Below are 46,223 nucleotides of genomic sequence, written 5' to 3'. Positions count from 1 at the left end.
CCCATCGCGATGGAAGACGGCCTGCGCTTTGCGATCCGCGAAGGCGGCCGCACCGTCGGCGCCGGCGTCGTCTCGAAAATCATCGAGTAATCACAGTAGTCGGGCTTTGGCCCGACAAATCGGTGAACTAAAGAAGGCCGCTCCAACTGGGGCGGCCTTTTCTCATCCATTCTTCTCGGCGCATTGAGATTATTCGTCGAATAATCTCGGGCAAGCTGAGTTCATTGAACAAAACAGCTGTCGATCTCGCATTCTTAATCTACCGTCCACTCCAAACGAAGACTGAACTCCCAGCTCTCTATTGCAACAGCAAAGGTGACGCGCAAATCAAGCGCGTCCCGGCGATCAGGGGAGACTAAGATGTTTGGTTTTGAATTTCTAAACTATGGAACGCAAATCCTTCACAGCAAGGATTTGGACGATATGAGAGCCGCTGTTCTCGGTGACGACGAACAGGAAGTTGAGTGCAAAATCAGCGACTTTTGCCGAGAGCGCAAGCGATTTGATATCAAGCTTGCTGAAATGTCGGACAGCATGGCGAGAGGAGCGACCTCGGTCAAAACCAGCGCAGACGCGGCCTAACGGCGCAATAGTCGTTTCACGCCGGGTTTTGGGTTCAAATGCTCTTTGCCCATGGCTCACGCCCGACCATCCGGTCGGCCTCGGCGGTGATGTCGTTCATATGCTGCTCAAGGCTCAGACGAAGGGCCTCAATCTGCTCTTCGCTGGCCTTGCGTGGAACTGGATCGGTCCATTCGCGGCACAGAAATACGCCGTCGTTGCGCCAGGGGCGAGGCATCAGCAGACGATCCCAAGTTCCGGCTTCGCGCCCGTGCCGCGCGGAATAGGTGATGCCGAAAACTCGTTTACCTGATGTGCGAGCCCAGACCAGCGGTACGGTCGAGGATACCCGCTCGGGTCCGCGAGGGCCGTCGGCGGCAATGCCGATCGAGATACCCTGTTTCATCTTTCCCAGCACTTCGCGCGACAAGGCGACGTGGCGCTTGCGGCTGGACATTGCAATTGTATCCATCCCGAATAGCTTCTGCACCCGCCCCACCATGCTGCCCGCGCGCGCTGCCGAAGTGATCGAGCAAATGCGGCCCTTGTCCAGTGGGAAGAAATATGGCGATTGTGCCAGTCTCTGGTGCCACAGCACCACGATGACCGGTTCGCCCTGTTCGGCCAGTTGATCCAGTTCTTCGTAACCGATGCGCTGCCAGCGTGTGTTGCGATGCACCAATCGGATATAGCTTGCGATCCGTCGCGCGACCCAGTTCAGCACGGCTTCGCTGTCTGCGATTTTCTTGCGGATGCTCAAGGCTGCGGTCCTCCTGCTGGCCGAGCCTTGTCTTAAAGAACTGCGCGCCGGGCGCAACTTTTTTGTCAGCGGTAAAGTGTTCGGAAAACTCAAAAAGCCTCTTGAGTCCGCTGCGCCTCTGTCATATCTGATGGCCCAGCCTAGGGGTATAGCTCAGTTGGTAGAGCGACGGTCTCCAAAACCGTAGGTCGCGGGTTCGAACCCTGCTGCCCCTGCCATAAAAATCAATAACTTATCCGCAATCCAATCGGACGCCTGACAAAACTTTGTGCGGTTTTTTGTGCGTTTTTCTGAAAAAAAGGCGAGAAACGATACAATCTCAGCGCCCAGTGCTCCATTTTCCTCCATTACAAAAAGGTGGTGCGTCCAGCTTAGAACGTCTGATCGATCAGACATTTCTGCCCACGTGGGACCAACAGGCAAATTTGCCGCTTGGTCGGATACTCGGCCTTCAATCAGTTCCGGCGCACCTTCTCGCTCAACCTTCTTGGCGGTGTTCACGCTGCGCTCTGATACGTTCAGAAGTTCAGTAGCTTGAGCGCGACTGGTGTTATTCTGCAAATTTGCAGAATTAGGCTTACCAACCGACATTTTCGTCAGTTTCGCAGCAACCATTGAGCGCTGATTTTCTGCATGCCTCAATTGAGGGACCCTGGACGCGGGGTAGGCAAATTTGCCTACCCAAATCCCAGCGCGTAGAAAATCACAACCCCGCCGCTATTCTCACTATTCCCGCTATTCGCCTTTCCTGCATAACGGAAAGCTCACAGGATTTTAGAGACACAGTGCGCAGATGGTTGCGAAGAGTGGTAGCGCTAAGAACCATCCCCATAAGTAAAGCGCAGCATGAAATGTTAGTTTGTTGGTTTCACGAACTAGACTGACTGCTTCTAGGGTAAGTTCCCGGTAGCTCAAGATGAGTGACTCAGCAGGTTCGTTGGTTGGATCTTTTATCCATGTGTCTACCTGCTTGATTTGCCCGGTCATATGCTCTGCCAGATACTCCAAATTTGTAACGGGCTTTGTCATTTGAGTGCCAATTGTACCCTTTGGCACCACTCTGGAGGGGCGATTCCAGGCTCTGAAACTTCTGTAGTCACCGAACCAGGACAATAAATGGTTTATTACTAAGAAAATCAGCATGTAGTCTGTGATTTTCCCGAGGTTGGCTTCGCCGGGGGTAATGCCCAGCAGAGTGAACCCGTCCAGGTTCAGCCCGGTGCTAAGGGTCATTATCTTGGCCAACGCCAGCGCCATTAGGCTTCTGTTCGAAACGTAGGTTGCTCTTGAAATGAGCTCTTGTCCCTGAAAATTCATGCCACCCTCGCACATGGTTTCTGGGCGACCTTAGAAACCAGCAATCGGATTTGAAATGATGAATGGACAATACATGTTCTACCGAGCGTAAGCTCATGCAAAGGTTAACACATTGTTAACGGAGTATAATTGTGAAAACGCTTTTTTCAGCCGGAACGATTGCACTTTTCCTTTCGCTCGGAGCCGCTTGGGCGCAAAATTCCCAAACGCCAGCGACAACGCTTGCCACCCCAGTTGAAACGAGATTGTTCTGGAAACTGATAGACAAAACCGGGAAGGCGAAGGTTTATGACGCCGCTTGCTGCAAAGTGTGCCGTAAAGGAAAGGCGTGTGGGGATAGCTGCATCAATCGGAACTACAATTGCCGCAAAGGCGTTGGTTGCGCTTGCAACGGTTAATGACAATTCACAAATGTTGTGAAGCTAGCGGCTAAATCGGCAACCTCCTCAGGTTCCAACTTCTTGTCGTCCAGACTGAGAATTGGATTAACGGCATTCTGAGCCAAGAACAGTTTTGCAATCTCTCCTCGTACAGCAAAGTTTACATTCTGTGGCGTGTCTCCTAGGGCGTCAGCTACTACTCGTTCGTTCAATTTTGCGACAACCACTCCGACCACTTCGCCGTCGGATGCAAGTAAAGGGCCACCTGAGTTACCGCTTTGAATGGGGCTTGTAATTTGCATGGTGCTCAGGTCGCCACCTATGCCCTTCAAAGAAGAGACAGAACCGCGAGTAACGTTGAGCCCACCGAGAAGACCCGCATATGGATAACCAACTGCAGTTACGTCTGAATTCAGTCTCGCAGGGCTGGCCGAAAAAACGGCGACACCCCTGTCTTGGGGTGCGTCGTATTTTAGTAGCGCTAGGTCGTACTCTTCGGATGAATTGACTACGGTCGCCGGTCTGTCATCAATGAACACCTGTGTGCAGCCATCTATGACATGTTGGTTGGTAAGAACATGTCCAGCTCGTGAGACAATAAAGCCGGTTCCGGCACTTCCTTGACTGTCCGGGCTGGCTTCCGCTGGATCTTCATTAGTTGATTCATCTGCCTCTTCTAGCGCAGCCGCTACTTGTTGGATGACCCTGTCAAGTTTACCGTTGTTTGAAATATCCAGTGGATTGGCGCGGCCTTTTGAAATACTGGAGGCCACTGCTCCTAAAATGTGGCCGTCTCGGTCGCTTGCGGACAGCATCACTGTTGACCAACCCCCATTTACGAAATCCGACCTCGTATAAAGTGTGGAACCGTCTCTTTTTGTCGCCGACGAAACGGCGAGGTCGTTTTTTCTAACCGTGTAAGGATCATTCCCCAACTGATGAGATTGGACTGTAAAGTCGTGAAGACTCTGTGTGGTTTCGACTGAATGAATACCAACAGAAATGGAAAAGCTGCTGCTGGAGTGACGATAATTCAAAAAGTAGTCGGAATCAGCTTCGCGACGAATAGTGTCTACAGGCCAAAGGAACGATAACCCCAAGCCCTCAAAGTACTGGATATCCCAACCATCTTGAGAGATTCGCTCGAATAGGGTCCATGCTAGAAACGCCATGTGCCAGTCTTCGGGTGCTGTTTCGAATACATCGCGAGAATAGTTGTCTAGCGCTCGATTGCTGATTTTACCCCACGCTCCATCTAACAGGCCATGATAGTGACCCTCAAATGCAAGCGCAGTCTGTAGAAACCGCTTGTCCTCGTAGCTGAGATTGCTCGCATCAAACCCCGACAGCAACGCCTCAAAATCTTGTGAACGCGCAATTGAAGGAAGGATCGCACCGGCAAGGACAATTATCGCAACCAAACTTCGCAAAATACTCATTCAAAACTCAACATACTGCATGTTTTTCTAGGCTTCATTTTACACGCAGAAACAGGCATTTCTAGGACGGTAATGATTGGTATCTATATTGAATGAGGGTTCAAACGTTGCTGGAGCCTTGAGCTAATACTAATGGCGGCTCCTCCGGAAACGACCGGATATCAAACCACTTAAAGCACGTCCCGTCTGCGTTGCGCTTGTCGCCCATATGCAAGAACGCTCCTGCTGTCCTGTGCCGGATCAGCGCCGCTCTGAAGGCCCGTAGGTCTATCAACCACCAATTCAGGATAGTCCGCCCGTCTGGCCCTGCATGACCGTAGAACATCCAATCTCCGTGTCCGTTTACAATCTTGGACAACTCAGTCTCTGCTCCGGTCGGTAGCTTGGCTCTGATGGTGAACTGGTGCGGGTATCTGGTGGCATAACCGTGACGCCTTACCCTAGCGGCGATGCGCATGTCCTTTGCATCCAGCATCAACAGGTCGGTGGCCTGAAAGTGGTCAAGCGGATCTGGAGCGGCCTGTATTATGTGACTGCCGATGATGCTCTTAATCTCGGGCAGGAACTGGTCGGACCAATGCCGGTTGACGGTGTAAAAGCTCATATCAAATCTCACAAAAAAACGGGCGCAGAGAATACCGCGCCCGATAGCGATGCCGTTACGCGGCTTCTTCTTTGACTTCCTTCAATGCTTGTTTTGCCGCCTTGATTGTCTGCTCCATCGGAGCCAAACCCTCGATGTAGGCCTTCATACCAATCTCGATTGCTCGAATTTCTTGGTCATCAAGCAGTTTCAGATTTTCTGAGAACTGATGCTCATCTTTTTGAGACTTGCGGAACGCCGCTGCCATTCCTTTCGGATCGCCGCACGCCAGCCAGTCGATAGAGATACCCTCTTCTTTGCACCATTGCAGAAAGACATCATCCACGAGAAAATCGCCATCCTCATCGAAACTCAGACCAGGGTCCGGCAGGTCGAACCATCGGCAGAAGGCGGTTACGCGCTGCTGGCAGGTAATCAAGCCAGAAAAGTCTGTGACAAAGATGTCTGGGTTTGCGTCCAATTCAGTCGATTTGGTCTCAGCGTTCATTGCATTTCTCCTGGTTTTGGCGGCTCAAAGCCGGGCTGCATGTCGAGGATGTCAGAGGCCAGTTGCCCAATCACTTCGAGAAGTTCTCCATATCCCCTGACTGTGAGGTCAATGTTCATTGCGCTGTCGGAGGCTGCGACGCCGGTACGGGCCAGGGCCAGTATCTTGAGAGCCTTGTCGTAGGTGTCGGGCGACGAAGTAACGTCAAAGATAGGCCCAGACACACTTTCCCCGTTCGCGCAAACGCGTTGTTCAGTCATTGCTGTTTCCTCCGGTTGTGGTAGTGATAGAAAACATATCATAACGAGCAGCGCAAATGTCAATAGAAATTCTATCAATTAGGCAAATCAAAGCGGCAAGAGCCTTGTTAGCTTGGTCTCAAATGGACCTCGCAGAGCGTTCTGGGGTGTCATATCCGACAATCGCGCGGCTTGAGACCAAAGACGGTCCCGTAGGCGGGCGTAAAGACACTGCTAGGGCAATACGTGCAACGCTCGAAGCCCAAGGCATTCAGTTCCTGGATGCAGGTGATACGGCCAACGGGGTTGGAGTGGTTTTGGTCAATAAAGGCGACTGATTAAAAGAACACTTGGAGTTCTTTTACGACTTCCCGGCTTGGCTGGATAAACCAATTTCAAAGGAAGTACTAAACAACCAGAATTCTAACTAGCACACGCTGTTCAGAAACATTTTTTTCCTGGTATTCATAGATTAAACTGGTGACCCCTGTTCTCAGGTCTGACAGTGCATGGCATCTCATTGGGCGAATAGAGACCTTCGCGCAGTAAAATTGCCTCAAATGGTTTCAGTGTGGGCAGGATGGTTTCGGCAAATCGTCCTCTTCTCTGACGCAGCTCGGGAAATAATTCGAAAACCTCGCGCAGAGTTGCGCGGTCCATCGCGTCTAGAGAAGTATCGCCGGGGAAAAAGGACTCGGACCACACGCCTTCAACACAAATTAGCTCATGTTGGTCAAAGAGAACGTGGATGTAATGAACTTCTTGGTCGGGTGGGAGTTGGAAAACCACTTCACCATCCAGTAAGCCCTTGGCAGGCGCTAGCATCAAGCTTTCGCCGAAACACAGCTGCATGTCTGGCGAGGTAACAGCAATCCGATGTTGTGGCGAAACCGTCAGATCCCGTGTCGGGCATTTACGTGAGAAACTACCCGCACGAAAACGAACCGGGCAGAGCTGCGGACTTTGCTGTAAGTCGCCAACGGTGAGGCGTCGTTTTCCGATCCAGCGAACAGGCTTTGCTGTTCCATCGAAAACTGTCACTAGGTCGCCGGGTTGCAAGGTCTCAATTGGTTGTGAGCCCAGAGGTGTCAAAACCATCGACCCCAGTGTGAAGCATACGAAGGATGGCAAAGTGTCGTAATCTGAAGGAGGTGCAGTAACGATGCTGTTGTTTGTGTTTTCTATCGTGTCACCGACATCCACATCGCCAGATGTAACAATGATGTACTGGGGGTTGGAAAACTGAACCAATGTGAATGTTACAGGTTGCCCACCTATGTCACCGCTATAGGTTTCAAACGTTTGAAAGTTTGTAGAGTCACCTAAGAAACTAGGTACCCCCGAGACGTCGAGCTGCTGGCTTCCATCTGCATCAGGATCTTCAAGCGCATCATCATTATCAATAATCTCTACCTGATAAGAGTTAAGCACGGTGACGTCTGTGAAGCTTAACGGATCATTGTCAATTTCAAGAATCGTAATGAAAGCCAAAGCGCTATCCCTCGATATACAACCCAATCAATAGCTCAAATATAAGAATGCAACCTTATGGAGAAAAGATAAAGCTCTGTTACGGTACCGACGTTGCTTTGGAACGTGCCGTAGGGAAAGGCCAACTAGAAACTCAGATTTGGACCTGACTTCTACTATAACCGCTAAACCTGCTAACCGGCGCAGGCGTAATTTATAATTTTGCCGCTAGAACGTCTCTTGAGTGCCCAATTTCACTTACTGCGGACAGCTATGGTGTTTGAGTGCAGTGAATGAGTGACAAGGTGTTCTCCACATGAAGTTTATCCCCGCAACCGCCCAATCAGTCGTTGTCCATGCGTACGAACTGGCCGCCAATGACCAGGAAAAGAGCATGGCAATGTGGGCCGGCTGTCAACTCACGGCGCTTTATGATAGGCGCTCCGAGCTTTTGCAGGAACATGCTGACATCTGGGCCGAGAAGCTCAAAACACGAGATCCTCTTTCTACGACAAAGAGATGAATTCGGCACCTCAGAAGACATGAGGGCGGCTTTTGAATAGTAACCGCTGCGGGTGCGGGTGGTCACTGCCCTATGGATTTTATAGAGTTCCGTCCCTCAACCGCCGATACCTCTTATTTCTCTTTGATGCCTGAGAGATAAAGTATGGCGGGTGGTGCACTTGGACCTACTTTCTGGCGGTACATACCAAGCTTGATTTTACCGACGGTGCCAGTCCCGAGTGTGCGACCTTTCCATTGGTAAACTACAGCGTCGTTGACCCATACAATAAAGTGCCCGTCGTCTGATGTGGACCACTTTGCGTCAACGTTTATCTTGTGCCAGCGACCTGTTAGGCTCGCAGCTGGAATCATGGTTCGAACAAGGCTTTCGTAGTTCCAATCAGTACTTTCGACACGCTTTAGCGCAATGAGTTTGTTGCCACGCACGGCGAACTGAAACGGATGTGAGTTTGCGCCCATCATAGAAAACTGGGTTACGATTATCTGCTGAGCACCTCTGTCGGTAAATCCAGGAGCAAAATAAACGTACCACTCATATTTTTTTCGCTGCCCGTTCTTGAATGCACTGTACTTCGCAAACTCGACCCTTTCGTTATTTTTAGAGCAATCGTTCCACTTTCTTTCACGTCCACAGTCCCCATAGCGAAGTTCCATTCGGACGGCTTTTCCATTGAAGTTACCCGGAGGACTGGCAACAATTTGAGCACCGTATGCCCTCGCTGGCGTCCACTTCTCGCGAACCAAATTACGGAACCCTTTTCCAACCACTTCTTTTGGAGCCTGTCCGCTCTTGACTGCGCGTGTGATGGATTCCGCTTCTAGTTCGTGCGGTGTTATAATGAAGGCTAAGACGGCGAACGCCGTAATTACTGCAAATCTGAGCATTGGATCTCCAACAAATTGACTACAAACATTGTGGATACGCGGCCTATGGATAAACTGTATTTCAAAGATTAGCAGACTAGTTAGACCAATTACCTCGGAGACTTGCCCGGCCCGCATTGGGTTGGGTTCTTTTTGCACAACCTGTGTAACCCACTTCACTGACCACCTGCTTAGAATGATGCAATCTGAGTGCAGTTAACGAGTTGGCGCTCATGTTGTGTTGAGAGCGCGAGTTTATTTCTTCTCCCTGTTGGTGGGCGCGTTTGTGGTAGGCGCGCCCTCTTTGCTTTGGCTGTCAGACAGTACTGTCGCAAAGCCCCTAATCGCTCTCTTAACGTCTCAAAATGTAAATGTCGCATCCACATGAGAGGTGTTTTGTTGGCGAGAATGCGTCCCATCGAATTTCTTGCCTAGCCGCTCCACAGCACCCTTCGAATTCGACAGGCAGGCGGAATTCTGGTATTTTGTTGGTATTGTATTTAATCATTGTAGGGGAAAGCCAATGTTTACGGCCCCAATTAAAAGGATGGCAAATGCGCTCCTGGCAGCGACTGCCACTACTATTTTCGCGACTTCTTCAATTAACGCTGCAATTGTGACCTATGAGATTGCTATCAGCGGCAATATTGGCACTTTCGATGCCCCTGATACTGGGGGCCTGCTTACCAGTTTCGCAATCACGCTGGATGGTGTCACCTTCGACACATTAGGCGTAGGAAACGCCGCACCTGTCTATAACGCCGCTAGCAATGACATTCGCGGAAACCCAGGCACGGAAGGCTTCATCTTCAACTCAGCCGCTGCTCCGGGATGCATGGCAATGGAGTGCATCTTGTCATTGGAGGACTCGGTGGACCCTGGCGTCATCCCACCGCAGTTTGCTGTATTCCCGTTTGTCATGGGATCTGCGGGCACAGTGACGAAATCGGGTTCGTACGCTGTTACGCCGCCTGCACCCATACCTGTTCCGATGCCCTTACTGATGATGTTAAGCGCGGTTGCGATACTTTCGGGCCTTGGCTGGCGGCAACACCCAATGCGTCGGAACAAACCACAGCCTGCGCGAGCGCCCGAAGCCTGTTAATACCCCTGACGGGCGTTTTTGGGCCTGTGGGTGCGATATGGAGCAAGGCGTCCGAACTCCGTCAATGTGTCTGACGGGCATATTTGGGGCCTCTGCGGTGAAATGAATATAATCATGTACCTAGCAAGGCGATAATAATGCCGGATCAGAGGTTGTTTGCCTGAGAGACTGACAGGCACGAAAGGTGTCAAATGTCGTTAACAGCCTTAGTTATTGGAGAATCGGCCACTTTCTGCTAACCTCAGTGGAATTTGTTCAGGGTGTTACAGTCGGGTATCTGGTGGGGGACGTTATGAAAAAGATATTTGCAGCAACAGTTGCGCTTGTGTCGATGGGTGGTTCTATTGCAGGAGCTGCTACGGTTAACGGAGGCACCCTACTTTCGCACCCGGATGCCCAACAACTCGAAACTTGGCTGGGTGACGGAGCAAAAGACTTCAATCACTTGTGGTCCGGTGACGCCGGTGTTGGGACCGCCGCTGATTTCCATACTGCCGTAGACGGTATGGGTCCAACTTTTTCATTGTATGACATTACCCTTGGTGACGGCAGCATGGCTACTATCGGTGGATATACGTCACTGGATTGGGGCGGAACAGCTGGATACCAAAATGATCCAACGGCATTCATTTTCAACCTCACAACGGGTGAATACCAACAACCAGAGAGTAGCCGGGAGCAATATGCGATCTACCGACACCCAGTCTATTTTCCGACATTTGGTGGTGGGCATGACATTTTCGCTGGTTCATATACTCTCGGAACGTGCGGTGGCTCTTTGACCGATTTTTGTGACGGGTATTCAAGTAGCCATAGCTACGATTGGTCTCTGGGGCAAATCTCTGTTGCTGGGGACTCAGGATTTTACAGTGGCGATTCCGGGATCAATCGTTGGCATTGGACGGTTAATTCTATCGAGGTCTATGGTGTCTCACCGACTGAGATTGCGCCCGTTCCGCTGCCCGCCTCGCTCCCCCTGTTCCTCATTGGCCTGACAGGTCTTGGACTGGTGGCGCGTAGACGTCGAAACAACCAAATTTAGGGCGTCCGCTATTTCGCTCTACTTTAGACGCCGTTTCCGCGCCGCCATCTTCCTGCAGCCTTCCTTGCAGTACTTAGCATCAACCCGTTTCCACTCGGGCATGAGATTGCCGCAATATAGGCAGTGTCAGCCGCGCGAATAGTTGCGAGCCATCTTGCTTGCTCGCTGGGCGATCCGGGTTTGGTTCTGCCAGGGAAAGTGAGTGAAGTTGAGACGCACATGGGGTGGATCATAATGCTCTAGCCAGATTGTAGCGTTTTCGCGGTCTGTCATCGTGTGTACTTTATCCGGGAACAGGCGTTGATATTATTGGGTATTCTAGAGTTAACCCCCCATCTGGACTTTACAGGCAGTGTGCCGGTGTCCATGTTGTAGGCATGACTGTCGCTAATTCGTCAGAAGGATTCAGGCGTTGCGCCTTCCGCTCGGACTTCTGAATTGTTTCCTGCGCCGCTTCCATGTTCTGCCCCTATTTTTCTATCATAGAGGTATCATATTACCCCACTTAAAGCAAGAACGGGACAGGGGCAAACGCCACTAAGTGAGGTAAATCAGCACCTCATGGCTTTCTGGAAATATCGTTTGTTTTCAGTGTTGGCTTTCCGTCATTGCGGAAAGGAATAGCGAGCCCAATGCTGAGGCGGTTTCCCAATAGCGGCAAAATTAACGCATTGGTTCTTGTGACTAACTGCTTGGTATTGCTTTTTTCTTTAGAGGTTGCGTAGCATTCCCACGCGATATTGCGTCTGAACTGGTGCAGGATCGAAGCAACGAGGGCTAATGTGGCAGGGTACTCTGAGGCAAGGTCAACGCTCAAAGGGATCGAGGTTCCACGTGACCTCGTTGGTAAGCCTGCCGGTGTCTTTTTTCTGCTAAACGAGATTGAGCGCCGGAAGTCGCAATCAAAAAGCGCGACGGATAGCGGGCCGTTCGAGCTGAAGCCATTCATGCTAGTGGATGAGTTTATCTTTAATCGGCGTGCTTGAACACAATCAAATGGAACCTGGCGAACGACTAAGAGTGACTAACGCTCTCGATTCATAGCTGCCATGAGTTTGAAAGAGCCGCTGCCGCACAGGTCCGCTTCACCTTGCGCAAGCTCTAGGTCAAATGCCTCAATGAACGGCGCAATCAATTGCTCGTCCAGCATATAGAATGACGTCGCATCCCGAGATCCGCGCGATAGCACACTATCCGCATTCCAGCCCCAACGTCCCCGACCAGCATGAACATCAAGCCAATTGTGGATCTCATGAAGCCGATATCCGAACCCCTCCTCAGGAACCTGTACACGCACCCTAATAGGGAAGTACTTTTCATCCGCTGCTTTCTTCGGGGATCTGCTGCGCGTGGCCATTATGCGTCGATAACGTCGATTAACTCCGGCCCGTCATCGTCGCGGCCAATCGGCGCGACCTTGTGGAAGCGCATACGTCCATCCCATTCCTTGCCCAAGTTCTGCGCTTCGTCGTGGTCAATCTGACCTGACATCCATGGCACAAGGTTCTCATTCGTCAGAATAACCGGTGACCGTGCATGTATGTGTTCGATTTGATGCAACGCAGGGCGGGTGAGAATTGTGCAGGTGTTCAGACCAGACGAGAGGCGCGAGTAGAGGCCTGCGAAATACATGCAGGGGTCATTGGTATCTGTCTTGATAACCCAAGGCTGTTTGGCCCCCTTAGGGCCTGTCCATTCATAGTAGAAACTGGCCGGGATAATGCACCTGCTGCTTTTCCATGCGACCCGGAACGAACCCAGTTTATGTGCCGTTTCTATCTTCGCGTTGAAGGTGGTGGGTTTCCATTGCGCCACGTCTTCCTTGAACCAGTGCGGTACAAGCCACCAGCGTGCCGTAGAGCTAATAAGTCGGTCGTCATGGATGAACGCTATATCCAACATCTGAGTTGGCTTGACGTTCCAGCTCATGGACAGGTCTTGAGCGTTTGGGTCGCGCTCAGTTGGGACAGGAACTCCGTTCACGATCCAGTTCTGCAGGGCATATAGCTCTGCCCACGTCATTTCGGGTCTGCCGAGTCGTCCGCACATTTGGTGAGCATAGCGAAATTAGGGGAACGTTTGGTGAACTTTTTGATGGTTGGCGACGAGATTGATGATAGTTGTGCGGACGGAGCAGACATTTCAGTCATCGCGTCGTAGAGTGATGTCACAGGGGGGAGACATGTCCGAATACGTCACCGGTGGATGCAAATGCGGCTTGGTACGCTACGAAGGCAGACGCCTTAATGTGCCCATGTTTCGTTGCCATTGTCGCGATTGCCAACAACTAACTGGTGGTGGTCATTCGGAGATGCTGCCACTTGCCATCAGTGATTTCTCAATTAGCGATAACTGCAAAACATTTGAGATGCTTGGAGGATCAGGTCGACCGACCTTCAGCGGCTTCTGCCCGAATTGTGGGTCTCAACTTACCAGAAACAGTCGTCGTATGAGCGACCGGATATATGTCCACGCAGCATCCCTAGACGATCCGAATTTGTATCGCCCTGAAAAATCCATCTACTCCAGTTCTGCGCAAAACTGGGACAAATGTGCAATCATAGAGGGTGAGTAAGGGCTCCAAAGCCGACCATCCGACTAAATCGATGTGATGGCGTAGACCTTGTAACTTTCTGAAACTGGCCTGCCAAAAACCCCCCATTTATAGCGGGCTGAATATGGCGGGGATTTTGTGCTATACTGTGCAGGCCTCCCGGTTCGGGAGTAGGGGAAGTACCCACCGTCTCACAAATGATTGAGAGTGAAGGTGGTGAGGGGCTGGATGAGGGGGTCTTAGCCAGCCCCTCTCTCTTGAGGGGGTATCCGGAGTGGTAGTGTTGTTCCGTTAAACCCAATCTACCCCGGTAGCGCCTTGTCCGAAATTGGGGGATTCCCGTAGACCCCTTATTTTCTTATCTCAGACACAATTCAAACACGCTGCACCGATACCAAGCAGGTGCGGCGCGTCGTGATGGGATTAGCGATTTCTATGAGGGGGTACGAGTTTGGCGCGTCGTACCTCCAACCAGCAAAGCTGTTCTCTAGGCACTTGAACCTCCATCGCTCTTAAGTTCTGCCAAAAAGTTTGGATCGTGCGCATCTATGAACGCATCAAGCGCTTCTCCGCATCGTTCCAGCGTCGGAGTGTCCAACAGTTTATAGAACTGCTCAGCGGGCCCGGAGCGTGCCTTGACCAATTCGAGATGGACACGTTGCTTGAAGTCGGATTCCGACTCCTCATCGAGTCGATTGACGCGGTCCAATCCAAGCTGAGGCAGCTCAGCGGCGGTCAATTCACCGGTTGGACCTCTGATAAACTCTGGGCAAAGGGACTCTGCTTCGATTGGTGCAGCCCTTTCCAGCTTTCCAATTCTTGTTCGGATATTCATTCCATTCCCTCCACCGCGCGTTCTACACGGGCTTTGAAATCATCCCGCGTTTCGTCTTCGAATCTTGATAGCTGGCCACCCGCTTTCGGGCCTTTCATGATATAAGCCAGCCGGGGCTCACCCCCTTCTTCGGTTTCATTACCCGTAGCTTGAAGTTTGCAAATAAAGATAGCGCTTGGTTTGAGGCCACCTGTTTCCGGGGATCTGCTTTCCATTTTTTGAATGCGTGATTTTAGACTCATTGGCTTTGCTCCTTGAGTGCCTTGTCGGCTCTGGCCAAGAAAGCTTCGTCTGTCTCGGTTGCATTCCTGCGAAACAGTTTGCCAAAAGCCCGAATTGTCGCGAGCCGCTCTGTTATCCGACCGTCGACGCACCGGCTGACGATTGTGCGAATGACTGTGAACTGACGTGGTCCGTCTGCATTTCGCGTCTCCAGCTTTGTAACACGCTTAGAAAGTCCGCTCATTTTGTCGCCTCCAATGCCGCAATACGTTTCTCCAAATCGGTCGTCTCAAGAACACGCCTGTATTGCTCTACGAGCCCCATGACCGTTGCTCCCTCCAGCGGAGTAATTTCACCATCGGAAACCGCCTTCAGCACCGCCCGCGAGGCTTTCGAGGCCTCGCTAGCAGTGCTGATAGGTGGAATCTCGAAGTTGACTGGTGCGTCCTTTCTGGTGGGCGCTATCCGTTCCAGGCAAAGACGAAGGGCCATGGTGTCGCCCTCCAGCGCCATCTCGACTGCCTTCTGAGTGATTGCCTCAGATTGGCCCTCAAGCAGTTCCTCAACCGCTCGTGTGACCCTGTGCCGGGTTCCTCTGGGCTTGCCGGGATTGCCTAGCGCGAATTTGCCGTTCTCGTCCGTGTACGTATTGGCCACGTTTTTTCGTTCGGATTCATCCGTCATTGCTCATGCCTCGCTTGTTGGATCGTTGGTGGTTTTCGGGCGCAAAGCCCCTTTTGACCGCTTCCGGTCAACATATGTAATTATTAAACCCCTCCCCCCCTGCATTAGGACACCTCCTTTGCCGAGTGCAGTGAATGCACGTTGGGCAATTCAGGCGTGATCCGCAGAAGCCGGTAAGTCCGGCAGCTCCGTCCAACCGAGTAATCTTTCGCGACACCAAGGAGTCCCGCATCACATAGCGATTTGATGGCGTCCGAAAATCGGCGGCGACCCAAACTGGTGTGACCCGCCTTAGCCATTCCCGCGTGGTCCAGTGCGAACGTTTTTCCGATGATATGACCATGGTTAGCCTGCAGGGTTACCAGCAGTGCGATTGCATCGGATGCGTTGCTGTAGTCTGACAGCTTATCCAAAGCGGCTCGGTTAATGCGAAACTCGCTATCGCGGTCGCGGTACACCTTACCCTCCAGTCTCTTAGTCCAGGCCCAATCGGCGATTTTGCGCAGCTCTAAATCCGGCAGAGTCGCTGGATCTTCACATTCGTCATCACGGATGAAAGCAAGATTGCCGAACAACTCATCGGCGTTTTCTACGGTTTCCACCATTCCGATGGCAGCGAGGCTCAGTTCCCGATTGCGGTTGCCTTTGGGAATCGCATCTTTGCTGGATGTCACCGTGTTTGCTTGCAGCGAAATGGCGGGCAGTTCATCTGCACCAAGTACACCCCGAACTGGATGATAAACGCCGCCGTCAGCTCGGTTTGAGTACGGCCCGACAACATAGCTGCTGGAGCCACGTTTCAGGTCCACAGGAAAGCCCTGAGCACGCAGATTAGGTGCCTGACCGCCGTTGTCGCTGTAGTAAAGGTGAATGCCTCGCGGAGTGGATACCTGAACCGGGGACGCACCGAAGCGCACCTCCATGTCCTTGACCAAAGAGGGGTTGTTCTCGTCGCAATCGATGACGGCCAATCTGGGCAACCGAATCCCATAGCAAGCGCTGCCTTTGCCGTACATCGGCCCCAGTACCCGCTTTAGAGGGTATCTGGAGGCACCTTGCAGGCTGCACAGTGGGGCCTTTGCATCAGACCCGCCACCAAGCGGCAGAAGACTGAAACCAGCCCCATGCAGGCGCGCAATCTCTTCCGCAGGGATTTGGGGCGAGGGGCTATGAACCAAAGCGGTCATTACTCACCCCCGTCCCGCGCCATATCGGTCAGTGCGCGCTGAATATCGGGAAGAAGGGCGGCGCTGAACGCCACCCCCTTTTTCGTCGGGTGTTTTTCTCCGTCTTTCGCGAGATACCAGACACGGAGGTTAACAACGTCACGGCCCATGTATTCGCCACGGGATATGTGGATTTCCTCCTGAGCGTTTTTCTGCACTACAACACTCATGACCGACGCCCCCCGTAGTACAGGGCGGCAACTACACGTGCTGCGGCTTCAGAAAGGCCGTGTTTGCGGCGGATGGTGCGGATCTGGAGGTCTACGGTTCTCATGCCGCCACCCCGCGCTCTTCGATCCGGGTGACCTGATCCAAGAGGTCATAGATACCAAAGCGCGCGCGCCCGGCTTTTGGGTCTTGATCGAACCATACGGTCTCGATGTTGAGACCTTGTTCTTCACGCAGACCCATCACGAAATGGCTCAAGCGGCAGGGAGAAGCGCAATGAACCGGACCATCGATTAGAGCATCCAAGATGCGGCGCTTATTCTTGCTCACCCAGATTTTTCGGCTCTCGCCCGCCTCATCGGTCACGGTGTATTGGGCCGGTGAAGTCTGATAGGGAAGGTCACGCCAGGTGGTGACCCAGAGTGCATTCTTTAGAAGTGTTTCGGGTGTTATGGTTCCCATGTTCGGGTTTCCTTAAGCTTGCGCTTTAGGTCAGAACACGTTACATTTCTTGCAGTCCTGTCACCGACTGAAAACGAAATGCCCCGTGCCCATGTTTGACCCATGGTGCGCGGGTTTCGTTTACGCGGCCTCAGGCTCAACACGTTGAGTCTTGATCCATTCAATCAAGTCCTTGCCGCTGTAGAGAACGCGGCTACCGGCTTTGATGTAGGCTGGGCCTTTTTTCTCGTGACGCCATTTAGCCAACGTTTGGTTAGCGGCGATGCCTTTGTCCGATACATCTTCCGGTGAGTAGTATTCGTCCGGTTGAAACGGCTGCTCTGAAAGCGAAGGAACTGTATTCATCTCTACCTCCTTGAGGCTGTGGCCGCTGTTTGGCGTTTGCCAAGGCGCGGCGTGAATACAGAGCAATTTGAAGATATTGTCGGGTATTACATTTACAGCTAAGTCCGAAAACTACCGTCTAGGTGTCAACTTTTGAGGATCAGAGGAACCATTCGAATTCCGTGGCGCATCCGGCCCACGCCCTCATTACGGCCTCTTCGCTGGTCCAATTATTATGCTTCCCCAGCGCTTGAATGATGTCTGTCAGGAAGGTCCCAAACTGACCGGAAAAGGTCTTCGGCGCGGGCTTCTCTTTGGCCGCTATCCAGAAACCGCGGCAACGTTTGACTGTCAGTGCCTTCTGCCATGTTTCCCCGTTTCGCTGGCGATAAGTGAGGTCTTTCATGTTTAGGTCTGACAGGACATTTTTTGCGACTGATTTAGCCGACTTCCCCTGCGTTCCGCGATGCGTTTCAAGGTTGGGTGTATCCGCTGAAACACCAATGTATGAAGACAACGCAGTGCGTATGAAGATTTCTAAGTTGTCATGCGACTTAAATGGCCTCATAGCGAGGGTTGCTTTTTCGTCGGTGCCATCTTTGGGCAACAGCGTAACCGTCTGCAATCGTGTCATTGGTTCGTCATTGGCAAGATTGTCAGACACTTGCCACTCAATTGCCCGCCTTAAATCAGGGTGAAGTGAATACAGTGCCCTAAGCGCTTTTGCTAGGTTGTCCTGAATTTCCTTGACTGCTTTCAACTGCCCGTCTTTCTCGACCGCGTGAACAAAGTCCAAGTCTAGAAACCAACTCGGAACAAGCAAATCGTTATTGACCTCAACAAATTTGCGGCCCAGATGATGCGCGCAGACCTCAAAAATTGCGGCTGGTGTGCCAAGGTCAGACCTAATCATCATTTCGAGATACTCACTATCGTGCGCTCTGGTTTTGTACCGCTAATCAAAGCTGAGACAGTCGCAGCAAGTACCTCCAATGCCTCGCGTTTTTCATCACGATACGTCGCCCGGTCATAGATTGCCGTGACACTGCTGTCTGAGTGACCCAATACGCGTTCAACAATGAAACGGTTAGCTTTTCCGACGTCGTTGCCAGTGGTCATAAGCGTGGCCGCTGTTCGCCTGATATCGTGAAATCGCCAATCAGAAGTACCAGAGGATTTCTGAAGCTTTGTCTTCAGCTTCGATCCGGGCCAGATTGGCTTTTTTCCGGTTGTGGTGAACACATACTCACCACGCCGTTTTACACCGGCAATCAGCGCTGCGAGAGATTTTGACAAAGGAACCTCATGGGCCGTCGCGTTGGCAGTGCGCGTCGACTTTACCTTGTCCCTTGGAATGGTCCAAACGTCGCCCTGTATCTCGTCATAGCGCATCTGAGCAACGTTGCTGATCCGTTGAGCGCTTAACATCAATGCCTGAGTGAAGGGACCGAATGGATATGGCATCTCGCAAGCCGTAGCATAAAGCGCAGCCCATTCATCAACGGACAAAACCCTGTCCCGGTTTCCCGCCTTCGCGCCAACCTTCAACTTCTCCCAAGGGTTAGTCTTAATCATCTGTTCTTCGGCACACCACGCCAGAAACGGGCGTAGGTAGCTGACAACGGCACCCGCTCGGATCGGGGACGACTTCTTGCTGACGTAAGTTCTCAGGTCCTGGCCGTGATAAAATGAAAGGTCAGTCGCTCGAATGTGGCCGATGCGATCCTTGGCCCAGATGTCCCATACGGATTGAATGTCGTGCCATGTCCGTAACTCACCCTCGCGCGCGGCTTTGTAAGCATCGAACAGGTCGGAGACTGTTTTGGCACTATTGTCAGTGCGCATTGTGTGGGCTTGCTCCTTGGCTTCCTCGGCCAATTTGCGGGCCTCTTTAACACTGACAGTTGGGAACGTGCCCAACCTTTCGCGTTGGCGTCGCTTGCCGCGAGGAATTACCACCTCCCACACCTTTTGCCCGCGTTTTCCAACTCGCAGAACCAGTCCGCGCACAATCTCGTCTCGCACCTCATAACCCTTGTCCTTGGGCTTGAGGTTTTCTGCTTTGCGCTCGTTCAGTCGGAGTTTCATTTTTTGTGCGTTTTTTGTGCGTTTTGTGTGTTAGACAGCGATATCTGTAAATATACAGGGTTACCCAATCCCAGCAATTACATATGGTTAGATATGTGTAGATAACTCAGGATATTAAAGACCCACGAACTCCAAAACCGTAGGTCGCGGGTTCGAACCCTGCTGCCCCTGCCATTTCCCACCCGACAAGCGAAATTCCTGCAACAGAGGCGTGGGCTTGGTGCTTACGTGTGGCGCAATTCACTTGACGTGTGCGGCAATAAAGAAAAAGCTTGATCAAGGCTGAAGGAAAAGCCATCAGGACTGTCCAGCTAATGTGCTAAAGTCGTTCGGCTTTTGTGTCACAATATGCAAGCCTGACCGGGTAGGGGAACCCGGAGACGATCGGGGACAACGGGGATAATGACAGAGATCGACGCATTCCTTGAAGAACACGGGCTGTCGAAGTATGCGCCGGTATTCGCGTCGAACGAAGTTACATTGGCCGATCTCGCACACCTCTCCGAACATGATTTGATCGACCTTGGGCTGCCACTTGGACCAAGGCGCCGATTGATGGCCGCATTGGGGCAGGCGCGGGATGCCAATCCGACACCGGTGCAAGGCAGTGGGAAGATTGTCGCCGAGCGGAGGCAACTGACAGTTATGTTTGTTGATCTGGTTGGCTCGACTGCCATGTCCGAGCGGCTTGATCCCGAAGACTTGGGGGAGCTGCTTCGGCGGTTCAAGGAAATTTGCTCGACTTCGGTTGCTCGCTTTGGTGGACATATCGCCGATTTCATGGGTGACGGGGCGATGATCTATTTCGGGTATCCTCACGCGGTGGAAGATGCGGCCTCGCGCGCCGTTCATGCGGGTCTGGATATTCTTGAAGGATTGAATCGCATGGAAGGCCAGGAACGTCTGACTGCGCGGGTCGGTGTTTCGACCGGTCTTGTCGTTGTGGGCGAGATCCATGGCGAAGGGTTGAAGGAGCATGACGTGGTCATGGGGCGGACACCCAATCTGGCAGCACGTTTGCAGAGTTTGGCCGAGCCCAATACACTGATCATCAGCCCATCCACTCGCAGATTGGTGGGCAATGCATTTGAACTGCAGGATCGCGGGTCTTTCGCACTGAAAGGGTTTTCGGAACCGATACAAGCCTGGAGCGTCACAGGGCAGGCGCGGATCGAGCGCAGATTTGACATAATGCCTGATGCCGGTTCTGGTCGGCTCATTGGGCGCCAGGCAGAGTTCCGCAAGCTGACCGACAAATGGAATGAGGCAAGTCAGGGCGCTGGACAATCGGTTCTTGTCACTGGCGAGGCGGGGATCGGCAAATCACGCCTGATTGAGGGGCTTAGCCAAGAAGTGCTGGATCAAGGCGCGCTTCGCCTGAACTTCCAGTGTTCGCCCTTTCATGCCAACTCGGCACTTTATCCGATCATTCAGCATCTGGAACGCGCAGCAGGATTTGCGCCGACAGACAACGATGAGGATAAACTGGGAAAACTCTCGTACCTCTTGCGCCATCACCCGCCTGAGCATGTGCGCCTGATCGCCGATTTGTTGAGCGTTGATGCTGATGCTACGCTGGGGCCTCTTGACCTGCCGCCGCAAGTGAAGCTTGAGAAGACGTTGGAGGCAGTGACAGAACAGCTTGCGACGTTAGCGCGAGAACGACCGGTGTTGCTGTTGTTCGAAGATGCGCATTGGGTTGATCCGACCACCTTATCTCTTACAGATCGGGTGATCGAACATATTCGGGACTTACCGGTGCTGATCGTCGTAACAGCACGTACCGGTTTCGATCCGGGTTGGGGTCACCACAACAATACCCTGCGTATACCTCTCAAGCGTTTGACCAATCGGGATGTGGCTGAGATCGTAGCTGAGGTGGCGGGGGGGCACCCAGTACCACCCGAGGTTTGCGACCTTATTGCGGCCAAGACGGATGGCATTCCGCTTTATGTTCAGGAAGTGACCCGCGGTCTTTTGGAATCGGGGCAATTGCGCTTGAGCGACAAGGGGTATGTTGTACGCGGCCCCCTGCCATCGCTTTCAGTTCCCAGCACGTTGCAGGATTCGCTGATGGAGCGTTTGGACCGTTTGGGCAAGGCCAAAGAAGTGGCGCAAACCGGCGCCGTGTTCGGGCGGCAGTTCTCGATCGCGTTGCTGGCCTCTGTTTCGTTTCTGTCTCCGACGGTTCTGCAGGCCGGACTGGAACAGCTCTCATCGGCCGGGATCATTCTTCAAGCCCCGGATACGGCAGAGGATGAGTTCATCTTCCGCCACGCATTGATTCGCGACATGGCTTATGACAGCCTGCTGCGCACGGAACGGCAGTCGCTGCATGACCGCGCGGCGGGTGCGTTGCTAGAGAACCAGCCGCAACTGGCCCAGACTCAGCCCGAGGTTCTGGCACAGCATTACACGTTGGCCCAACGCGCGGATGAGGCCGTGATGCACTGGCAAAGCGCGGGGCGTCGAGCGATCGAACGCTCGGCCCAGGCTGAGGCGTTGACCCATCTGTCGAAAGCTCTGGATCAGCTTGCCGATCTGCCAAAGAGCCGTGCACGGGATTTGCAAGAGATCGACATCCAGATTCTGCGTGCCGGTGTCCTGCGCTCAACAAGCGGTATTTCAGGGGATGCGACGGGTGAGGCCTATGGGCGTCTGCGCGAACTATGTCACCGAGCCGACGAGACCGAGCGGCTGTTTCCTGTGCTCAACGGGCTATATGCATTCCATCTTGTGCGTGCCGAATATCGATTGGCGAAAGGCGTGGCTGCGCAGATCCTCGATCTGGCGGCGACAAGCGGCAAGACCGAACACCGTATGGTCGGTCATCGCGCCATGGGGGCGGTGCAATTGCATCTGGGCAACCTGTCAGATGCAAAGCGCCATCTTGAGCAAGCTTGGGCGCTTTATGATTTTGATCAGCACAGCCAGCTAGCCTATGTCTATGGAACGGATCATGCCGCGATTACATCAGCATTTCTGGGCACATGTTATTGCCTGATGGGTCGGCATCAAGATGCCCTGCAGGTGCAGAATACAGCGCTGGAATGGTCCAAGAACCTCAAGCACGCGCATAGTGTGGCGCAGATCTTGGTTTACATGTGCAAGGTTCACCTGCTGGCGCGCGACATCCCTGCATTGCAAAGGGATGTTAAGGCGCTGTCCGAAGTCGCCGAGGAGCATTCGCTACCCTTTATGGCGACCATTGCGCGGTTATGGGAAAGCTGGGCAAAGGCGACCACGACCTCTGAAGTCGAACATATCGAAGACCTGCGTCAGGCGTCGGAAGACTGGTGGTCGGTTGGGGCCGGAAATTACAAGACTTTCTTCCCTTCGCTGATTGCCGAGATTCAGACAAACGCCGGCCATCACGACGCTGCGCATCAGACTCTGACGCACGCCAGAGATGTTCTGAGCAAAACCGAAGAGAAATGGGCCGAGGCCGATCAACTGCGTATTGAGGCCGCCCTTGTAGCCAAGACCGGGGGCGATCCTGAACCACTGCTGTTGCGTGCTATCGAAACAGCGCAAAGGCAAGGCGCGCGGCTTTACGAGCTTCGTGCGGCGGTCGCGTTGGCGGAGTGGCGGCAACACCGAGGCGAACCGGTTGGTGAGGCGTTGAATTCGGTCATGTCGCATTTCCATCAAGATGCCCAACTGCCGGACCTCAAAGACGCACGAGCGTTGATGGAAACGATTACTTGACCCGAAGGCCAACTTACTGCCAGCTTGGGCGCGGGCAGAGTTGGTATGATACCTGAATTTCGACTTTTAAGCGCTGGGTCACCAGTCCGGCGCCCCGCTCTTGTGGTATGAGGAGACCTAATGCGTAAGATCAGCAAAACACTTCTGGCCAAGGATGTATTGGCGCAAAGCCGTACCGATCTGGCGCTGCAGCAGTACCATTCGATCACGCCCGATGAGATACGTGAATTTGAGAAGAAACTGATCGGAACGGTCACTTTGCCAACCGACGCGGATTACAACAATGACCGGCAGGTTTGGAATCCGGCTTTCCAGGACTACCCAGAGATCATCGTCTATTGCGAGACCATTCAGGATGTACGCGCCAGCCTTGCTTTCGCGCGCGAGCATGATCTGTGGGTTGTTGCGCGGTCAGGGCGTCACAGCACGGCGGGGTATTCGGTCAATAACCAGATGGTGCTGGATACCAGCCGAATGCGTTACGTGACCGTCGATCCAAAGGTGCCGATGGCCTATGTCGGTCCGGGCACACCGTTCAAGATGCTGAATTCGGAGTTGAACTCTTATCACCTGCACGTGCCGGGCGGGGCCTGTCAGGATGTCTGCGTGGCGGGTTTCATGATGGGCGGCGGCTATGGCTTTACCTCACGCCGGCTTGGGATGGCTTGCGACAGCGTTCTGGGTGTCACCGTGATGCTGTGGGACGGCAGTATCGTGATCGCGGACAAAGACACGAACTCCGACCTCTTCTGGGCCATACGAGGTGGGACCGGCAACAACTTTGGTGTGTTGCTGGAAATCCGCTACCAGCTGCACCAGCTGTATGAAGTCTGGGGTTGCCACATCACATGGCCGTTGGACAAAGCCGCCAAGGCACTGGAGTACCTGCAGGCCAACTACATGCGCACCTGCGAAGATGACCGTTTCGGGGCTTATATCTTTCTGGCCTATCAGGGAGATCGAAAGGTACTGCTGGTGTCGGCGCTCTATGATGGCACGTCCGAAGAGGGGAACGCGTTTGTTCAGCCCCTGCTGAGCGATGAAATCGGCGGCGAGATGGGTGAGGACGACCAGAACTATGGCACCTATCAAGAAATCAACTCATGGCTGTATGACGACAAATATGACATCCCCGTCGTCCCCGATCAGGCGCGTGAAGATAAGCAGGCCGGATATATTGAACGCCAGCTCAACGAAGCCGAATGGCAGCGCGTCGTAGACTACCTCGACAGCACGCCCAACGCTTATGGCGCTGTGGCCATCGAACCCTATGGGGGGGCGATCAATCGGATGCCGTTGGGCAAACAAGGCAATGCCTTCATTCACCGTGATGTGTCGCTGAACTTCTACGTCGATGTGTTCTGGGTGTCGGAAGAAGAAAAAGAGATCGTTGTGCCGTGGCTCGACGGATTCATGGAGCTGATGACCGAAGAGGGCTATTTCATTGACCGCGTCTATCAGAACTATCCACGGCGGACCCAGAAGAACTATCGCTGGCAATACTGGGGCGAGTATTTCAACTCTTTGCTGTTCGTGAAGCAGAAATTCGACCCGCATAATTTCTTCCATTATCAGCAGAGCATTTCGCCGGTGCCGGATGACGCTCCGCCAGACATCATCCGAGATACGTCCAAGTCGATCTTCGACGACCCAACGATCACATACGAGAGCTATTCGAACCCCTGAAAGCGGGGGCTGCCAAGGCCAAACGGGGGAGGGCCCAGTATGGACACGATCCAAGAGATTTTCTTTCTGCCACCCATGGCGGTTGCTCGCCTGGGACCGGGCGAGACACCGCTGGAAAGCTATGAGTGGCAGCAGGACATGGATGCCCATGGCAACAACAAAACGGTCATCCGCTCGAACATAACCCTGCGCGAGATCGAAGATGGCAGTGTCACCGCCTATCTTCCCGATCCCGACACGATCCGCTTTCGCGACGAAGGCGGCGCGCTGCGTCCGGTTGCCCCGTTCTTTGAGCTGTGGGCGCGGATGCATGATGCCGAGACGGGCGAGGAATATGAGACACCGGTGACGCTCGATCTGCTCGACGATCAGGGCCTGTCGCTGCAAAACGTGCGCTATTCGGTCACCGTCGGGAACACCAAGGCCGAGCGCCGGACTGGCGACGCGGCTTGCGGGTTTCGTGCACGGGTCGAGATTGCGGGACAGGATTTCACCCCGAAACCCCTGCTGGCCTTCAGCCCGTATACGTCCGAACAACAGCCGATGGTCTATGAGCATAACCCGATCCCGCTAGGCTCAATCCGTGTGATGCATCCTGTGCAGGGTCATGATGAACCGGTCGAAGGGGAGTTCATCGACCGCAGCATCCTGCGCCTGCGCTTTATGCCTCCGAAAGGTGAGGTTTATGGCCCGCCTGATGCTGCATACGGTCCGGCGACGCTGGCCGTACCGGGCTATCAGAACGACCCGCCGAAATCGGAATATGGTCGCATCCACGAAATCGTGCCCGAACAGAACCGCATCCTGAACCCCGACACCCCTTGGTCGAAATGGATCATGATGTCCGGCACCTCGGACGACCCTGAGCCGCACGATAGTTACGACGGTGCCCGTGTGGGCAATGACCAATCCTGGGGAGTGGCCGATGACACCAGCGATGGCGTGATCGAGGCGACGCTGGCAGTACGTGGCGAACGCCTGACCGCGCGCGCCACGATCATGACCGGACCACCCGATTTTGCACCTGATGCGCGGCCGTTCTACAGCCTTGAGGATGATCTGGCCGATCGTGATCTGTCGCTAATCTCGGTAACTGAAGAAAACTACATCCAGGCCAAAGACGAGGTGGTCGATATCTTCCGCCGCGCCTTCGAGACCAACAGCCTGATCAACCTCGACGATATCCGCGCGCAAGGTTTGAAGGACAATGCCAAATTACAGGCGAAAACCGGGATTTCCCCGACGCCGGGCCTGCCGTCAACCGATGCGAAATCCATGACGGAGGAGGATGCAAGGCCGCCGGACAAGATCGACGAACTGATCCGCCCGCAACCGATCTCGGTCTTTTCGAACTCCGTGCCGAATGATCGGCTGCCCTATACAGTGGCGACGAAGTTCGTGCATGAGCAGTTGATTGACGAGGCCAACCTGCTGGATTTCCTACGCCGTCGCCCGGATTTCGTTAAAACACTGCTGCGTCCACCATATGGTATCCTGACCGAGCTTGAAACCGACCCGAACCCTGATCAAAATCCGAACCCGGATTTTCGCGATCCTCGGATTATCCGCGACTCGATGCACGACGCGCGGATGCCGCCCTATATGCGCGATTCCAACTATTACCCGCTGTCGCTGTCGCGCAGGCAGTACCATCTGGTGATCTCGTTCATCGACTATCTGGTTGCACAGGAAACGGAGGCTCAGAATGTCTGATCAGCCCGGCCAAATCCGCGTTAAACCCCGCAACCTGACCGCCCGCGCGGCCTATAAGGTACCGGGCAACCCCGACAACACGCGACTGGACGGATCGGTGGGGAATTGCTTTCCCGGTCTGGAAATGGATGTGCGCAACCTGGACCGCCGCTTTTTCCCCGGTCTGGTGTTCAACGCCGCGCGGGTGCCGCTGAACCCCGTGCCCGAGGCGCCGAAGAATTCACAGGGCTTCCATCTGGTTTTTGTGGACTATTTCTATGATCCGATGCTGCCTGACAACAGCCCCGAGGAGTGGGTGCAGACGCTGTTGGAGGCCTACAGCGGTGACATCGGCGCAAAGCTCAGCCAAGGTCGCTGGTTCCTGTCATGGGTCGAGCAGAGCGGTAAGCGCATCACTTTCAAGGAGGAAGACGGCACACCCTATGACGGGCTGATGATTTGGCGGTTCATCCGCAGTCTGGAACATGGTGATGACAAACCGGTCAGCATTGCTCTGGAACGGCGCAATCATGAGGGCATCGTGGATACCGAGCAGGTCGTCCTGCACGGATTCCGCCGCCAGTACCGGACCGAGGCCGGGGTCTTCAGCGAAGCCTATGATCCCGGAGAATTGACGCAAAGCCTGTGCAATCCGTGGTCCCATGACTTCCGTGACTGCGGCTGCCACTACTGGCCTTCGAACCACCCCGACGTAGTGATGGCTGAGGTGGCGCATGACGATCAGTTACCCTCGGGTCAGTCAACGAACCCGATCGAGGCAGAGACCTATCTGGATTGGCTGCGCTCGGACAAGTCTCCGTCCGGTAACGTCGCGGCGCTGAATACGGTCGAACAAAACCGCCCCTACCAGATTGACCATTATCAGGTAAATCAGATGTGGAGCGAATTGCCTATCGTCGTTGAAGGCCGCGAAACGGGCGAGGTTTATGAAGTTGATCCCGAAATGCCAGGCGTGGAGCCCTATGACACGCCGCAGGCGATGATCGAGGACCTCAAGACGCGTCTGGCCGCGATGGAGATGACGCTGAGCCTGCAATATCTCTATGCCTATTTTTCGTTGGCGGATCCCGAAACGGCGGATACCCGAAAATGGCCGACGCTGAAAGACGATCTGATATTTGCCCGGCGTTCGGTGCTGGAGGTCGCGATTGGCGAGATGACCCATATGCGCTGGGCGAACCAGTTGCTTTGGGAGCTTGAGCCTGAGGGGTATGAACCCATCTTGACCCCGTCCGAAACTTTGCCGGCGGGCAAGGGTAAGACGCAGCCGCGCGCACTGAGGCCACTAACGGCCGAAGCGCTTGCGGATTTCATCGAGATCGAGCGCCCCGGAGGCTTTATTGACCGCGCTTATGCACAATGTGTGGCGACTTTGGAGCAGGAGGATTTGTTCCCGGAACGCCGCCTTTATGCGCTGGCGGTACGGATCGACACCGACGGGGACGAGCACTTCCTGCGCTTCAGTCAAATGAAGGACGTTTTGGCCAAATACGATACGGGAGAAGGCACGCCTGCCTATTTGCGTCAGATTGAGGTTGGCACTGAGGAGGAGGCCAGGACGGCGCTGGAACTCTACGCTAAGGTCAAGGATGGGTTAGCCAACGCCTATGCGCTTGAAGCGGATGGCAAATTTGAAGACTCCCAGGCCTACATCCAGCAGGTGCGCGATGACATGAAGCTGTTCCGCGTCGAGGGCGAAGCGCTGGCCGCCAAGGGGATTGGCATCCCGTTCTGGACGGAGGGTAAGGCGTGATCCCACCCGCCGCGCAGGTGCATTTCTTTGACACAGGGCATGGAGATCACATGCTGGCCGTTGATGGATCGCGCGTGTTTGATGTGCCTGAGGGGACGGCGGACCAATTCGCAACGATGGACAAGAGAAGTCAGAGCGCTTTCCTCAGGTCCATGGGATTGGATGGAACACCTTTCATCGATGACACGCCGCCTCAGAGTATGCCCGTGAGGTCGCTGTCACTGGCAGTGGCGCAGAAATGCAATCTGGCTTGCACTTATTGCTATGCTGCAGGGGGAGAATTTGGCGGACCCGCGCGGAATATGGAATGGGAAGTCGCCAAGGCTTCGGTTGATCGGCTGGTGGCCGAAGCCGAACCCGGTGTGCGGATCAACCTTGCCTATTTGGGTGGAGAACCTCTGATCAACCGCGATCTGGTGCAACGCACTACGGAATATGCCGTCGATCAGGCGCAGGCCAACGGGTTGAGCGTCGGGTTCTCGATCACAACCAACGGGACCCTGCTACGCCCCGAGGATGCGGCGTTTTTCGAAGCGCATGGATTTGCTGTCACCATCAGTCTGGATGGCGTGGGCGAGGTCCATGACAAGCTGCGCCCGAATCGTGGCGGTCGGGGTAGTTTTGATACGATCCTGAAGCGGGTCGAGCCTTTGCTGGCAGCTCAACACCGTATGCAGGTTGGTGCCCGGGTAACGGTTACGCCGAAGAATATGAACCTGCCAGAGACGCTGGATCGGTTTGTGGGAATGGGATTTCATTCGATTGGATTCTCGCCCATGCTGGCCTCGCCCAACGGTCAGCATGAACTGAACCGGAGTGATTTGGACGAGATGCTATCGCAGATGATCCGTTGCGGCGAAGTTTTCGAGGCGGCGGTAATCGAAGGGCGGCGCTACCCATTCTCGAACATGGCAGCGGCGATGCAGGAGATCCACCGAGGCACCCATCGGCCCTATGCCTGCGGGGCAGGGGGCGGGTATTTTGGCGTGTCCGCTGATGGCGGCCTGTTCGCTTGCCATCGCTTTGTTGAAGACGAAGCCGGAGCCATGGGCAACGTCTATGATGGCCCAGACCTACGGCGCGAGAACTGGTTGGCGGATCGGCACGTGCACACGCAGTCCCCGTGCGGCACCTGCTGGGCGCGGTATCTATGCGGCGGCGGGTGTCATCACGAAGTCATCCATCGCGGACGCCCCGCTTGCGACTACATTCGAGGTTGGTTGCACTATTGCCTTCAAGCCTATGTCCGCTTGTCCGAAGCACGTCCGGATTATTTTGGCGTATCCGCTCAGGTGGCCTCTGCCTGAACGGATGGAGATTGAGACCGAAATCTGCGTGATCGGAGGAGGCCCGGCAGGTAGTTCTGCTGCGCTGAGGTTGGCTCAGCTAGGTCGGCGTGTCTGCCTGATCGAGCGGCAAACGTTCCCGCGCCAGCATGTCGGCGAGTCATTGCCGCCATCAATCTGGCCGATCCTGAACCTGTTGGGGGTCGACGAAACCGTTTCCCAAGCCGGTTTTCTGCGTGCAAGCGGATCGCTTTTGCATTGGGCCGGAGCGTTCGAACGTCGCGGCGTCGACGGTGATCACCCCGGACTTTTGGTTGACCGGGGCCAGTTCGATGCGGTGCTGTTACGTGCAGCACAAGCGGCAGGGGCGCAGGTCGTCCAACCTGCGCGCGCATACCGCCCGGTGCGCCAGCAGTCTGGTTGGGAGATTCCCGTTCGGACCGACACGGGCGCCTTTCGGATCCAGGCACAAATCCTGCTGGACGCAGCGGGACGGCAAGCCGGGCTGGGCCGCAGGTTTCGCCCTGCATCCCAACCTTTGTTGGCGCTTTATGCTTATTGGCACGTGCCGCCGGGCTTTAGCCCGCAAGCCCGTGTCGAGGCGGGACAAGGACATTGGTATTGGGGCGCGTTGTTACCGGGAGGAGTGGTCAACGCAATGGTTTTTGTCGATCCCGACGCCTGCATCGGGCTGCCACCCGCAGATCGACGCGATCTCTATCTGAATCTTCTGGCCCGTTCGACACTACTAGCGCCCTGTCTGGAACAGCGCCGTATCGGGCCTGCGCGGCGGGCGGATGCGACCAGCCAGGCCGAGACAACACCACCAACGCGCGACCTTCTGCGGGTCGGAGAGGCCAGTTTCGCGGTCGACGCTTTGTCGTCGCAGGGGGTGCAATTGGCGATGGGGCAGGCGGTGCAGGCCGCAGCCGTGGTGAACACGCTTCTGACAACCCCCGATCATTGTGATCTGGCCTTGTCTTTTTATGCGGATCGGCAATTCGAGCGTGTGCAGACCCATGCAGCGCTCGCAGCCGATTTCTATGCACGGCAGCATGCTGTCGATCCTTCGCACTTCTGGGCTGAGCGCGCAAAGCCGTTGGATTGGGTAAAGTCTCCAGCGTTCGATCCAAACACGGAGGCGTTGCGTGATGATCAGCCCCTGATCCTGTCACCTCAGGCCAAGCTCATCACTTCCGGCGTGCAAACCACTTCGCATATCGAACCCGGCCTTGTCATAGGGCACCCGAATCTTCCAAGGCCAGTTGCAAATCTGGAGGGCGCAATGCTGGGACCGTTGTTAGAGCGGCTGGGCGCCCCGACAACCACTTTGAACATCATCAAGAGCTGGTCAGAGGTTTTGGCCACACACACGGCGTCGCGCATTCTGCGCTGGCTTTGGTATCATCGCATCGTGATCCCCGCCGCTGATCAGGCTTAATCGAGGTTTCCTCGGCGCGTTGAATGGCCTAAAGTCCGCCGCAACGCCAATCGCCAAGAAACAAGAGGTCGCATGTCGCGTTTTGATGGGTATTTCCTGCGGCAATTGCTGGTGCTGTTTGGCTTTTTCACCCTTGTGCTTGTCGGGGTTTTTTGGATCACGCGTTCGGTCAGCCTTTTTGATCGGGTCATCAGCGGCGGCCAATCGGCGATGGTGTTCCTGGAGTTCACGGCGTTGACCCTGCCGACGCTGATCCGGACGGTCATGCCCATGGCGGTGTTTGCGGCCGCTGTTTACGCCACCAACCGTTTGAGCCGCGAAAGCGAGATGACGGTGATGCTGGCAACAGGCTCCAGCCCGTGGCGACTGGCGCGAGCGGTCTTGGTGTTCGGGCTCAGTGCGGGACTGATGATGGCTGTCATCAGCGTCTTTTTGCGACCTGCATCGGTTGATCAACTGGAATTAAGACAGGATGAAGTTGCCGGAGATGTTACCGCACAGCTGTTGAATGAGGGCGAATTCTTGCATCCAGCAGAAGGTGTAACCGTCTATATCGGCGATATCGATTTGGACGGAACGCTGCGCGAAGTCTTCGTCTCGGACCGTCGCGATGGGATTAACCCTGTCAGTTATTCCAGTGCTACGGCCTATCTGGTCAATCAGGCTTCGGGCATTCATCTGGTTATGCTGGATGGGATTGCGCTGCGGTATGATCAGGCTGGTAACACGCTGTCATCCACGTTGTTCGAAGACGCCTCTTACGACATTTCCGAACTGACCCAGAATTCGAGTATGGGCCATCGCAGCCTTGAAGCCATCCCGACGGTCGAGTTGATCTGGGATCGCGAAGCGGTCTCAGTGAAAGATGATCACAGCATCGGCCATCTGGTGGATGAGCTGCACCAGAGGTTCTCGTGGATTGCGATATGTATTGCGGTCGCATTGGTCGGATATTCGACCCTGATGCTGGGTAGCTTTTCGCGCTTTGGGCTTTGGCCTCAGATCCTGGGTGCCTTTACCATTCTGGTCCTGCTTGAGGGGGTTCGGGGATTCGTATCCCCGTTCGTCATCAATGATCCCAGACTTTGGGGCTTGCTGTATCTTCCCGCCGTTATGGGCGTGCTTGTGTCGGTTCTGTTTTTACTGGCCGCGGGGCGACCCTTGATGCGAAAAAGGGTTCGAAACGGAGCACCAAAGCCGTCACCGGTCTGAAGTCAGCGGCGAAGTTCCTCCAGGCACTGCAGGATGTTTTCAACTTCTTGACTGTCCGAACGGACCACCAAATACAGCGGTAGCATTAAGTCGCGCGCATCTTTCTCGCGCAACAGCTCGCCTGAGTTCAGATGCTGAGTGATGACATAGTCCGGGAAATACCCATACCCGCCACGCTGTAGGAGATAGCGTAAAGCCATCAAGCAATTACCCAGAAAGATAGTTTGACCTGTCGCGAGACGCGCTGTGGAACGGACATGATCCCGGTAGGTCTCGCCCAGTTCTATGTTGACAAATACCCGTTCAGCGTCGGTGTTCGCATCCTTCCTGCTTTGAACCAAAGACAGCCGTTCGGGCGCAAGTTCGTGGAATACCACGCGCCGGTCCGCAGGTTTTTCATGGGTCAGCGCGGCGTCAAGTACGTGGGTCGCAACGGCGTCGACCATATCCAAATCATGGTCGTAATTCAGGGTTAAAAGCAATTGTCCAAACCGTTGTTCAAAGCGAACAGCAAGGTCCACCAGTAACGGATCCCACACGCTCAACTGGGCACCCAGACGCAGTGCCAACCGATTTTGAATCTGTTCAGGCAGGTCGTTGGCTGCGAACGACCACAGCGACAGCATCTGTTCAGCATAGGGTTTGAATTGGCGACCGTACTCGGTCAATACCGTTCCGCCTGCCCCGCGCGAGAACAGCGGTTTGCCTGTTGCGTCTTCCAGGGCCCTGATCCGGGCGCTGACTGCGGTTTGGGTTACATTCAACTTACGGGCCGCTGAGTGAAACCCACCGGTTTCCGCTACGCTTAAAAATGTTTCCAGAGATTTGGTTTGCATATTGAAAGTATTTTTTGATCGTATTGATAAAATCAATTCATTTTTTTGCCTATATCTGCCGCTTTAAAGTGATTTGACGAACGTAGCCAAAGGATTCGCGCGATGCTGGACAAGAGCCACAAACCCACCTGGACCAGTTTTGAAGAGGCGACCAAGGCCGACTGGGATGCGGTCATGGAGTATGAAGAGAGCTACAACGCTGCTTTGCCGGATCGCATACTGGACGCCATTCGTTCACTGGATGAAGAATGGACGCCGTATCCGGTGAATCGCTATCAGCACAGCCTACAGGCCGCGACACGAGCGTATGAGGACGGCGCTGATGAAGAGTTGGTTGTGGCTGCCCTGATCCATGACACCGGCGATATCTTGTCGCCTTATAATCACGGGGAACTGTCCGCCGCGATGATGAAGCCTTATGTCAGTGAGAAGACACACTGGATTCTCAAGCACCACTGCGTGTTTCAGGGCTACTACTACAATCATCATCTAGGTGGTGATCGGAATGCCCGCGACAAATATCGCGACAGCCCGTATTGGGAGGACTGCCGCTATTTTTGCCATGAATACGATCAGAAGGCGTTCGACCCGGACTATCCGACCAAACCGCTGGAGTTCTTCGAACCCATGCTACGCCGCGTTCTGAACAAGGGCGAAGGGCACATGGAACTGAATGAAACCGCGGAGAATTAACAGGCAGCCATTAGGCGATAGACGATCTGGGCGGCGGTAAAATCCCAGGCGGCATTGCCGTTCGGGGCCAGTTCGACGACGTCGAAACCCACACATTTTCGGCCCTTCAGGGCGTGTTCCACCAGGCGCAGGGCTTGATAATATCCCAGCCCGCCTGGGACGGGTGTTCCAGTGGCGGGCATGATTGCCGGGTCCAGCCCATCAACGTCAAAACTGACGTACACCAGTTCGGGAAAATCCTTGGGCAGATCAACCGAGTGGATGTTGCCGGTAACCAGTTCTTCGGCGTCTACATGAAACACGTGATTTTTCAGGCGGCTTTGGGCTTCTTCGGTCGAAAAGGCGCGAACGCCGAATTGCGCCAGACGGATACCTTCTTCGGCAAGAAGATGCATGACTGAGGCGTGAGAATGTTTCTCGCCCTGATAGGCGTTGCGCAGATCAGCATGGGCGTCGATCTGCACGATACCAATCGGTTGGTTTAGAGCGCGGGCAACACCCAACACTGCGCCGTAGCTAAGTGAATGCTCTCCACCTAGCGTCACCGGGATTTTGCCGGCGCGAACGGCCGCTTCCGTGCGTTGGGCTAGGCGTTCCATTATCTCTGACAACGCTGCATCGCAGTCGACGGGTTCTTCGGTCAAGATCCCCTCGACGCAGGGCTCGGCGTGGCCAGTGATGCGTTCCAGTTCATTACTGGCTTCGATAATTGCGTCCGGGCCTTTGGCGGTGCCCGCCCCGTAAGATACAGTGCGTTCCAGCGGCACCGGGATCACACGGAACCGCGCGTCCTCAGTGCGCTCGGATGCGGACAGTTCACTGTCGAGGAAAATACTCATGAGAGGCGGCCTTTAAAGTCGTCATAGCCGAACTGTTTGATGATTTTCAGTTCGTCCGTTTCGCTGTTCCACAGCGCTATAGTCGGCAGCGGAACTCCGTTGAAGGTGTTGGTTTTGACCATCGAGTAATGCGCCTGATCGAGGAAGGCAAAGCGCTGGCCGATTTCCAGTGGTTTGTCCCATGTGTAGTCACCGATCACGTCGCCCGCCAGACAGGACGGGCCGCCCAGGCGATAGGTATGGCCTGCCTCGGCCTCATTCATGAGGGCGGGGCGATAGGGGGCTTCGATGACGTCCGGCATATGGCAGGTGGCCGAGATATCGGTGATCGCAAGGGTCATACCGTTGGTCGGCAAGTCGAGGATTTCGCCAACCAGAATGCCCGCATCCAGGGCCACAGCCTCACCGGGTTCCAGATAGACGTCGATACCGTGTGTCTCACGGATGGATTTGATGAAGGCGACCAGCCCGTCGCGGTCATAGTCATCACGGGTGATATGATGCCCGCCGCCGAAGTTCAGCCATTTGAGTTGGCCAAGGTACGGTTTGAGTTTTGGCTCAACCGCGTCCCAAGTCCGCTGCAACGGCTCGAACCCCTGTTCGCAGAGCGTGTGCATGTGCAGCCCGTCCACGCCACTCATAGTCTCGGCGGTCAATTGGTTGACCGGCGTGCCCAGACGCGAGCAGGGCGCGCAAGGGTCGTATTTGGGGATTTCGCCTTCGGAATGTTCCGGATTGATGCGCAGACCGACCTGTACGCCGGCGGCTTGGGCTTTTGCCAGAAAGCGGTCCTTTTGCGCGGGTGAGTTGAAGATGATGTGGTCCGATAGCGACAGGATTTCGTCCATGTCCGCGTCTTTATATCCGGCGCAGAAGGTTGCGACCTCGCCGCCATATTCTTCGCGGCCCAGCCGGGCCTCGTAGATGCCGCTAGCGCAGGTGCCGCCAAGGTATTGGCGTACAAGCGGGGCCAGCGAGAACATCGAAAACGCCTTGAGGGCGCTCAGAACCTGAGCGCCGGAGCGGGTGCCGATATCGGCAAGGATGTTCAGATTTCGTTCGACAGCTTTTTCATCGACCACGAAGCAGGGGGTAGGTATGCGGTTTAGATCAAACCTGCGGAAAGCTCCTGCATCTCCGGCTTGTGTAGTCATCATGTCGGACAAGAGGTTATCTCCGGACAGTGCGGAGGGCAGTGCCTGACCGCGGGTGGGTGCGAAGCGCCCGCCCATGGGGACGGTCGGGCGCTGCCCGGCGTTGCCGCCGGGCGAGGATTTAGAAGTTAACCGGGCCGTCGAGTTCGTGGACCTGCCATGGCAAACCATGTTCGTTCAGCATGTCCATGAAGTTGTCAGGGTCGAGTTGCTCCATGTTCCACACGCCCGGTTCGCGCCAATTGCCTTTAAGCACCTGCGCCGCACCGATCATGGCGGGGACGCCGGTGGTGTAGCTGACGGCTTGGCTGCCGACCTCGGCATAGCATTCCTCGTGATCGCAGATGTTGTAGATATAATAGGTCTTTTCGCCCGAGCCGTCCTTGGCCTGACCTGTGGCGATGTCACCGATGCAGGCTTTGCCCTTGGTCTCCGCGCCCAGATCGCCGGGATCGGGCAGCAGGGTTTTCAGGAACTGAATCGGGATGATTTCCTTGCCGTCATGCATCACCGGGTCAATGCGAGTCATACCGACGTTTTCCAGCACCTTGGCGTGGGTGATGTAGGCGTCGCCGAAGGTCATCCAGAAGCGGGCGCGCTCAATCTCGGGGAAATGGGTGCTGAGCGACTCTAGTTCCTCGTGATACATCAGGTACATGTTCTTGGGGCCGATGGCGGGAAAGTCGAACTCGACCTTGTGGGTCATCGCCGGGCTGTGCTGCCATGCGCCGTTTTCCCAATGGCGCACCTCGGCCAGCACTTCGCGCAGGTTGATTTCCGGATTGAAGTTGGTGGCGAATTCTTGATCGTTGCTGCCGCCATTCGCGTCCAGCACATCGATCTGACGGATCGTATCCAACTTGTGCTTCTTCAGCCATTTGGCGAAGACGGATGTAACACCCGGATCGAAGCCCGAGCCGAGGATGGCAGTCAAACCAGCCTCTTTGAACCGCTCTTGATAGGCCCATTGCCAGTGGTATTCGAACTTGGCCTCGTCCTCGGGCTCATAGTTCGCGGTGTCGAGATAGTGGATGCCGGCCTCAAGACACGCGTCCATCAGAACCAGATCCTGATACGGCAGGGCCAGGTTTACGAGGATTTCTGCACCCGTTTCTTTGATCAGTTTGACTGTATCTTCAACCTTGTAGGCGTCCAACTCGGCAGTCGCGATGTCCACACCGACGCGGTCCTTAACGGCCGCTGCGATGGCGTCGCATTTCGATTTCGTGCGGCTGGCCAGCGTGATCTCGGTAAAGATGTCCGAATTCATCGCCATTTTGTGCACGGCTGCGTGGGACACGCCGCCCGCGCCGACAACCAGTGTTTTGCCCATGGGATAGTCTCCTCTCAAGGGGTTATTCGTAATAGGTGTAGCCGTTGATCGAGTCGCGATAGGCGCTCATCAGGGTTTTTCGGTCCTTGGCTTGCAGAGTACCGGTCGAAATCGCCTCGTCCACCATTTTGCGGAACGCGGCGACACAGTCTTGCGGGTCGAATTCCACATAAGACAAGACTTGAGAAATTGTGTCGCCCTCTTGTTCATGCAGCAAGTCGAAGCCACCGTCGGTGCGCAGGTCGATGGTGACAACATTGGTGTCGCCGAACAGATTGTGCAGGTCGCCAAGCGTTTCCTGATAGGCGCCAACGAAGAAGACGCCCATGAAATACTCGCCTTCTTCGGGCAGCGAATGCACTGGCAGGCTGGGGGACACGCCGTCGGCCAGTATGAAACGGTCGATCTTTCCGTCGCTGTCGCAGGTGATGTCGGACAGGACCGCGCGTCGGTCTGGTGTTTCATTCAAGCTTTGCAGCGGCACGATCGGGTGTAATTGGTCGATGGCCCAGACATCGGGGAGGGATTGGAACAGCGAGAAGTTGCAATGGTAGATGTCTGCGACCTTCTCAAGCTGGTCATCCACTTCCGTGTCCAGATCATCACTTGCCGCCAAGGCCTTGAGCCGGGCCATAAGGGACAGGTAGATGCGCTCGGCCCGGGCCATCTGGCGCAGGTCGACATACCCGCGTCTGAAAAGCGCGCGCAATTCATTGCGATAGAAAGTTGCGTCGTTCCAGCATTCCTGCAGCCGATCCTTGCTGAGATAGCCGTGTACTGCGGCGAGGTCCGAAACCATGTGGTGGTCATCGGGCTCGGCCATTGGTCCGTTCGGGGCGTCGTAGAGTGTGCTTTCCAACACGTTGAAGACCAGCATGGACGACGTCGCAACAACCGCACGGCCGCTTTCGGTGATCAGTGTGGGGTGGTCGATTTCAGCCTCGTCCATGGCGTAAGCCACGGTTTCGACTACGTTGGCGCAATATTCCTCGACCGTGTAGTTGATCGAGTTTTCCGCGGCCTTTTTTTCGCCCGTGTAATCCACCCCCATGCCGCCGCCGAGATCCAGGTAGCTGAGTGGTACACCTTCACGCGAGAGTTCGGTGTAATACCGGCATGCCTCGCCAACAGCGCGGCGCACATCGTTAACGTCTTGCACCTGTGAACCCAGATGCGAATGTTGCAGCTTGAGGCAGTGCAGCAATCCCGCCGCTTTCAGCTTGTCCACGGTGGCAACAAGCTGGTCGGTGTTCATTCCAAAGGCGGAACGGTCGCCGGAACTTTCTTCCCATTTGCCGCTGATCTGATTGGTCAATTTGACCCGAACGCCTATTAGGGGCTCGATCCCCAGTTGGTTATAGACCTCGATGACGGTATTGGCCTCTTTTGGGCTTTCCAGCACGATGACGGTGTTGAACCCGATCTTGCGAGACAGGATCGCCAATTGGATGAATTCAGCATCCTTGACGCCATTGCAGACGATCAGCGCTTCGGGGGCCAGGCGATGGGCCAGGGCCACCACCAGTTCAGGTTTTGATCCTGCTTCAAGGCCATAATTGTATTTCTTGCCGAACTCGACGATCCGGTCGACCACCTGCGCCTGTTGGTTCACCTTGATCGGAAAAACACCGCGATAGTGGCCCTTATAGTTTACGCGCGCGATTGCCTCGGCAAAGCTCTCGTTCAGGTGCGCGATTTCATGCTCTAGATAAGAAGCAACACGCAAGACCATCGGGGCTTTGATCCCCCGGTCGTCCAGATCGCTGAGGATACCCGGCAGGCTGATTGCCTCGGCCTCGGGGGCCATCGGATTGCGCAGAGCTATCTCGCCCCTTTCTGTCACCTCAATGAGGCCATGGCCCCATTTCTCAACCCCGTAGATGGAATGCGGTGCGTCGGGCGTCTGTTTCAATCAGATCAGTCCTTAATTTGGGTGTGCTGGTTTAGCGCCTGCCAATACGGCAGCAGTTTGATTCGTCCAAGTGTAAACTGTGAGAGGGTTCGCCGCCGAATTCTAGCCGTATGCACGGATCGGGATCAGGTGGTTGTCCCACTGGCAATCCGACCGCGCGGTGATTTCGGCGCCGGTGGTCGTCAGAGTGCCAAATGCACCGGTTCCGGTGGTAAACGCCAACCCAGCCTTGCCGGCGCCTAAACCGCAAACATCTTCGAACACTAAAGCTTCGATGAATGCTCCGCTATTTACGTCGAAGCGGTGCAATGCATCGCCTCGTGGACAGGTGATCGCAACCGATTGGCCATCGGTGGAAAAGGCAATGCTGCCAGCATACCCTTGCAACTCTCTTTGCTGCGTTTCGGGCGCTGACAAAAGGCGAGGCTTTTCGCCCCTTTGGTGAAGCCCCAGAAGGGCAGGGTACTTGGTCTGGCTGCCTTGCCATTGCATTGCAAAACCCACTAGACCATCGTCACGCACCGCAAGATGGCGGATCGAGTTTTTGTGCAGCGCGCGGGGTAGCGCTACTTGCTCCAATATCGAACCCGAAATGTCGAGATAGCTCAGGTTGGGCTGCATCGTTGGCAGATTTAGCTTGGTCCGACCGCTGTCGGGGTGTGTCTCGATGCCGCCATTGGCGATGACCAGTATGTCGCCACCGGGCAGCAAGCGCATGTCGTGGGGGCCTATCCCACCTGACGAGAACTCTCCCAGCCGTGCGAAGCTGATCGCGTCCCAGACGCCAACCACACCTTCTGCGGCCTCATAGTCGTTTTCGGTTGTGAAAAACTGTGTTCCATCAGCCGAGAATGCACCATGCCCGTAGAAGTGGCGGCCATTGGGTGCCTCCAGCCGCTTTAGGACAGAACCATCTGTACAATCAATTACAATTGCAAAGGTCCCGGGGCGGCGGGCAAAGGCGACCGCTTGGGCTTTGAACGGATGGGCCGCGGCGGCGTGCCCGCGCGCGGGTAGCGGTATAGCGAACAAAACTGCGCCCGAGTTATCCAGGCCGGACAGGCGGTAGCTACCATCTGGGAATAAGGCAGCGGCCAGATAGCGGGGCGCGCCGACGGACGCCCAGCCCGGCACCGAAGCAAGACTGGCGGCACCAAGGCCTGCAAGAAATTCGCGGCGGTTCGTCAATGGTCAATCCCCATCCAGTGAGTTGAATCCGGCGCTGATGCCGAGCGTCGGGCCAAGCTCGGTCGCGGCGATCTCGCGAATGTCGTTGATCGATTGCTGCAGCGCTTCGATGCGGACGCGACCTTGCGGTGTCGCAACACCGGCGAGGGCGGGGTCGTCCAGTGATTGAGCCCGGTCGATGGCCCGCGCGAAACCGGCATCCAGATCTGCAGCAATCTCGGGGTGGTCAAAGGACAGACGGGCGGCCAAGTCACGCAGGGCGATCAGAGACAGCGTGACATGATGCAACGACCGCTTGGACCGCCGCGCTTCAGCACGGTTCGGGCGCGGACGCTCGAACGTTCCTAAAGGGCGTCCAATGCGTGTGTCGGCTGTGAACTCTAGCCCCGTTGTAAGCGCCTTGAACAGCTCCTGCATTGCCTCATCGCCCGAGCGATAGGGGCTGTTGTCCCCCGGCTGCGTCAGTCGTGGTGCGTAGCTTTGCCAGTCCGCGTTGATCGCGACGGCATTTCGGTTGATATCAGTGGTGATGGCGCGGATAAGCGCGCAACGATAGTCGGCGCTTCCTTGTTCTGTCATCGCTGGATCAAAGAGCATTCGTTCCAATGCAAAAAAGCCGCGCCCGGCGATTGAGGTTTCGGCAAAGGCATAAGGGTCGTCGACGGCAGTGTCTTCACTGGCGATGTGTCGGGACAGGGTTTTGGGCGTGAATCCTTTGGTATCTGGCCAGAAAGCCAGTGCAAAAGCGCGATCGTCAGCCTCGGACGGCCCAAAACGTAAATGGCTGGCCGAAATCCAGCTATCGAATGCCGTGGCGTAATCAGCGCGCAGGTCGTCTGACTCCGATTCGCAATCTGTTTGGGTTGTGGTCGACAAAGCACCGGTTGCGTCAGCCAGCTCTGCAAAGCGCGGTAGAATATGCGTTTCGGTCACATCCATCAAAATCGGAGCACGATCCTGTGCAAAGGCGCCCAAGGGCACCAGCAGGGCGGCGGCGAAAGTAAGGCTACGCATGGGTCAGAGGCTCCCAAGAAAGCGGATCAGAGCGTCGCGGTCGGCTTTTGGCATTGAAACAACCGTGTCACGGGCGGCCTGCGCCTCGCCACCATGCCAAAGGATGGCTTCAAGCAGGGATCGCGCGCGACCATCGTGCAGGAGTTGGGTGTGGCCCGAGACGCGCTGGGTCAGGCCGATGCCCCACAAAGGCGGCGTGCGCCATTCGCGGCCCGTTGCGCGGGCCTCGGGGCGGTGATCGGCCAGACCCTCGCCCATGTCGTGCAACAGCAGGTCGGTATAGGGCCAGATAAGCTGGAAGCTCTGTTCGGGCCTATCGGGCATCCTGTGGGTGACATAAGCAGGCGTGTGGCAGGATGCGCAGCCCGAAGCAAGAAACACTTCTTTCCCGCGCAGCACTTCAGGGTCATCGGTGTCTCGGCGCGCCGGAACACCGAGATTGCGGCTGTAGAAGGCGACGAGGTCCATGCCAATTGCGTCAATCTCGAATCCCCGCGCATCGTTGTCTCCGTGCGGAGCATCAATGCAGTTGGCCTGCAATTCGGTGCAATCGCCGTACGGCGCGGGGTAAAGCGGACTTGATATGCCGATATCACCTGCGAAGGCCGCCGCCGATTGCTCCATCACCGTGGGCATCCCGGCCTTGTGGCCAAAGCGGCCCATCATTGGTTCGCCAAATTCCGTCGACCATACGATGTTCGGACGGCCCGAGATACCATCGCCATCTTCGTCATCAGGATCGGCTTTGGCCAGCAAGTCCTCAACCGGAATTGATTCCAGCAACCCCAGTCCGATCATCTGCGGCGCAACTCGAGGGCTAAGCATCGCGTCCGGGTGCAGCGGGCCATAGCCTAAATCGGCGGCCTTATAGCTGGGGCGGCGGAGCGAGGCCGTTTCGCCATCGGACAGCGCGACGGGGACTTCCTCATACGTGATGTCCAGCCGATATTCTGCGGGATGGCCTGCCAGAGCGAAATCCTGCAGCTGAGTGCCATAATTCGGATCAGGCAGGGTGGCGATATAGTCTTTGATCTCGGCAGGCGCGTCCTCTGGCTTGCCGGGAACCGAAACTCTCAGGAACATCGAGACGGCATTGTCATCCGGGCCGTTAGGCGTATGACCGCGCCCGTCCTTGATGTGACAGCGCTGACACGAGCGGGCGTTGTACAGCGGACCCAAACCGTCCGAAGCCAGAGTGGACGACGGAGACGAGACCCAGATCTTTTTGAACAACCCGTTGCCGACTTTGAAGTCCAGCTCCTGTTCGAAGCTTAAATTGGCGGAGGGCTGAGAAAACGCGTCCGCATCAGTGCGCGCCCGCACGGTCGCAGCACCAGCGGACAGTTCTTCGAACCGCTGCGGCACACTGAAGTCATCCGGCGCAGCTGTGACAGCGTCGATCCGGGCGCGTTCTTCGGCAGTTCTTGGAAGGAAATTTAGATGAGAGTCCCGCAGCTCGGTGGCTTGGGAAGAGGTGGCCGTGAGTGCGGCCACCGATGCAAGGGCAAGCTTACTCGCCTTCGTCCATCTTGGATGCGTTAAGTTGCGCATAATTGGCTTCGCCAATCCTTTCATAAAGGTCGAGCTGCGTTTCGAGGAAGTCGATATGTCCTTCTTCGTCGCTGATTAATTCTTCGAACAGGCCCATGGACACATAGTCGCCGGCCTCGCGGCAGTATTCCCGCGCTTCGACATAAAGCGCCCGCGCGTCTTGTTCGGCGGCTAGATCGCATTCCAGTGTTTCTTTCGGGGTCTGCCCGATGCGGAGTGGGTCAAGTTTCTGCAGGTTGGGGTGGCCCTCCAGAAAGATGATCCGCTCGATCAGCTTGTCTGCATGGCCCATCTCCTCAATGGATTCCTCACGGCTTTTCTTGGCCATATGGCCAAGCCCCCAATCCTCTTGCAGGCGGTAATGTAGCCAGTACTGGCTGACCGCCGTCAGTTCATGCCGCAGTGATTTGTTGAGGTATTCTATGACCTTGGGATCGCCCTTCATGTGCTTTCTCCTGTGATACTTCGGATCGTAATGACCGAAGCTGCATGGGGACTTTAAGATTATCGTCTGCGCGCATTGTGTCTAGGAAAAGCGGCATACATCCGCCGCAATCCGCTGACTTGCCGAGGGCATGATAGATCTTGCCGGGAGTGATGATGGTCTGTGGGTCTGCCGTGCGCATCCAATCGATCGCCGCTCGGATATCGTGGTCAGAGATGTTGGTGCAATGGCAAACGATCATGGCGACTCAGTCGGGGTATGCTATTTCCTAGTGAAATAGTAAGTTATTGAGGGTGCGTCCAGTGCCAAGACGCCACACCCGGTGTTGAGAAAGGCCGAGAGCACTAAAAATGCGCCCGGCCATGATGCCTATTGGAATACCGCGTCAGGGTTATCCAAGCTGTCCGAGCCTTCGAAATCGATCTGGTCAAGCTCCAGCACGGTCACGATGCGTTCGATGGTCTTGGTCTGATCGACCAGTCCATTGACGCCACCCATAATCAGCGCTTCGCCACCTTCATTGCCGCGTTCCAGCATCTGGTCATACGCAAAACCCGCTTCGGCGGTTGATTTGATACGGCCTAGCGCCAGCATGGTGTTGGCCAGCTTGGCTTTCATCTCTGTATCAAGCGTCGGATCGGCTGCGGTCACCAGATCCGATAGGGATGCACCCGAAACAGGCGTGCCATCGATGCGGGTATAGCTGCCCAAATACACATTCTGGATGCCCAGGCCGTCATAGTAATGGCTGTTATGGGTGTTGTCCGAGAAGCAGTCCTGCTCTTCCTCGGGGTCGTTCAACATCAGGCCGAGGCGCATACGCTCACCCGCCTGCTCGCCGTAGGACAGCGAACCCATGCCGGTTAGGATCGCACTAACGCCAGCAGTTTCATTTGCGGCAAGAGCGGCACGTGCGTCACCATCTTCGGCCCACTGGGCAGTCATCCATTCCAGATCACTAATCAGCAGATCGGTTGCCGCTTTCAGATACTGGGCGCGGCGATCGCAGTTGCCACCTGTACAGCCGTCACCAACTAGATAATCGGTATAAGGACGACTTCCTGCGCCCGTGCCGTGGCCGTTCAGGTCCTGACCCCACAGCAGGAATTCGATGGCGTGATAGCCGGTGGCGACGTTCGCCTCGATCCCGTCAGCCTCATGCAGCGTATCCGACAGCAGGGCAGGGGTAATTTCGCTGGCGTCGATGGTCTCGCCAGACAGATCAAAGCTGGGGTTGGCGATGACGTTCAGCGCGGCAAACTCGTTCTCATCGCTGGGGCCGCCGTAGGAGGAATCCACATAGTCTATCATGCCCTCGTCCAGAGGCCATGCGTTCACCTTGCCTTCCCAATCGTCGACGATGGCGTTTCCAAAGCGATAAACCTCGGTCTGCTGATACGGCACGCGCGCGGCGACCCATGCGGCACGTGCGGTGTTCAGAGTGGCATCGGATGGGTCAGCGATCAGGGCGTTGACGGCAGCTTGCAGATTCTTTGCTGCAATCAGACTGTCGTCATATTTGGCTTCGGCGATGTTGGAATATGTGGTCAGAACATCGGCTTTGGACGGGGCCTCGGCGACAGCTGTACTTGCGATACACAAGGTCAGGGCACTGGCCGCGTTGAACAATCTGGTCATGTGGAACACTTTTCTTTCTTAGCGGGATTCGGACCCCGGCAGGCACAGCGGGGCTGGACGGGGCAATTTCTTAGTGAAATAGTCGGCAATGTCAACCTGAGTTTTATTGTCGGGTATTATTCCTATTTCTGACTAACCATATCTGGGGAGCCCGATGCACCCGGCGAACATTGCGCTGAGGCGCAATTGTATTAAAATGCCCTACGGTTTGTTTGGTTAATGGTGAACAGAATGAAACGCGCGGCCGTTGTTCTTGCGCTAATACCAGCCGCGCTGATGGCGCAGGCAGAGACCGCCATCGAAGCGCATACTCATGGCGCGGGTCATATGGCAATTTCATTCGTTGAAACCGGATTTAGCCTGACGCTTGAAGTGCCAGGCGTAGATATTGTTGGGTTCGAACACACTGCCGAGAACGAAGATGAGAGGGCGGATGTTGCCGTCGCAATCTCGGACCTTTCTAAACCGCTTGAGATCTTTGAGGTGCCGCCTGAAGCGGGGTGTGTGACTGCAACGGCCAATGTCGCGCTTGTTGGTGATGTCTTCGTTCAGGATGAGGGGCAAGTCAGCGATAATGCCGTGCATCACACCGAATTTCAGGCCGATTATCTGGTGCAGTGTCAGGAGCCGTCGTTAGTGAATTCAATTCAGTTCACCTATTTCGAACGGTTTGCGCGCGCCGAGCGCTTGTTTGTTGAACTGACGTCATCCTCGGCCACACAGAACCTTACGGTGGAACGCCAAACGCCACATTTGAAGGTGCCAAACTGAACCGGCGTGTGCCCGCAGTAGCAAAGCTTGACGGTCAACCAGACTGATCCCGAACCAATGCGGCCTGCAACGCGCGGTAGGAGTCCTTTGGCCTTCTTTCCAGCGTCTCGAAATCTACATCGACCAGCCCGAACCGTTTTTCATATCCCAGCGCCCACTCGTAATTGTCGAGAAGGGACCAGATGAAATATCCCTTGATCGGAACGCCGTGGTCCAGGGCCTTACACACTTCGGCAAGATGCTGGTTCAAGTAGTCAATTCTGTCAGCGTCGTTTTGACGTTCTGCGCTCGCCATGCCATTTTCGGTCACGTAGATAGGCAGGTTTCCAGTATACTCTTGCGCGGTCCGGATCAGGAAACGGGACAAGGCTGCCGGATCAATCTCCCACCCCATTTGCGTTTTTGGCAAGGGGCCAGGGACGTCGGTGAAGGAAGGCCAAGACGTATCTGCGCGCGTTATCAACTTGCGCGTATAGTAATTGAGCCCACACCAATCGACAGGTGCAGCTATCGTGTCGAAATCATCCTGCCACTTGTCCGGCAGATGCGGCTCCAATCCTTCCAGAACATTTTGAGGGTAGGATTTCTTGAAAGCGCCGCCCAGGAAAAAGCGGTTGTAAATCCCGTCGTAAAGCGCCGCCGCAGTCTGTGCCTCATCGCTGTCGTCAGCAGGTTCCGCCCATTCAAGGTTGAA

At 55.2% G+C, this 46,223-nt stretch carries 47 protein-coding genes and 1 tRNA gene (1 of these 48 running past the window's edge); 17 read left to right on the top strand and 31 right to left on the bottom strand.

Annotation, left to right across the window (positions count from 1 at the left end):
* On the top strand, positions 1–90 hold a 90-nt coding region (locus tag ACR0I1_RS14445; protein ID WP_211330766.1), incomplete at its 5' end, for an EF-Tu C-terminal domain-related protein.
* A gap of 270 nt (positions 91–360) precedes the next feature.
* Complete coding sequence (locus tag ACR0I1_RS14440) at positions 361–582, top strand: hypothetical protein (RefSeq protein ID WP_170420395.1); 222 nt, start codon at positions 361–363, stop codon at positions 580–582.
* A 34-nt stretch (positions 583–616) separates the two neighbouring features.
* Here ACR0I1_RS14440 and ACR0I1_RS14435 read toward each other — a convergent pair whose 3' ends face one another.
* On the bottom strand, positions 617–1,321 hold the full coding sequence (locus tag ACR0I1_RS14435) for a DUF374 domain-containing protein (RefSeq protein ID WP_170392582.1): 705 nt from the start codon (positions 1,319–1,321) through the stop codon (positions 617–619).
* Between the two features lie 142 nt (positions 1,322–1,463).
* Between ACR0I1_RS14435 and ACR0I1_RS14430 the strand changes: the two genes are divergently transcribed.
* Positions 1,464–1,539: transfer RNA gene (locus ACR0I1_RS14430), tRNA-Trp, on the top strand.
* 556 nt (positions 1,540–2,095) lie between these two features.
* On the opposite strand, the gene ACR0I1_RS14425 is transcribed toward ACR0I1_RS14430, so the two are convergent.
* The 5 genes from ACR0I1_RS14425 to ACR0I1_RS14405 all read right to left on the bottom strand — a co-directional run bounded on the left by ACR0I1_RS14425 (position 2,096) and on the right by ACR0I1_RS14405 (position 5,808).
* Positions 2,096–2,638 carry a hypothetical protein gene (locus tag ACR0I1_RS14425; RefSeq protein ID WP_480706979.1) on the bottom strand — a complete coding sequence of 181 codons (543 nt, stop codon included), beginning with the start codon at positions 2,636–2,638 and terminating at the stop codon, positions 2,096–2,098.
* Between the two features lie 394 nt (positions 2,639–3,032).
* Positions 3,033–4,457 (bottom strand): S1C family serine protease, encoded by a 1,425-nt coding sequence (locus ACR0I1_RS14420; RefSeq protein WP_480706978.1) that lies wholly within the window; start codon positions 4,455–4,457, stop codon positions 3,033–3,035.
* Between the two features lie 100 nt (positions 4,458–4,557).
* Entirely contained in the window at positions 4,558–5,061 is a 504-nt protein-coding gene (locus tag ACR0I1_RS14415; protein WP_480706977.1) for a hypothetical protein, read from the bottom strand.
* A gap of 55 nt (positions 5,062–5,116) precedes the next feature.
* The gene (locus ACR0I1_RS14410) at positions 5,117–5,521 is read right to left on the bottom strand and encodes a hypothetical protein (protein ID WP_480706976.1); all 405 of its coding nucleotides are present in this window, start codon (positions 5,519–5,521) and stop codon (positions 5,117–5,119) included.
* Between the two features lie 23 nt (positions 5,522–5,544).
* Entirely contained in the window at positions 5,545–5,808 is a 264-nt protein-coding gene (locus tag ACR0I1_RS14405) for a hypothetical protein (RefSeq protein WP_170648236.1), read from the bottom strand.
* Positions 5,809–5,864: 56 nt separating this feature from the next.
* On the opposite strand from ACR0I1_RS14405, the gene ACR0I1_RS14400 reads away from it, so the two are divergent.
* Complete coding sequence (locus tag ACR0I1_RS14400) at positions 5,865–6,125, top strand: helix-turn-helix domain-containing protein (RefSeq protein WP_170398010.1); 261 nt, start codon at positions 5,865–5,867, stop codon at positions 6,123–6,125.
* A gap of 127 nt (positions 6,126–6,252) precedes the next feature.
* On the opposite strand, the gene ACR0I1_RS14395 is transcribed toward ACR0I1_RS14400, so the two are convergent.
* Entirely contained in the window at positions 6,253–7,278 is a 1,026-nt protein-coding gene (locus tag ACR0I1_RS14395; protein ID WP_480706975.1) for a Hint domain-containing protein, read from the bottom strand.
* 295 nt (positions 7,279–7,573) lie between these two features.
* Between ACR0I1_RS14395 and ACR0I1_RS14390 the strand changes: the two genes are divergently transcribed.
* Positions 7,574–7,780, top strand: a complete 207-nt coding sequence (locus ACR0I1_RS14390; protein ID WP_170648244.1) for a hypothetical protein — start codon at positions 7,574–7,576, stop codon at positions 7,778–7,780.
* Positions 7,781–7,893: 113 nt separating this feature from the next.
* Here the strand turns inward: ACR0I1_RS14390 and ACR0I1_RS14385 are convergent, their stop codons facing one another.
* Positions 7,894–8,667 (bottom strand): heparin lyase I family protein, encoded by a 774-nt coding sequence (locus ACR0I1_RS14385; protein WP_480706974.1) that lies wholly within the window; start codon positions 8,665–8,667, stop codon positions 7,894–7,896.
* 526 nt (positions 8,668–9,193) lie between these two features.
* On the opposite strand from ACR0I1_RS14385, the gene ACR0I1_RS14380 reads away from it, so the two are divergent.
* Together ACR0I1_RS14380 and ACR0I1_RS14375 are read left to right on the top strand one after the other, a co-directional pair.
* On the top strand, positions 9,194–9,751 hold the full coding sequence (locus ACR0I1_RS14380) for a hypothetical protein (RefSeq protein ID WP_480706973.1): 558 nt from the start codon (positions 9,194–9,196) through the stop codon (positions 9,749–9,751).
* Between the two features lie 292 nt (positions 9,752–10,043).
* Complete coding sequence (locus ACR0I1_RS14375) at positions 10,044–10,793, top strand: PEP_CTERM-anchored TLD domain-containing protein (protein WP_480706972.1); 750 nt, start codon at positions 10,044–10,046, stop codon at positions 10,791–10,793.
* A 1,024-nt stretch (positions 10,794–11,817) separates the two neighbouring features.
* Here the strand turns inward: ACR0I1_RS14375 and ACR0I1_RS14370 are convergent.
* A complete protein-coding gene (locus ACR0I1_RS14370; RefSeq protein ID WP_480706971.1) occupies positions 11,818–12,090 on the bottom strand; it encodes a hypothetical protein in 273 nt (90 codons plus the stop codon).
* A gap of 59 nt (positions 12,091–12,149) precedes the next feature.
* A complete protein-coding gene (locus tag ACR0I1_RS14365; protein ID WP_480706970.1) occupies positions 12,150–12,842 on the bottom strand; it encodes an SOS response-associated peptidase in 693 nt (230 codons plus the stop codon).
* 133 nt (positions 12,843–12,975) lie between these two features.
* Between ACR0I1_RS14365 and ACR0I1_RS14360 the strand changes: the two genes are divergently transcribed.
* Positions 12,976–13,368: a GFA family protein gene (locus ACR0I1_RS14360; protein WP_480706969.1), complete on the top strand. Its 393-nt coding sequence runs from the start codon at positions 12,976–12,978 to the stop codon at positions 13,366–13,368.
* Positions 13,369–13,834: 466 nt separating this feature from the next.
* Here ACR0I1_RS14360 and ACR0I1_RS14355 read toward each other — a convergent pair whose 3' ends face one another.
* From ACR0I1_RS14355 to ACR0I1_RS14315, 9 genes are all read right to left on the bottom strand, one after another.
* Positions 13,835–14,182, bottom strand: a complete 348-nt coding sequence (locus ACR0I1_RS14355) for a hypothetical protein (RefSeq protein ID WP_480706968.1) — start codon at positions 14,180–14,182, stop codon at positions 13,835–13,837.
* Entirely contained in the window at positions 14,179–14,424 is a 246-nt protein-coding gene (locus ACR0I1_RS14350) for a hypothetical protein (protein WP_480706967.1), read from the bottom strand. The genes ACR0I1_RS14355 and ACR0I1_RS14350 overlap by 4 nt, the downstream gene beginning before the upstream one ends.
* Positions 14,425–14,644: 220 nt before the next feature.
* Positions 14,645–15,088 (bottom strand): DUF5681 domain-containing protein, encoded by a 444-nt coding sequence (locus tag ACR0I1_RS14345; RefSeq protein ID WP_480706966.1) that lies wholly within the window; start codon positions 15,086–15,088, stop codon positions 14,645–14,647.
* A 104-nt stretch (positions 15,089–15,192) separates the two neighbouring features.
* Positions 15,193–16,275 (bottom strand): bifunctional DNA primase/polymerase, encoded by a 1,083-nt coding sequence (locus ACR0I1_RS14340; RefSeq protein ID WP_480706965.1) that lies wholly within the window; start codon positions 16,273–16,275, stop codon positions 15,193–15,195.
* Positions 16,275–16,484: a transcriptional coactivator p15/PC4 family protein gene (locus ACR0I1_RS14335; RefSeq protein WP_480706964.1), complete on the bottom strand. Its 210-nt coding sequence runs from the start codon at positions 16,482–16,484 to the stop codon at positions 16,275–16,277. The genes ACR0I1_RS14340 and ACR0I1_RS14335 overlap by 1 nt, the downstream gene beginning before the upstream one ends.
* 100 nt (positions 16,485–16,584) lie before the next feature.
* A complete protein-coding gene (locus ACR0I1_RS14330; protein ID WP_480706963.1) occupies positions 16,585–16,944 on the bottom strand; it encodes a hypothetical protein in 360 nt (119 codons plus the stop codon).
* A gap of 120 nt (positions 16,945–17,064) precedes the next feature.
* The gene (locus tag ACR0I1_RS14325) at positions 17,065–17,289 is read right to left on the bottom strand and encodes a helix-turn-helix domain-containing protein (protein ID WP_480706962.1); all 225 of its coding nucleotides are present in this window, start codon (positions 17,287–17,289) and stop codon (positions 17,065–17,067) included.
* Between the two features lie 139 nt (positions 17,290–17,428).
* The gene (locus ACR0I1_RS14320) at positions 17,429–18,184 is read right to left on the bottom strand and encodes a hypothetical protein (RefSeq protein WP_480706961.1); all 756 of its coding nucleotides are present in this window, start codon (positions 18,182–18,184) and stop codon (positions 17,429–17,431) included.
* Positions 18,181–19,356, bottom strand: coding sequence for a tyrosine-type recombinase/integrase (locus ACR0I1_RS14315; protein WP_480706960.1), 1,176 nt, complete (start codon positions 19,354–19,356; stop codon positions 18,181–18,183). The genes ACR0I1_RS14320 and ACR0I1_RS14315 overlap by 4 nt, the downstream gene beginning before the upstream one ends.
* Before the next feature lie 402 nt (positions 19,357–19,758).
* Between ACR0I1_RS14315 and ACR0I1_RS14310 the strand changes: the two genes are divergently transcribed.
* From ACR0I1_RS14310 to lptF, 7 genes are all read left to right on the top strand, one after another.
* Positions 19,759–23,064 (top strand): adenylate/guanylate cyclase domain-containing protein, encoded by a 3,306-nt coding sequence (locus ACR0I1_RS14310; protein ID WP_480706959.1) that lies wholly within the window; start codon positions 19,759–19,761, stop codon positions 23,062–23,064.
* Positions 23,065–23,184: 120 nt separating this feature from the next.
* The gene (locus ACR0I1_RS14305) at positions 23,185–24,750 is read left to right on the top strand and encodes an FAD-binding oxidoreductase (protein ID WP_170512877.1); all 1,566 of its coding nucleotides are present in this window, start codon (positions 23,185–23,187) and stop codon (positions 24,748–24,750) included.
* Positions 24,751–24,789: 39 nt separating this feature from the next.
* On the top strand, positions 24,790–26,463 hold the full coding sequence (locus tag ACR0I1_RS14300) for a hypothetical protein (RefSeq protein WP_480706958.1): 1,674 nt from the start codon (positions 24,790–24,792) through the stop codon (positions 26,461–26,463).
* Positions 26,456–28,216 carry a ferritin-like domain-containing protein gene (locus ACR0I1_RS14295; protein WP_480706957.1) on the top strand — a complete coding sequence of 587 codons (1,761 nt, stop codon included), beginning with the start codon at positions 26,456–26,458 and terminating at the stop codon, positions 28,214–28,216. Before ACR0I1_RS14300 ends, ACR0I1_RS14295 begins: the two co-directional genes overlap by 8 nt.
* Positions 28,213–29,523, top strand: coding sequence for a radical SAM protein (locus ACR0I1_RS14290; RefSeq protein WP_480706956.1), 1,311 nt, complete (start codon positions 28,213–28,215; stop codon positions 29,521–29,523). The genes ACR0I1_RS14295 and ACR0I1_RS14290 overlap by 4 nt, the downstream gene beginning before the upstream one ends.
* Positions 29,524–29,527: 4 nt before the next feature.
* Positions 29,528–30,943 (top strand): flavin-dependent monooxygenase QhpG, encoded by a 1,416-nt coding sequence (gene qhpG / locus ACR0I1_RS14285; RefSeq protein WP_480706955.1) that lies wholly within the window; start codon positions 29,528–29,530, stop codon positions 30,941–30,943.
* A 72-nt stretch (positions 30,944–31,015) separates the two neighbouring features.
* Complete coding sequence (gene lptF / locus ACR0I1_RS14280) at positions 31,016–32,155, top strand: LPS export ABC transporter permease LptF (RefSeq protein ID WP_170402212.1); 1,140 nt, start codon at positions 31,016–31,018, stop codon at positions 32,153–32,155.
* Between the two features lie 2 nt (positions 32,156–32,157).
* On the opposite strand, the gene ACR0I1_RS14275 is transcribed toward lptF, so the two are convergent.
* Positions 32,158–32,991 carry a LysR family transcriptional regulator gene (locus ACR0I1_RS14275; protein ID WP_170402209.1) on the bottom strand — a complete coding sequence of 278 codons (834 nt, stop codon included), beginning with the start codon at positions 32,989–32,991 and terminating at the stop codon, positions 32,158–32,160.
* A gap of 102 nt (positions 32,992–33,093) precedes the next feature.
* Between ACR0I1_RS14275 and ACR0I1_RS14270 the strand changes: the two genes are divergently transcribed.
* Positions 33,094–33,684 (top strand): HD domain-containing protein, encoded by a 591-nt coding sequence (locus ACR0I1_RS14270; RefSeq protein ID WP_170594308.1) that lies wholly within the window; start codon positions 33,094–33,096, stop codon positions 33,682–33,684.
* Here the strand turns inward: ACR0I1_RS14270 and speB are convergent.
* From speB to ACR0I1_RS14220, 10 genes are all read right to left on the bottom strand, one after another.
* Positions 33,681–34,523 (bottom strand): agmatinase, encoded by an 843-nt coding sequence (gene speB / locus ACR0I1_RS14265; protein WP_480706954.1) that lies wholly within the window; start codon positions 34,521–34,523, stop codon positions 33,681–33,683. The genes ACR0I1_RS14270 and speB overlap by 4 nt on opposite strands.
* Positions 34,520–35,689, bottom strand: coding sequence for a carboxynorspermidine decarboxylase (gene nspC / locus ACR0I1_RS14260; RefSeq protein ID WP_480706990.1), 1,170 nt, complete (start codon positions 35,687–35,689; stop codon positions 34,520–34,522). Before nspC ends, speB begins: the two co-directional genes overlap by 4 nt.
* A gap of 109 nt (positions 35,690–35,798) precedes the next feature.
* The gene (locus ACR0I1_RS14255) at positions 35,799–37,010 is read right to left on the bottom strand and encodes a saccharopine dehydrogenase family protein (protein ID WP_170802077.1); all 1,212 of its coding nucleotides are present in this window, start codon (positions 37,008–37,010) and stop codon (positions 35,799–35,801) included.
* Positions 37,011–37,032: 22 nt separating this feature from the next.
* The gene (gene speA, locus ACR0I1_RS14250; protein ID WP_480615101.1) at positions 37,033–38,922 is read right to left on the bottom strand and encodes a biosynthetic arginine decarboxylase; all 1,890 of its coding nucleotides are present in this window, start codon (positions 38,920–38,922) and stop codon (positions 37,033–37,035) included.
* A 102-nt stretch (positions 38,923–39,024) separates the two neighbouring features.
* The gene (locus tag ACR0I1_RS14245; protein WP_170661646.1) at positions 39,025–40,110 is read right to left on the bottom strand and encodes a DUF1513 domain-containing protein; all 1,086 of its coding nucleotides are present in this window, start codon (positions 40,108–40,110) and stop codon (positions 39,025–39,027) included.
* Between the two features lie 3 nt (positions 40,111–40,113).
* Complete coding sequence (locus tag ACR0I1_RS14240) at positions 40,114–41,124, bottom strand: imelysin family protein (protein WP_480706953.1); 1,011 nt, start codon at positions 41,122–41,124, stop codon at positions 40,114–40,116.
* Between the two features lie 3 nt (positions 41,125–41,127).
* Entirely contained in the window at positions 41,128–42,618 is a 1,491-nt protein-coding gene (locus tag ACR0I1_RS14235) for a di-heme oxidoreductase family protein (protein ID WP_480706952.1), read from the bottom strand.
* Positions 42,619–42,634: 16 nt separating this feature from the next.
* Entirely contained in the window at positions 42,635–43,120 is a 486-nt protein-coding gene (gene bfr, locus ACR0I1_RS14230; RefSeq protein WP_170392566.1) for a bacterioferritin, read from the bottom strand.
* Positions 43,068–43,361, bottom strand: coding sequence for a (2Fe-2S)-binding protein (locus ACR0I1_RS14225; RefSeq protein WP_170392565.1), 294 nt, complete (start codon positions 43,359–43,361; stop codon positions 43,068–43,070). Before ACR0I1_RS14225 ends, bfr begins: the two co-directional genes overlap by 53 nt.
* 128 nt (positions 43,362–43,489) lie before the next feature.
* Positions 43,490–44,758 (bottom strand): imelysin family protein, encoded by a 1,269-nt coding sequence (locus tag ACR0I1_RS14220; protein WP_480706951.1) that lies wholly within the window; start codon positions 44,756–44,758, stop codon positions 43,490–43,492.
* A 231-nt stretch (positions 44,759–44,989) separates the two neighbouring features.
* Here ACR0I1_RS14220 and ACR0I1_RS14215 point away from each other — a divergent pair, with 231 nt between their 5' ends.
* Complete coding sequence (locus ACR0I1_RS14215) at positions 44,990–45,529, top strand: ZrgA family zinc uptake protein (protein WP_170402185.1); 540 nt, start codon at positions 44,990–44,992, stop codon at positions 45,527–45,529.
* A gap of 34 nt (positions 45,530–45,563) precedes the next feature.
* Here the strand turns inward: ACR0I1_RS14215 and ACR0I1_RS14210 are convergent, their stop codons facing one another.
* A protein-coding gene (locus ACR0I1_RS14210; protein ID WP_480706950.1) for a GH1 family beta-glucosidase crosses the window boundary here: on the bottom strand, positions 45,564–46,223 show its end. It continues 660 nt past the right edge of the window; the window shows 660 of its 1,320 coding nt (coding positions 661–1,320); its start codon lies off the right edge, out of view; it ends in the stop codon at positions 45,564–45,566.

Source organism: Ruegeria sp. B11 (assembly GCF_056539785.1).
This window is presented reverse-complemented; position numbering and strand designations above follow the sequence as displayed.

What these genes read in the sequence shown, in the direction of transcription:
- ACR0I1_RS14440 (WP_170420395.1), top strand. Translation starts at nt 361, where the DNA reads ATGTTTGGTTTTGAATTTCTAAACTATGGAACGCAAATCCTTCACAGC.
- ACR0I1_RS14425 (WP_480706979.1), bottom strand. Translation starts at nt 2,638, where the DNA reads ATGAATTTTCAGGGACAAGAGCTCATTTCAAGAGCAACCTACGTTTCG.
- ACR0I1_RS14420 (WP_480706978.1), bottom strand. Translation starts at nt 4,457, where the DNA reads ATGAGTATTTTGCGAAGTTTGGTTGCGATAATTGTCCTTGCCGGTGCG.
- ACR0I1_RS14415 (WP_480706977.1), bottom strand. Translation starts at nt 5,061, where the DNA reads ATGAGCTTTTACACCGTCAACCGGCATTGGTCCGACCAGTTCCTGCCC.
- ACR0I1_RS14405 (WP_170648236.1), bottom strand. Translation starts at nt 5,808, where the DNA reads ATGACTGAACAACGCGTTTGCGCGAACGGGGAAAGTGTGTCTGGGCCT.
- ACR0I1_RS14400 (WP_170398010.1), top strand. Translation starts at nt 5,865, where the DNA reads ATGTCAATAGAAATTCTATCAATTAGGCAAATCAAAGCGGCAAGAGCC.
- ACR0I1_RS14390 (WP_170648244.1), top strand. Translation starts at nt 7,574, where the DNA reads ATGAAGTTTATCCCCGCAACCGCCCAATCAGTCGTTGTCCATGCGTAC.
- ACR0I1_RS14385 (WP_480706974.1), bottom strand. Translation starts at nt 8,667, where the DNA reads ATGCTCAGATTTGCAGTAATTACGGCGTTCGCCGTCTTAGCCTTCATT.
- ACR0I1_RS14380 (WP_480706973.1), top strand. Translation starts at nt 9,194, where the DNA reads ATGGCAAATGCGCTCCTGGCAGCGACTGCCACTACTATTTTCGCGACT.
- ACR0I1_RS14375 (WP_480706972.1), top strand. Translation starts at nt 10,044, where the DNA reads ATGAAAAAGATATTTGCAGCAACAGTTGCGCTTGTGTCGATGGGTGGT.
- ACR0I1_RS14365 (WP_480706970.1), bottom strand. Translation starts at nt 12,842, where the DNA reads ATGTGCGGACGACTCGGCAGACCCGAAATGACGTGGGCAGAGCTATAT.
- ACR0I1_RS14360 (WP_480706969.1), top strand. Translation starts at nt 12,976, where the DNA reads ATGTCCGAATACGTCACCGGTGGATGCAAATGCGGCTTGGTACGCTAC.
- ACR0I1_RS14355 (WP_480706968.1), bottom strand. Translation starts at nt 14,182, where the DNA reads ATGAATATCCGAACAAGAATTGGAAAGCTGGAAAGGGCTGCACCAATC.
- ACR0I1_RS14350 (WP_480706967.1), bottom strand. Translation starts at nt 14,424, where the DNA reads ATGAGTCTAAAATCACGCATTCAAAAAATGGAAAGCAGATCCCCGGAA.
- ACR0I1_RS14345 (WP_480706966.1), bottom strand. Translation starts at nt 15,088, where the DNA reads ATGACGGATGAATCCGAACGAAAAAACGTGGCCAATACGTACACGGAC.
- ACR0I1_RS14340 (WP_480706965.1), bottom strand. Translation starts at nt 16,275, where the DNA reads ATGACCGCTTTGGTTCATAGCCCCTCGCCCCAAATCCCTGCGGAAGAG.
- ACR0I1_RS14335 (WP_480706964.1), bottom strand. Translation starts at nt 16,484, where the DNA reads ATGAGTGTTGTAGTGCAGAAAAACGCTCAGGAGGAAATCCACATATCC.
- ACR0I1_RS14330 (WP_480706963.1), bottom strand. Translation starts at nt 16,944, where the DNA reads ATGGGAACCATAACACCCGAAACACTTCTAAAGAATGCACTCTGGGTC.
- ACR0I1_RS14325 (WP_480706962.1), bottom strand. Translation starts at nt 17,289, where the DNA reads ATGAATACAGTTCCTTCGCTTTCAGAGCAGCCGTTTCAACCGGACGAA.
- ACR0I1_RS14320 (WP_480706961.1), bottom strand. Translation starts at nt 18,184, where the DNA reads ATGATGATTAGGTCTGACCTTGGCACACCAGCCGCAATTTTTGAGGTC.
- ACR0I1_RS14315 (WP_480706960.1), bottom strand. Translation starts at nt 19,356, where the DNA reads ATGAAACTCCGACTGAACGAGCGCAAAGCAGAAAACCTCAAGCCCAAG.
- ACR0I1_RS14310 (WP_480706959.1), top strand. Translation starts at nt 19,759, where the DNA reads ATGACAGAGATCGACGCATTCCTTGAAGAACACGGGCTGTCGAAGTAT.
- ACR0I1_RS14305 (WP_170512877.1), top strand. Translation starts at nt 23,185, where the DNA reads ATGCGTAAGATCAGCAAAACACTTCTGGCCAAGGATGTATTGGCGCAA.
- ACR0I1_RS14300 (WP_480706958.1), top strand. Translation starts at nt 24,790, where the DNA reads ATGGACACGATCCAAGAGATTTTCTTTCTGCCACCCATGGCGGTTGCT.
- ACR0I1_RS14295 (WP_480706957.1), top strand. Translation starts at nt 26,456, where the DNA reads ATGTCTGATCAGCCCGGCCAAATCCGCGTTAAACCCCGCAACCTGACC.
- qhpG (WP_480706955.1), top strand. Translation starts at nt 29,528, where the DNA reads ATGGAGATTGAGACCGAAATCTGCGTGATCGGAGGAGGCCCGGCAGGT.
- lptF (WP_170402212.1), top strand. Translation starts at nt 31,016, where the DNA reads ATGTCGCGTTTTGATGGGTATTTCCTGCGGCAATTGCTGGTGCTGTTT.
- ACR0I1_RS14275 (WP_170402209.1), bottom strand. Translation starts at nt 32,991, where the DNA reads ATGCAAACCAAATCTCTGGAAACATTTTTAAGCGTAGCGGAAACCGGT.
- ACR0I1_RS14270 (WP_170594308.1), top strand. Translation starts at nt 33,094, where the DNA reads ATGCTGGACAAGAGCCACAAACCCACCTGGACCAGTTTTGAAGAGGCG.
- speB (WP_480706954.1), bottom strand. Translation starts at nt 34,523, where the DNA reads ATGAGTATTTTCCTCGACAGTGAACTGTCCGCATCCGAGCGCACTGAG.
- ACR0I1_RS14255 (WP_170802077.1), bottom strand. Translation starts at nt 37,010, where the DNA reads ATGGGCAAAACACTGGTTGTCGGCGCGGGCGGCGTGTCCCACGCAGCC.
- ACR0I1_RS14240 (WP_480706953.1), bottom strand. Translation starts at nt 41,124, where the DNA reads ATGCGTAGCCTTACTTTCGCCGCCGCCCTGCTGGTGCCCTTGGGCGCC.
- bfr (WP_170392566.1), bottom strand. Translation starts at nt 43,120, where the DNA reads ATGAAGGGCGATCCCAAGGTCATAGAATACCTCAACAAATCACTGCGG.
- ACR0I1_RS14225 (WP_170392565.1), bottom strand. Translation starts at nt 43,361, where the DNA reads ATGATCGTTTGCCATTGCACCAACATCTCTGACCACGATATCCGAGCG.
- ACR0I1_RS14220 (WP_480706951.1), bottom strand. Translation starts at nt 44,758, where the DNA reads ATGACCAGATTGTTCAACGCGGCCAGTGCCCTGACCTTGTGTATCGCA.
- ACR0I1_RS14215 (WP_170402185.1), top strand. Translation starts at nt 44,990, where the DNA reads ATGAAACGCGCGGCCGTTGTTCTTGCGCTAATACCAGCCGCGCTGATG.